The sequence below is a fragment of the Telluria sp. ZT3P39 genome (assembly GCF_059685935.1).
Map to the genome: position 1 here is coordinate 1 of NZ_JCASIH010000024.1, position 56,524 is coordinate 56,524.

General features: G+C 65.6%; 51 protein-coding genes, 1 tRNA gene, 2 pseudogenes and 1 riboswitch. Of the genes and pseudogenes, 42 read left to right on the forward strand and 12 right to left on the reverse strand.

Features of this window, described 5'->3' with window-relative positions:
- The first annotated feature begins 238 nt into the window (after positions 1–238).
- The 28 genes from AC56LR_RS17955 to AC56LR_RS18090 all read left to right on the forward strand — a co-directional run bounded on the left by AC56LR_RS17955 (position 239) and on the right by AC56LR_RS18090 (position 24,528).
- A complete protein-coding gene (locus AC56LR_RS17955; RefSeq protein WP_497132290.1) occupies positions 239–694 on the forward strand; it encodes a hypothetical protein in 456 nt (151 codons plus the stop codon).
- Between the two features lie 89 nt (positions 695–783).
- Complete coding sequence (locus tag AC56LR_RS17960; protein WP_497132292.1) at positions 784–1,764, forward strand: NAD(P)H-quinone oxidoreductase; 981 nt, start codon at positions 784–786, stop codon at positions 1,762–1,764.
- A gap of 117 nt (positions 1,765–1,881) precedes the next feature.
- On the forward strand, positions 1,882–2,631 hold the full coding sequence (gene tpiA / locus AC56LR_RS17965; protein ID WP_497132294.1) for a triose-phosphate isomerase: 750 nt from the start codon (positions 1,882–1,884) through the stop codon (positions 2,629–2,631).
- Positions 2,632–2,694: 63 nt separating this feature from the next.
- On the forward strand, positions 2,695–3,195 hold the full coding sequence (gene secG, locus AC56LR_RS17970; RefSeq protein WP_497132296.1) for a preprotein translocase subunit SecG: 501 nt from the start codon (positions 2,695–2,697) through the stop codon (positions 3,193–3,195).
- 244 nt (positions 3,196–3,439) lie between these two features.
- A tRNA-Leu gene (locus AC56LR_RS17975) sits at positions 3,440–3,524 on the forward strand.
- Between the two features lie 167 nt (positions 3,525–3,691).
- Positions 3,692–4,051 (forward strand): NADH-quinone oxidoreductase subunit A, encoded by a 360-nt coding sequence (locus tag AC56LR_RS17980; RefSeq protein WP_497132298.1) that lies wholly within the window; start codon positions 3,692–3,694, stop codon positions 4,049–4,051.
- Positions 4,052–4,054: 3 nt separating this feature from the next.
- Positions 4,055–4,531: a NuoB/complex I 20 kDa subunit family protein gene (locus tag AC56LR_RS17985; RefSeq protein WP_020654624.1), complete on the forward strand. Its 477-nt coding sequence runs from the start codon at positions 4,055–4,057 to the stop codon at positions 4,529–4,531.
- A 15-nt stretch (positions 4,532–4,546) separates the two neighbouring features.
- On the forward strand, positions 4,547–5,140 hold the full coding sequence (locus tag AC56LR_RS17990) for an NADH-quinone oxidoreductase subunit C (protein WP_497132300.1): 594 nt from the start codon (positions 4,547–4,549) through the stop codon (positions 5,138–5,140).
- Complete coding sequence (locus tag AC56LR_RS17995; protein WP_497132302.1) at positions 5,140–6,393, forward strand: NADH-quinone oxidoreductase subunit D; 1,254 nt, start codon at positions 5,140–5,142, stop codon at positions 6,391–6,393. Before AC56LR_RS17990 ends, AC56LR_RS17995 begins: the two co-directional genes overlap by 1 nt.
- A gap of 15 nt (positions 6,394–6,408) precedes the next feature.
- Positions 6,409–6,885, forward strand: a complete 477-nt coding sequence (gene nuoE, locus AC56LR_RS18000) for an NADH-quinone oxidoreductase subunit NuoE (protein ID WP_497132303.1) — start codon at positions 6,409–6,411, stop codon at positions 6,883–6,885.
- Positions 6,882–8,177, forward strand: a complete 1,296-nt coding sequence (gene nuoF / locus AC56LR_RS18005; protein ID WP_497132305.1) for an NADH-quinone oxidoreductase subunit NuoF — start codon at positions 6,882–6,884, stop codon at positions 8,175–8,177. The genes nuoE and nuoF overlap by 4 nt, the downstream gene beginning before the upstream one ends.
- Positions 8,178–8,198: 21 nt before the next feature.
- On the forward strand, positions 8,199–10,529 hold the full coding sequence (gene nuoG, locus AC56LR_RS18010) for an NADH-quinone oxidoreductase subunit NuoG (RefSeq protein WP_497132307.1): 2,331 nt from the start codon (positions 8,199–8,201) through the stop codon (positions 10,527–10,529).
- A 35-nt stretch (positions 10,530–10,564) separates the two neighbouring features.
- The gene (nuoH, locus tag AC56LR_RS18015; protein WP_497132385.1) at positions 10,565–11,611 is read left to right on the forward strand and encodes an NADH-quinone oxidoreductase subunit NuoH; all 1,047 of its coding nucleotides are present in this window, start codon (positions 10,565–10,567) and stop codon (positions 11,609–11,611) included.
- Positions 11,612–11,620: 9 nt separating this feature from the next.
- Entirely contained in the window at positions 11,621–12,109 is a 489-nt protein-coding gene (nuoI, locus tag AC56LR_RS18020; protein WP_489875349.1) for an NADH-quinone oxidoreductase subunit NuoI, read from the forward strand.
- 20 nt (positions 12,110–12,129) lie between these two features.
- Positions 12,130–12,807: an NADH-quinone oxidoreductase subunit J gene (locus tag AC56LR_RS18025; RefSeq protein WP_497132309.1), complete on the forward strand. Its 678-nt coding sequence runs from the start codon at positions 12,130–12,132 to the stop codon at positions 12,805–12,807.
- Entirely contained in the window at positions 12,804–13,112 is a 309-nt protein-coding gene (gene nuoK, locus AC56LR_RS18030; RefSeq protein ID WP_171081295.1) for an NADH-quinone oxidoreductase subunit NuoK, read from the forward strand. The genes AC56LR_RS18025 and nuoK overlap by 4 nt, the downstream gene beginning before the upstream one ends.
- A gap of 30 nt (positions 13,113–13,142) precedes the next feature.
- Complete coding sequence (gene nuoL, locus AC56LR_RS18035) at positions 13,143–15,215, forward strand: NADH-quinone oxidoreductase subunit L (protein ID WP_497132311.1); 2,073 nt, start codon at positions 13,143–13,145, stop codon at positions 15,213–15,215.
- Between the two features lie 26 nt (positions 15,216–15,241).
- Complete coding sequence (locus AC56LR_RS18040; protein WP_497132313.1) at positions 15,242–16,729, forward strand: NADH-quinone oxidoreductase subunit M; 1,488 nt, start codon at positions 15,242–15,244, stop codon at positions 16,727–16,729.
- A gap of 7 nt (positions 16,730–16,736) precedes the next feature.
- Positions 16,737–18,254 (forward strand): NADH-quinone oxidoreductase subunit NuoN, encoded by a 1,518-nt coding sequence (gene nuoN, locus AC56LR_RS18045; RefSeq protein WP_497132315.1) that lies wholly within the window; start codon positions 16,737–16,739, stop codon positions 18,252–18,254.
- Positions 18,255–18,258: 4 nt separating this feature from the next.
- Positions 18,259–18,588, forward strand: a complete 330-nt coding sequence (locus AC56LR_RS18050) for a DUF2818 family protein (RefSeq protein WP_497132317.1) — start codon at positions 18,259–18,261, stop codon at positions 18,586–18,588.
- Positions 18,589–18,655: 67 nt separating this feature from the next.
- Positions 18,656–19,213 (forward strand): NUDIX domain-containing protein, encoded by a 558-nt coding sequence (locus AC56LR_RS18055; protein ID WP_497132319.1) that lies wholly within the window; start codon positions 18,656–18,658, stop codon positions 19,211–19,213.
- A 4-nt stretch (positions 19,214–19,217) separates the two neighbouring features.
- On the forward strand, positions 19,218–19,925 hold the full coding sequence (locus tag AC56LR_RS18060; RefSeq protein ID WP_497132320.1) for a hypothetical protein: 708 nt from the start codon (positions 19,218–19,220) through the stop codon (positions 19,923–19,925).
- The gene (gene ispD, locus AC56LR_RS18065; RefSeq protein WP_497132322.1) at positions 19,922–20,665 is read left to right on the forward strand and encodes a 2-C-methyl-D-erythritol 4-phosphate cytidylyltransferase; all 744 of its coding nucleotides are present in this window, start codon (positions 19,922–19,924) and stop codon (positions 20,663–20,665) included. Before AC56LR_RS18060 ends, ispD begins: the two co-directional genes overlap by 4 nt.
- Before the next feature lie 12 nt (positions 20,666–20,677).
- Entirely contained in the window at positions 20,678–21,190 is a 513-nt protein-coding gene (gene ispF / locus AC56LR_RS18070; RefSeq protein ID WP_497132324.1) for a 2-C-methyl-D-erythritol 2,4-cyclodiphosphate synthase, read from the forward strand.
- A gap of 186 nt (positions 21,191–21,376) precedes the next feature.
- The gene (locus AC56LR_RS18075) at positions 21,377–22,654 is read left to right on the forward strand and encodes an MFS transporter (protein ID WP_497132326.1); all 1,278 of its coding nucleotides are present in this window, start codon (positions 21,377–21,379) and stop codon (positions 22,652–22,654) included.
- A gap of 3 nt (positions 22,655–22,657) precedes the next feature.
- Positions 22,658–22,966, forward strand: coding sequence for a hypothetical protein (locus AC56LR_RS18080; protein ID WP_497132328.1), 309 nt, complete (start codon positions 22,658–22,660; stop codon positions 22,964–22,966).
- 71 nt (positions 22,967–23,037) lie between these two features.
- A complete protein-coding gene (locus AC56LR_RS18085; RefSeq protein WP_497132330.1) occupies positions 23,038–23,592 on the forward strand; it encodes an NADPH-dependent FMN reductase in 555 nt (184 codons plus the stop codon).
- Between the two features lie 51 nt (positions 23,593–23,643).
- Positions 23,644–24,528, forward strand: a complete 885-nt coding sequence (locus AC56LR_RS18090; RefSeq protein ID WP_497132332.1) for an ion transporter — start codon at positions 23,644–23,646, stop codon at positions 24,526–24,528.
- Between the two features lie 187 nt (positions 24,529–24,715).
- On the opposite strand, the gene AC56LR_RS18095 is transcribed toward AC56LR_RS18090, so the two are convergent.
- From AC56LR_RS18095 to AC56LR_RS18120, 6 genes are all read right to left on the reverse strand, one after another.
- Entirely contained in the window at positions 24,716–24,937 is a 222-nt protein-coding gene (locus tag AC56LR_RS18095) for a hypothetical protein (protein WP_497132334.1), read from the reverse strand.
- A gap of 21 nt (positions 24,938–24,958) precedes the next feature.
- The gene (locus AC56LR_RS18100) at positions 24,959–25,405 is read right to left on the reverse strand and encodes a hypothetical protein (RefSeq protein ID WP_497132336.1); all 447 of its coding nucleotides are present in this window, start codon (positions 25,403–25,405) and stop codon (positions 24,959–24,961) included.
- A 94-nt stretch (positions 25,406–25,499) separates the two neighbouring features.
- Positions 25,500–26,462 (reverse strand): FHA domain-containing protein, encoded by a 963-nt coding sequence (locus AC56LR_RS18105; RefSeq protein ID WP_497132338.1) that lies wholly within the window; start codon positions 26,460–26,462, stop codon positions 25,500–25,502.
- Positions 26,463–26,470: 8 nt separating this feature from the next.
- A complete protein-coding gene (locus AC56LR_RS18110) occupies positions 26,471–27,931 on the reverse strand; it encodes a S1 family peptidase (protein WP_497132339.1) in 1,461 nt (486 codons plus the stop codon).
- 62 nt (positions 27,932–27,993) lie between these two features.
- Entirely contained in the window at positions 27,994–28,659 is a 666-nt protein-coding gene (gene ribA, locus AC56LR_RS18115) for a GTP cyclohydrolase II (protein WP_497132340.1), read from the reverse strand.
- 42 nt (positions 28,660–28,701) lie between these two features.
- Positions 28,702–28,950: a DUF3820 family protein gene (locus tag AC56LR_RS18120; RefSeq protein WP_497132342.1), complete on the reverse strand. Its 249-nt coding sequence runs from the start codon at positions 28,948–28,950 to the stop codon at positions 28,702–28,704.
- A 63-nt stretch (positions 28,951–29,013) separates the two neighbouring features.
- Here AC56LR_RS18120 and AC56LR_RS18125 point away from each other — a divergent pair, with 63 nt between their 5' ends.
- A complete protein-coding gene (locus AC56LR_RS18125; RefSeq protein ID WP_497132344.1) occupies positions 29,014–29,433 on the forward strand; it encodes a DUF1810 domain-containing protein in 420 nt (139 codons plus the stop codon).
- Between the two features lie 6 nt (positions 29,434–29,439).
- Here AC56LR_RS18125 and AC56LR_RS18130 read toward each other — a convergent pair whose 3' ends face one another.
- Entirely contained in the window at positions 29,440–29,772 is a 333-nt protein-coding gene (locus AC56LR_RS18130) for a response regulator (protein WP_497132346.1), read from the reverse strand.
- A 224-nt stretch (positions 29,773–29,996) separates the two neighbouring features.
- Between AC56LR_RS18130 and AC56LR_RS18135 the strand changes: the two genes are divergently transcribed.
- The 12 genes and pseudogenes from AC56LR_RS18135 to AC56LR_RS18190 all read left to right on the forward strand — a co-directional run bounded on the left by AC56LR_RS18135 (position 29,997) and on the right by AC56LR_RS18190 (position 49,539).
- Complete coding sequence (locus AC56LR_RS18135) at positions 29,997–31,583, forward strand: NYN domain-containing protein (RefSeq protein WP_497132348.1); 1,587 nt, start codon at positions 29,997–29,999, stop codon at positions 31,581–31,583.
- 202 nt (positions 31,584–31,785) lie between these two features.
- Entirely contained in the window at positions 31,786–32,220 is a 435-nt protein-coding gene (locus AC56LR_RS18140; protein WP_497132350.1) for a hypothetical protein, read from the forward strand.
- Between the two features lie 90 nt (positions 32,221–32,310).
- On the forward strand, positions 32,311–33,780 hold the full coding sequence (locus tag AC56LR_RS18145) for a sodium:solute symporter (protein ID WP_497132352.1): 1,470 nt from the start codon (positions 32,311–32,313) through the stop codon (positions 33,778–33,780).
- Positions 33,781–33,812: 32 nt separating this feature from the next.
- On the forward strand, positions 33,813–35,669 hold the full coding sequence (gene sppA / locus AC56LR_RS18150; protein WP_497132354.1) for a signal peptide peptidase SppA: 1,857 nt from the start codon (positions 33,813–33,815) through the stop codon (positions 35,667–35,669).
- Between the two features lie 218 nt (positions 35,670–35,887).
- Positions 35,888–37,138 (forward strand): annotated as a pseudogene (locus AC56LR_RS18155) (efflux RND transporter periplasmic adaptor subunit).
- Between the two features lie 46 nt (positions 37,139–37,184).
- Positions 37,185–40,286 (forward strand): efflux RND transporter permease subunit, encoded by a 3,102-nt coding sequence (locus AC56LR_RS18160; RefSeq protein ID WP_497132356.1) that lies wholly within the window; start codon positions 37,185–37,187, stop codon positions 40,284–40,286.
- A complete protein-coding gene (locus AC56LR_RS18165; RefSeq protein WP_497132358.1) occupies positions 40,283–43,489 on the forward strand; it encodes an efflux RND transporter permease subunit in 3,207 nt (1,068 codons plus the stop codon). Before AC56LR_RS18160 ends, AC56LR_RS18165 begins: the two co-directional genes overlap by 4 nt.
- Positions 43,486–44,900, forward strand: a pseudogene (locus AC56LR_RS18170) (efflux transporter outer membrane subunit). The gene AC56LR_RS18165 and the pseudogene AC56LR_RS18170 overlap by 4 nt, the downstream one beginning before the upstream one ends.
- A gap of 227 nt (positions 44,901–45,127) precedes the next feature.
- Positions 45,128–47,269 carry a S46 family peptidase gene (locus tag AC56LR_RS18175; protein WP_497132360.1) on the forward strand — a complete coding sequence of 714 codons (2,142 nt, stop codon included), beginning with the start codon at positions 45,128–45,130 and terminating at the stop codon, positions 47,267–47,269.
- Positions 47,270–47,359: 90 nt separating this feature from the next.
- Positions 47,360–47,953 carry a nicotinamide riboside transporter PnuC gene (gene pnuC, locus AC56LR_RS18180; protein WP_497132362.1) on the forward strand — a complete coding sequence of 198 codons (594 nt, stop codon included), beginning with the start codon at positions 47,360–47,362 and terminating at the stop codon, positions 47,951–47,953.
- The gene (locus tag AC56LR_RS18185) at positions 47,950–48,501 is read left to right on the forward strand and encodes an AAA family ATPase (RefSeq protein ID WP_497132364.1); all 552 of its coding nucleotides are present in this window, start codon (positions 47,950–47,952) and stop codon (positions 48,499–48,501) included. Before pnuC ends, AC56LR_RS18185 begins: the two co-directional genes overlap by 4 nt.
- Before the next feature lie 63 nt (positions 48,502–48,564).
- Entirely contained in the window at positions 48,565–49,539 is a 975-nt protein-coding gene (locus tag AC56LR_RS18190) for an HDOD domain-containing protein (RefSeq protein ID WP_497132366.1), read from the forward strand.
- A 6-nt stretch (positions 49,540–49,545) separates the two neighbouring features.
- Here AC56LR_RS18190 and AC56LR_RS18195 read toward each other — a convergent pair whose 3' ends face one another.
- From AC56LR_RS18195 to AC56LR_RS18205, 3 genes are all read right to left on the reverse strand, one after another.
- A complete protein-coding gene (locus AC56LR_RS18195; RefSeq protein WP_497132367.1) occupies positions 49,546–51,675 on the reverse strand; it encodes a TonB-dependent siderophore receptor in 2,130 nt (709 codons plus the stop codon).
- Positions 51,676–51,767: 92 nt separating this feature from the next.
- Positions 51,768–51,873: riboswitch (TPP riboswitch) on the reverse strand.
- A gap of 63 nt (positions 51,874–51,936) precedes the next feature.
- Complete coding sequence (locus tag AC56LR_RS18200) at positions 51,937–52,908, reverse strand: DUF535 family protein (RefSeq protein ID WP_497132369.1); 972 nt, start codon at positions 52,906–52,908, stop codon at positions 51,937–51,939.
- Between the two features lie 373 nt (positions 52,909–53,281).
- Positions 53,282–54,487 (reverse strand): MFS transporter, encoded by a 1,206-nt coding sequence (locus AC56LR_RS18205; protein WP_497132371.1) that lies wholly within the window; start codon positions 54,485–54,487, stop codon positions 53,282–53,284.
- A gap of 102 nt (positions 54,488–54,589) precedes the next feature.
- Between AC56LR_RS18205 and AC56LR_RS18210 the strand changes: the two genes are divergently transcribed.
- Positions 54,590–55,486 carry a LysR family transcriptional regulator gene (locus AC56LR_RS18210; protein ID WP_497132373.1) on the forward strand — a complete coding sequence of 299 codons (897 nt, stop codon included), beginning with the start codon at positions 54,590–54,592 and terminating at the stop codon, positions 55,484–55,486.
- A 28-nt stretch (positions 55,487–55,514) separates the two neighbouring features.
- Here AC56LR_RS18210 and AC56LR_RS18215 read toward each other — a convergent pair whose 3' ends face one another.
- Positions 55,515–56,165, reverse strand: a complete 651-nt coding sequence (locus AC56LR_RS18215) for an SdpI family protein (protein WP_497132375.1) — start codon at positions 56,163–56,165, stop codon at positions 55,515–55,517.
- Positions 56,166–56,173: 8 nt separating this feature from the next.
- Positions 56,174–56,461 carry an autorepressor SdpR family transcription factor gene (locus tag AC56LR_RS18220; protein WP_497132377.1) on the reverse strand — a complete coding sequence of 96 codons (288 nt, stop codon included), beginning with the start codon at positions 56,459–56,461 and terminating at the stop codon, positions 56,174–56,176.
- Positions 56,462–56,524 lie beyond the last annotated feature (63 nt).

The following is a 56,524-nucleotide window of genomic DNA, read 5'->3' on the forward strand; positions in this document are numbered from 1 at the left end:
TGAACATGTTGCAGGGTTTGAGTTTTAAGTTTGGCGACTTCGGGTATACGCCCGTAACCCACTCCCTGCAACCCTTTCAGCGATTTCCCTACAAATTATTCCGGACAGCAGTGGGCGCAGGCCGGAACCCAAGTGTGCTTCCACCTTCGAATCTGGTAACCTGGCCCCCTGGCCCAAACATCATTGGTCGACCCGTCGGACGACGCCAGGCATCCGCCGGTCGACGAGGGCCACCTCCATGATCTCCAGGCACAAACTCAATCACCTCGCCGCAGGACTGCTCGACACCTTCATCAGCCGCTACAACGACTACGAAGGTTATTGGGCATTTGGCTTCATGTACCGCGAGGCGCGGACAGCGGCGAACCGGATGGAACTCGACCTGATCGCGGGCACCGCGCGGCCGGAGGCTCCCGCCGGCTACAGCGTGGCGCGCACCTATGCGCGCTACCTGAGCCAGGCCGGCACCAGGCTCGGGATGCCGCTGGATGAACTGGAGGCGGCCAGCATGGTCATCGAGTTCGGCCTGCCGCCTGTTCCCAAGCGTCCGGGCCACCTCGAGATCGGCGACCCGTTCACCTGTACCCTGCAGCTCGCCACCCGTGACGGGCGCACCGCGTCGCGGCAGAAGCTGGCGCACTGCATGCCCGATGACGAATTCCGGGGGCGCCGCAGCAGCCGCTACCACGGCTGAGCGACGCTTCCCGCGCGCGCTTGGCCCCTTCGGCCACATCTTTTTTTCCGCTCCCGTACAATTGCGGTTTTTTCAACACGGGAGCCACCATGCGCGCCATCGAGATCACCCAGCCGGGCAAGCCGGACGTCCTGCAGCTGTGCGAACGCCCGCTGCCGGTACCGAAAGCGGGCGAAGTGCTGATCAAGGTGCATGCGGCCGGCATCAACCGCCCGGACGTGCTGCAGCGCCTGGGCAAATACCCGGTGCCGCCCGGTGCATCCGACCTGCCTGGCCTGGAAGTGGCCGGCGAAATCGTCGACGGCGACTACGCCGCGGCCGGCTTCAAGCAGGGCGACATGGTCTGCGCGCTGGTGCAGGGCGGCGGCTACGCCGAATACTGCACGGCGCCTGCCGAGCAATGCCTGCCGATCCCGCAAGGCTTGACCCCGCTGGAAGCCGCCTCGCTGCCGGAGACTTTTTTTACCGTTTGGACAAATATTTTCGACCGCGCGCACTTGTCTCCGGGCGAGACCCTGCTGGTGCAGGGCGGGACCTCGGGCATCGGCGTGACCGCGATCCAGCTCGCCACGGCACTGGGCCACCGCGTGTTCGCCACCGCCGGATCGGATGACAAGTGCCGCGCCTGCGAAGCGCTGGGCGCCGAGCGCGGTATCAACTACAGGACGGAAGACTTCGCCGCGGTGGTGAAGGAGCTGACGAAGGGGAAGGGCGTCGACGTCATCCTCGACATGGTCGCCGGAGATTACCTGCCGCGCGAGATCGATTGCCTGGCCGACGACGGCCGCATCGCCCTGATCGCGCTGCTCGGCGGCGCCAGGGCCGAGATCGACCTGGGCCAGGTGCTGCGCCGGCGCCTCTCCATCAGCGGCTCGACCCTGCGCCCGCGTCCGGTCGCCTTCAAGGCGGCGATCGCGCGCAATCTGCGCCGCCAGGTCTGGCCGCTGTTCGCGCAAGGCAAGCTCAAGCCGGTGATTTACAAGACTTTCCCGCTGGCGCAGGCAGCAGAAGCGCACGCGCTGATGGAGTCCAGCACGCATGTGGGCAAGATCGTGCTGGAAGTGATCTAAGCGATTGAATCAAAAAGGGAAGTGGCAATCGAACGGGGCCGCGGAAGAAGCTAAGCCATTGTTTGACCGCCACATATTCGACCGCTAGAATAGCGGGTTATTTAACTGTGGACTCGTATGCGTTCCAAACTCGTCGTAGGCAACTGGAAGATGAACGGCAGCCGTGAAGCCAATGCGCTGCTGCTGACCGGCATTCTTGCTGGACTGGACAATGCGAAGGCGGCTGCTGCCGTCTGCGTGCCGGCGCCTTACCTGTACCAGTGCCAGGACCTGTTGCAGGGCGGCGCACTGGCCTGGGGCGCGCAAGACGTGTCCTGCCAGCCGAGCGGCGCCTACACGGGCGAAGTCTGCGCGGCGATGCTGCAGGAATTCGGTTGCCGCTACGTCATCGTCGGCCATTCCGAGCGCCGCGCCTACCATGGCGAGTCGAGCGAGCTGGTCGCGAAAAAGACCAGGGCCCTGATCGAAGCCGGCATGACCCCGATCGTCTGCGTCGGCGAAACGCTGGAGCAGCGCGAAGCAGGACAGACCATGCAAGTGGTGGGTGAACAGCTCGGCGCCGTGCTCGACAAGATCGGCCCCGATGCCATGGACAAGATCGTGCTGGCCTACGAACCGGTGTGGGCGATCGGCACCGGCAAGACCGCCACCCCGGAAATGGCCCAGGAAGTCCACGCCGGCCTGCGCGAAAAGCTGCGTGCATGCAACGCAGACAGCGCGGAAAAGGTATTGGTGCTGTACGGCGGCAGCATGAAGCCGGATAATGCGGCGAACCTGATGGCGCAGCCGGACATCGACGGCGGCCTGATCGGTGGCGCCGCCCTGAAGGCGGCGGATTTCCTCGCGATCATCCACGCAGCAAAGTAATCCGTACTCCCGCATTACAGAATTACCGCATTTAATCGTCGTTAACTTGGAAATGGAATTGCAATGAACACCCTGTTTAATCTGGTTATTGTCGTGCAGGTTATTTCGGCCCTGGCCATTATCGGCCTGGTGCTGGTCCAGCACGGCAAGGGCGCCGACATGGGCGCGGCCTTCGGTTCGGGCGCCTCGGGCAGCCTGTTCGGTGCGTCGGGCTCGTCGAACTTCCTGTCGAAGTCGACCGCCGTCGCCGCCGCCGTCTTCTTCGCCTCGACCCTGGCGCTGGCCTACTCGAGCACCACCCGCAGCACCGGCCCTGACGGCGGCGTGATGGAGCGCGTCACCATGCCCTCTTCGAAAGCCCCGGCCACGGGTATCCCGAGCGACATTCCGGGCGCCGGCCCGAACGCCGGTGCGACCACGGTCGTTCCAGCCAATGACATCCCGCAAACCCCGGGCGTCGCCATTCCGGCCGCACCTGGGCAGGCTGCCCCGGCACCTGCTGTACCGGTTGCCCCAGCTGCTGCCACCCCGGTCGCGCCGGCCCCGGCCCCGGCGACCAAGTAATTCCTCGATTTCCGTCGCACGGGCGCCGCACGCCCGTTCGCGATTAGCGGTAGAATGCGGCTCGCTGTCAGTAGCGCGGGCCAGGTTCTTCGCAGCCCGGCCAGATTTAGTACTGAGTGCACGTGATTAGCTGTAAAGATTAATCGTCAACATTAATTTGTTGAGAAATTGCGTAAATTCCTTGTGATAGCGCAATTTGTGCATTGAAAAGTAGTGCTAAAGCAGGGTAAAATACTGGTCTCCAGCCGACGTGGTGAAATTGGTAGACACGCTATCTTGAGGGGGTAGTGGCGCAAGCTGTGCGAGTTCGAGTCTCGCCGTCGGCACCAAGATACAAAGAAGCCAGCAAGGGCGCAACGAGCAAACGCTCTCCTGCCTGAGCTGGCTTTTTTTACGATTCGGGTGGTCATTGTGGAAGTCATCACGATCGGCCTTTCGACTCGGCGCTGCAGCCCTGCAGTGTTTCATTAACCGATCGTTCAATACAGGCTTCATCGTGAACCTCGAAAATTATTTCCCCGTACTTCTCTTTATTCTGATTGGCGTCGGCGTCGGTGTCGCTCCGCAGGTGCTTGGCCGACTGCTAGGGCCCCATCGTCCGGATGCCGCCAAGCTGTCCCCGTATGAATGCGGCTTCGAGGCCTTCGAAGACGCGCGCATGAAGTTCGACGTCCGGTACTACCTGGTCGCGATCCTGTTTATTTTGTTTGATCTGGAAACGGCATTCTTCTTCCCATGGGGCGTCTCGATGCGCGAACTGGGCTGGGCCGGCTTCGTGACGATGATGGTGTTCATCGCCGAATTCGTCGTCGGTTTCTGGTACATCTGGAAGAAAGGTGCCCTTGATTGGGAATAAGCCATGGCAATTGAAGGCGTATTAAACGAAGGTTTCATTACCACCACAGCCGATAAGCTGATCAACTGGGCGCGCACCGGGTCGATGTTCCCGATGACGTTCGGCCTGGCCTGCTGCGCGGTCGAGATGATGCATGTGGGCGCAGCCCGCTACGATCTCGACCGTTTTGGCATTGTGTTCCGCCCATCGCCGCGCCAGTCGGACGTGATGATCGTCGCCGGCACGCTGTGCAACAAGATGGCTCCCGCACTGCGCAAGGTGTACGACCAGATGGCCGAGCCGCGCTGGGTGATCTCGATGGGTTCCTGCGCCAACGGCGGCGGCTACTACCACTACTCGTATTCGGTGGTGCGCGGTTGCGACCGCATCGTCCCCGTCGACGTCTACGTGCCGGGCTGCCCGCCGACCGCGGAAGCCCTGCTGTACGGCATCATGCAGCTGCAGAACAAGATCAAGCGCACCAATACCATCGCGCGCTAAGAACAGCGAATCACCATGACGACTAAACTCGAATCCCTTGAACTCGCCCTGAAAAATGCTCTGGGCGAGGGCGCTGCCATCAGTTCCGCGCTGGGCGAAGTAACTGTGGTGGTCAAGGCCGCCGACTACCTTGCATCGATGCAGACCCTGCGCGATGCGCCGACCCTGCGCTTCGAGCAGCTGATCGACCTGTGCGGCGTCGACTACTCGCAGTACGGCGAAGGCACCTGGGACGGCGCGCGCTTCGCGGTCGTCTCGCACCTGCTGTCGATCGAGCACAACTGGCGCGTGCGCGTGCGCGTGTTCTGCGCCGACGACGACATGCCGATCGTCGAATCCGTCACTGGCATCTGGCGCGCCGCCAACTGGTACGAGCGCGAAGCGTTTGACTTGTTCGGCATCCTGTTCGACGGCCACGGCGACCTGCGCCGCATCCTGACTGACTACGGCTTCATCGGCCACCCGTTCCGCAAGGACTTCCCGGTCACGGGCTATGTCGAGATGCGCTACGACCCTGAACAGAAACGCGTGATCTACCAACCGGTAACGATCGAACCGCGCGAGAACATCCCGCGCGTGATCCGCGAAGAAACCTACGGGACGAAATAATGGCTGAGCTTAAGAATTACACCCTGAACTTTGGTCCGCAGCACCCGGCAGCGCACGGCGTGCTGCGTCTCGTGCTGGAGCTGGACGGCGAAGTGATCCAGCGCGCCGACCCGCACATCGGCCTGCTGCACCGCGGCACCGAGAAGCTGGCCGAGACCCGCACCTACCTGCAGTCGGTCCCGTACATGGACCGCCTCGACTACGTGTCGATGATGTGCAACGAGCACGGCTATGTGCTGGCAGTCGAAAAGCTGCTGGGCGTGGAAGCCCCGGTGCGCGCGCAGTACATCCGCGTCATGTTCGACGAGATCACCCGTATCCTGAACCACCTTATGTGGCTGGGCGCGCACGCGCTCGACATCGGCGCCATGGGTCCTTTCCTGTACGCCTTCCGCGACCGCGAAGACCTGTTCGATGTGTACGAGGCGGTGTCGGGCGCGCGCATGCACGCGGCCTATTACCGCCCGGGCGGCGTCTATCGCGACCTGCCGGACCGCATGCCGCAGCACAAGGAATCGCCGATCCGTTCGCGCAAGGCGATCGACGCCCTGAACCAGGACCGCCAGGGTTCGGTGCTGGACTTCATCGACGCGTTTACCAAGCGTTTCGACGGCTATGTCGACGAATACGAAACCCTGCTGACCGATAACCGTATCTGGAAGCAGCGCACCGTCGGCATCGGCGTGGTCTCGCCCGACGACGCCAAAGCCATGGGCTTCACCGGCGCCATGCTGCGCGGTTCGGGCGTGGCCTGGGACCTGCGCAAGCAGCAGCCGTATGCCGTCTACGACCAGATGGACTTCGACATCCCGATCGGCACCAACGGCGACTCCTACGACCGCTACCTGGTGCGCATGGAAGAGATGCGCCAGTCGAACCGCATCATCAAGCAGTGCGTGGCCTGGCTGCGCGTGAACGCCGGCCCGGTGATGATCGACAACCACAAGATCGTGCCGCCGAACCGGATGGACATGAAGTCCAACATGGAATCGCTGATCCACCACTTCAAGCTGTTCACCGAAGGCTTCCACGTGCCGGAAGGCGAGGCGTATGCCGCGGTCGAGCACCCGAAGGGCGAGTTCGGCATCTATATCGTGTCGGACGGCGCCAACAAGCCGTACCGTCTGAAGATCCGTACCCCGGATTACGCCCACCTGCAGAGCCTGGACGAAATGGCGCGCGGCCACATGATCGCCGACGCCGTCACCATCATCGGCACCCAGGACATCGTGTTCGGCAGTATCGATAGGTAAGAAGGACAAACGAATATGTTATCGCAGCAGTGCTACCAAAAAATCGATCGCGAACTGGCTAAATACCCGGCCGATCAACGCCAGTCGGCCGTGATGGCCGCGCTGGCCCACGCCCAGGTCGAACTGGGCTGGCTGTCGCCGGAAACCATGCAGGAAATCGCCGACTACATCGGCATGCCGGCGATTGCCGTGCAAGAAGTCGCGACCTTCTACAACATGTACAACACCAAGCCGGTCGGCCAGCACAAGATCACCGTGTGCACCAACCTGCCATGCGCGCTGTCGGGCGGCGAACGCGCCGCCAACCGCATCAAGGATGCGCTGGGGATCGGCTTCCGCGACACCACCGCCGACGGCAAGTTCACGCTGCTGGAAGGCGAGTGCATGGGTGCCTGCGGCGACGCACCGGTGATGCTGGTGAATAACCACCAGATGTGCTCGTTCATGAGCGACGAGAAGATCGACGCCCTGCTTGAGGAACTGAACAAATGACCAGCCTGCACGACCGTCACATCAATCCGCTGATCCTCAAGGACCTCAACGGCGAGAACTGGCACCTGGCCGACTACGTGAAGCGTGGCGGCTATTCGGCGCTGCGCCGCATCATCGAAGAAGGCATCTCGCCGGAACAGATCATCGCCGACCTGAAGGCCTCGGGCCTGCGCGGCCGCGGCGGCGCCGGTTTCCCGACCGGCCTGAAGTGGAGCTTCATGCCGCGCCAGTATCCGGGCCAGAAATACCTCGTCTGCAACACCGACGAAGGCGAGCCGGGTACCTTCAAGGACCGCGACATCATCCGCTACAACCCGCATGCGCTGATCGAAGGCATGGCCATCGGCGCCTACGCGATGGGCATCACCGTGGGCTATAACTACATCCACGGCGAGATCTTCGCGGAATACCTGCGCTTCGAAGAAGCGCTGGAAGAGGCGCGTGCCGCCGGCTTCCTGGGCGATAAGATCATGGGCTCGGAATTTTCCTTCCAGCTGCACGCGCACCACGGCTACGGCGCCTATATCTGCGGCGAAGAAACCGCGCTGCTCGAGTCGCTCGAAGGCAAGAAGGGCCAGCCGCGCTTCAAGCCGCCGTTCCCGGCCTCGTTCGGCCTGTACGGCAAGCCGACCACGATCAACAACACCGAGACTTTCGCAGCGGTCCCGTTCCTGCTGAACATCGGCGCCGAGAACTACATGGCGCTGGGTAAACCAAACAACGGCGGCACGAAGATCTTCTCGATCTCGGGCGACGTCGAGCGTCCGGGCAACTACGAAGTCCCGCTGGGCACCCCGTTCGCCAAGCTGATGGAGCTGGCTGGCGGTATGCGCGGCGGCAAGAAGATCAAGGCCGTGATTCCTGGCGGCTCGTCGGCGCCGGTCGTGCGCGGCGAGGTCATGATGGACACCGACCTCGACTACGATTCGATCGCGAAAGCCGGCTCGATGCTGGGTTCGGGCGCCGTGATCGTCATGGACGAAACCCGCTGCATGGTCAAGTCGCTGCTGCGCCTCTCGTATTTCTATTACGAAGAGTCGTGCGGCCAGTGCACCCCGTGCCGTGAAGGTACCGGCTGGATGTACCGCATGGTGCACCGCATTGAAAACGGCAAAGGCCGTCCGGAAGACATGGACCTGCTGAACAACATCGCCTTCAACATCAAGGGCCGCACCATTTGCGCCCTGGGTGACGCAGCCGCGATGCCAGTAGAAGCGATGATCAAGAACTTCCGCGAGGAATTCGAATATCACATCGAGCACAAGCACTGCCTCGTGCCCGCATACCTTTAAACCAGGTCAGGTAACGATCAAATGGTTGAAATTGAATTAGACGGCAAGAAAGTCGAAGTCGCACCAGGTTCCATGGTGATGGACGCCGCAAACAAACTCGGAACCTACATTCCGCACTTCTGCTATCACAAGAAATTGTCGATCGCAGCGAACTGCCGCATGTGCCTGGTCGAAGTGGAAAAGGCGCCGAAACCGATGCCTGCCTGCGCGACCCCGGTCTCGCCTGGCATGATCGTGCGCACCCACAGCGACAAGGCTGTGCAGGCGCAGAAGTCGGTGATGGAATTCCTGCTCATTAACCACCCGCTGGATTGCCCGATCTGCGACCAGGGCGGCGAATGCCAGCTCCAGGATTTGGCAGTCGGCTACGGCAAGAGCAATTCGCGCTACGACGAAGAAAAGCGCGTGGTGGCCCCGAAAGAGGCCGGCCCGCTGATCTCGATGGAAGAGATGGCGCGCTGCATCCAGTGCACCCGCTGCGTGCGTTTCGGCCAGGAAGTGGCCGGCGTCATGGAATTCGGCATGATCGGCCGTGGCGAGCACTCGGAAATCACGACTTTCGTCGGCAAGACCGTCGACTCGGAAGTGTCGGGCAACATGATCGACCTGTGCCCGGTCGGCGCGCTGACCAGCAAGCCGTTCCGCTACTCGGCACGTTCGTGGGAACTGTCGCGCCGCAAGTCGATCGCGCCGCACGATTCGCTCGGCAGCAACCTGATCGTCCAGGTCAAGGGCGGCAAGGTCATGCGCGTTCTGCCGCTGGAAAACGAGGCCATCAACGAATGCTGGATCTCGGATAAAGACCGCTTCTCGTACGAGGCGCTGGACAATGCCGACCGCCTGGTCAATCCAATGATCAAGCAGGGCGGCGTCTGGCAAGAGACCGACTGGCAGACCGCGCTCGAATACGTGGCCCACGGCCTGCGCAACATCCGTCACGAGCACGGCGCCGACAGCGTCGCCGCCGTCGCTACCGCGCACTCGACCGTCGAAGAACTGTATTTGCTGAACAAGACCATGCGCGGCTTCGGCTCCGATAACGTCGAGTTCCGCCTGCGCCAGAGCGACTTCTCGCTCGACGGCCAGGTCACGCCATGGCTGGGCATGCCGATCGCCGGCATCTCGCAGCTCAAGCGCGTGCTCGTCATCGGTTCCTTCCTGCGCAAGGACCACCCGCTGGTCACGACCCGCCTGCGCACCGCCGTCAAGGGCGGCGCCAAGCTGTCGCTCCTGCAGGGCGCGGACGACGACCTGCTCATGCCGGTCGCGAGCAAGCTGATCGCCGCACCGAACGACTGGCTCGCCGCCTTGTCGGAAGTGGTCTCGGCCGTCGCCTCTGCCCGCGGCATTGCCGCACCATCGGGCTTCGAGAACGTACAGGCCGGCGACGCCGCCAAGGCCATCGCCGCTTCGCTCACGAGCAGCGATGCACCGGGCGCCGTCTTCCTGGGCAACGCCGCTTCGCACCACCCGCAAGCCTCGCAGATCCACGCCGCCGCGCAATGGATCGCCGAGCAGACCGGTTGCAGCTTCGGCTCGCTGGTCGAAGCGGCCAACACGGTCGGTGGCTACCTGGTGGGCGCAACGGGCAAGGGCGAAGCTGCTTTCGCCGTCCCCAAGAAAGCCTATGTGCTGCTGCACGCGGAACCGGAACTCGATGCGGCCAACCCGCAGCAGGCGCGCGCCGCCCTGGATGGCGCCGAGATGGTCGTCGCCATGTCGTCCTTCAAGCACGGCATGGACTTCGCCGACGTGCTGCTGCCGGTCTCGCCGTTCAGCGAAACCGCCGGTACTTTTGTGAACTGCGAAGGCCGTGCACAAAGCTTCAACGGCACCGTCAAGCCGCTCGGCGAAACCCGCCCGGCCTGGAAAGTGCTGCGCGTGCTGGGCAACCTGCTGGGCCTGACCGGCTTCGATTACGAGACTTCGGAATCGATCCGCGACGAAGCGCTGGGCAAGGGCATCACCGACCTGTCCGCCAAGCTGAACAACGTCGCCAGGCTCGCGCCATCGACCGGCTCGTATGCGCCGGCCGGCCAGCTCGAGCGCGTCACCGACGTGCCGATCTATTTCACCGATGCACTGGCGCGCCGTTCCGAGCCGCTGCAGCGCACCGCTGACGCGAACGCGCCGCTGGTGTCGCTGTCGAAGGCCGTCGCCGAGCAGCTGGGCGTGGTTGCGGGTGACCGCGTGCGCGTCTCGCAAGGTAGCGGCAGCGCCGTGCTGGTCGCGGGCGTGGATGCACGCCTGCCGTCGAACGCGGTGCGCGTGGCCGCCGGTCACCCGGCCGTCGCCACCCTGGGTGCGATGTTTGGTGCAATCAATGTTGAAAAAGCAGGGGAGGGCAAGTAATGGCACAGCCCGGTTATATCGATAGTTTCTATGAAATGGGCGCCGCCAGCCCGTTCGCACCGGTCTGGCCAGTGATCTGGACCGTGATCAAGATCCTGTGCGTTCTGCTGCCACTGATGGGACTGGTCGCTTACGCCACCCTGTGGGAGCGCAAGCTGATCGGCTGGATCCAGATCCGCGTCGGTCCGAACCGCGTCGGTCCCGGCGGCCTGCTGCAGCCGATCGCCGATGCGCTCAAGCTGCTGCTCAAAGAGATCGTGATCCCGACCAAGGCCACCACCAGCCTGTTCGTGATCGGTCCGGTCATGACCATCATGCCGGCGCTGGCCGCCTGGTCGGTGGTGCCGTTCGGCCCGCAAGCCGCGCTGGCCAACGTCAATGCCGGTTTGCTGCTGCTGCTGGCGATCACCTCGATGGAAGTCTACGGCATCATCATCGCCGGCTGGGCGTCGAACTCGAAGTACTCGTTCATGGGCGCGATGCGCGCCTCGGCCCAGATGATCTCCTACGAAATCCCGATGGGCTTCGTGATGGTCGTGGTGCTGATGGTGTCGGGCAGCCTGAACTTCTCGGACATCGTGCTGGGCCAGCAGGCCGGTACCTTTGCCGCGATGGGCCTGAACTTCCTGTCGTGGAACTGGCTGCCGCTGTTCCCGCTGTTCGTGATCTATTTCGTCTCCGGCCTGGCCGAGTGCAACCGCCACCCGTTCGACGTGGTGGAAGGCGAATCCGAGATCGTCGCCGGCCACATGGTCGAGTATTCGGGCATGTCGTACGCGATGTTCATGCTGGCCGAGTACGCCAACATGATCCTGATCGCCACGCTGGCTGCCATCATGTTCCTGGGTGGTTGGTCGGCCCCGTTCGGTTTCCTCGAATTCGGCGCGATCGGTGGCTTCTTCTGGCTGTTCGCGAAGATGTTCATCCTGGTTTCGCTCATGATCTGGGTCCGCGGCACCTTCCCGCGTTACCGCTATGACCAGATCATGCGCCTGGGCTGGAAAGTATTCATTCCGCTGACCCTGATCTGGCTCGTTCTCGTCGCAGGCTGGATGCAGACGCCGTGGAACATCTGGAAGTAAGAGAGAAAAATGAATCGAGTGAAAGAAATCCTCGGCAGCCTCATGCTGACCGAACTCTTCAAGGGCCTGGCCCTGACCGGCAAGTATGCGCTGTCGCGCAAGATCACGGTCCAGTACCCTGAAGAGAAGACGCCGATGTCGAACCGCTTCCGCGGCCTGCATGCGCTGCGCCGCTACCCCAACGGGGAAGAGCGCTGCATCGCCTGCAAGCTGTGCGAGGCAGTCTGCCCGGCCATGGCCATCACGATCGAGTCGGCGCAGCGCGAGGACGGCACCCGCCGCACCACGCGCTACGACATCGACCTGACCAAGTGCATCTTCTGCGGCTTCTGCGAAGAGTCCTGCCCGGTCGATTCCATCGTCGAAACCCACGTGCTGGAATACCACGGCGAAAAGCGCGGCGATCTCTATTACACCAAAGAGATGCTGCTGGCCGTGGGCGACCGCTACGAAGCCGACATCGCCGCCGCCCGTGAGGCGGACGCGAAGTTCCGTTAATAAGAAGAGGCTTCCAAGTCATGGAATTTACAACTGGTTTGTTCTACGTGTTCGCGGCCATCATGGTGCTGGCCTCGCTGCAAGTCATCACCACCAGGAACCCGGTCTATGCCGCGCTGTTCCTGGTGCTCGCGTTCTTCAACGCGGCCGGCATCTGGATGCTGCTGAAAGCCGAGTTCCTGGCCATCGTGCTGGTGCTGGTCTATGTCGGCGCCGTGATGGTGCTGTTCCTGTTCGTCGTCATGATGCTCGACATTAATGTCGACCGCATGCGCGAAGGCTTCTGGGGTTATCTGCCTGTGGCATCGAGCATCGGCGCCCTGATCGTGCTCGAGATGGCCGCCGTCCTGTGGCGCGGTTTCCTCGGCTTCGAGCAGTCGGCCGAAGCGGCCGCCGCGAATATCGGCGGCACCAAGGAACTGGGCCTGCTGATCTACACCAGGTACATCTACGGCTTCGAGATCGCCGCCGTGATCCTGCTGGTGGCGATCATCGCCGCAGTTGCCCTCACCCTGCGCAAGCGCAAGGACACCAAAGCTATCGACCCTGGCCTGGCCGTGCGTGCCAAGCGTAACGACCGCCTGCGCATCGTGAAGATGGACGCGGTCAACCAGCGCGCCATCGACGCGGCATCAAGCGAGGCAGCAGCCCAGGCCGCCGCTGCAGCCGCACCCGCAGTACCGAAGGAGAATCCATGACTTTGTCGCTCGCACACTACCTGATCCTGGGCGCGATCCTGTTCGCGATCTCGATCGTGGGCATCTTCCTGAACCGGAAGAACATCATCATCCTGCTGATGGCCATCGAACTGATGCTGCTGGCGGTGAACCTGAACTTCATCGCATTCTCGCACTACCTGGGCGACGCGGCGGGGCAGATCTTCGTGTTCTTCATTTTGACCGTCGCGGCCGCCGAATCGGCGATTGGCCTGGCGATCCTGGTGGTCCTGTTCCGCAACCTGGACACGATCAATGTGGAAGACCTCGACAGCCTCAAGGGCTGATCGGTTAAACAATAACGACTAAGGTTCAACATGGCGGGGCAACTCAATTCCTCACTCTTACTCGCGGTGCCGCTGGCGCCGCTCGCAGGTTCGGCAATCGCCGGCCTGCTGGGTACGAAATTTTTCGGCAACGTGGTCGGCCGCAAGGTCTCCCACACGGCAACCATCCTCGGCGTCCTGATTGCACTGATCATCTCGGTCCAGACCCTGATGGCGGTGCTCGACGGCGCGCCGGTCTTCAACCAGGACATCTATACCTGGATGAACGTCGCCGGCCTCAAGCTGGCGGTCGGCTTCCAGATCGACACGCTGTCGGCAATGATGATGTGCGTGGTGACGTCCGTCTCCCTGATGGTGCACATCTACACGATCGGCTACATGGCCGAGGACGAAGGCTATAACCGCTTCTTCTCGTACATCTCGCTGTTCACCTTCGCGATGCTGATGCTGGTCATGTCCAACAACTTCCTGCAGCTGTTCTTCGGCTGGGAAGCGGTGGGCCTGGTCTCGTACCTCCTGATCGGCTTCTGGTACACCCGTCCGACCGCGATCTTCGCCAACATGAAGGCCTTCCTGGTCAACCGCGTTGGCGACTTCGGCTTCATCCTGGGCATCGGCCTGCTGCTGGCTGCCGCCGGTTCCATGCAGTACGACGAAGTGTTCGCCAAGAGCACGTCGCTGGCTGCCATGACCGTGCCGGGCACCGGCTGGCCGCTGCTCACCGCCGCCTGCATCTGCCTGTTCATCGGCGCGATGGGCAAGTCGGCCCAGTTCCCGCTGCACGTCTGGCTGCCTGACTCGATGGAAGGCCCGACCCCGATCTCGGCACTGATCCACGCCGCGACCATGGTCACCGCCGGCATCTTCATGGTGGCGCGCATGTCGCCGCTGTTCGAGCTGTCCGATACCGCGCTGAGCTTCGTCATCGTGATCGGTTCGATCACCGCGCTGTTCATGGGCTTCCTGGGCATCATCCAGAACGACATCAAGCGCGTCGTCGCTTACTCGACCCTGTCGCAGCTGGGCTACATGACCGTCGCGCTGGGCGCTTCGGCCTATTCGGTGGCCGTGTTCCACCTGATGACCCACGCTTTCTTCAAGGCGCTGCTCTTCCTTGGCGCCGGTTCCGTCATCATCGGCATGCACCACGACCAGGACATGCGCAACATGGGCGGCCTGCGCAAGTACATGCCGATCACCTGGATCACTTCGCTGCTCGGTTCGCTGGCCCTGATCGGTACCCCGTTCTTCGCCGGTTTCTACTCGAAGGACTCGATCATCGAAGCGGTGCACGCCTCGAACATCCCGGGCGCCGGTTTCGCCAACTTCGCGGTGCTGGCCGGCGTGTTCGTGACCGCCTTCTACTCGTTCCGCATGTATTTCATGGTCTTCCATGGCGAGTCGCGCTGGAACCATCCGGTGGCGCACAGCGAAGGGCATGACTCCGACGCGCACCACGAGGAGGACGCACACGCAGACGCGCACGACGACCATCACCACCATGGCCTGCAGCCGGGCGACAAGCCGCACGAGTCGCCGCTGGTCGTGACCCTGCCGCTGATCCTGCTGGCGATTCCTTCGGTGATCATCGGCTACCTGGCGATCGGCCCGATGCTGCACGGCGACTTCTTCAAGGACGTGATCTTCGTCGGCGAGAACCATACCGCCATGAAGACCCTGAGCGAAGAGTTCCACGGCGCTGCCGCCATGGCCATCCATGGCCTGCAGACGGCACCGTTCTGGCTGGCCCTGGCCGGCGTGGCCCTGGCTTACTACTGCTACATGGTCAACCCGCGCGTGCCGGCCTGGTTCTACAACAAGTTCAAGTTCCTGCACACCCTGCTGGACAACAAGTACTACATGGACAAGTTCAACCAGGCAGTCTTTGCTGGCGGCGCACGCGCCGTCGGCGGCGGCCTCTGGAAAGTGGGCGACCGCGGCCTGATCGACGGCCTGCTGGTCAACGGTTCTGCACGCCTGGTCGGCTGGTTCTCGACCGTCGTGCGCAACCTGCAGACCGGTTACATCTACCACTACGCGTTCTTCATGATCGCTGGCGTGCTGGCGACCCTGCTGTACTTCTTCCCGTTCTGGCGCGGTTAATCAGGCCAAGATAACAAAAGCGAAAAATGATTTCTACATTTCCTCCTTACCTGAGCCTTTCGATCTGGCTCCCGATTGTCTTCGGCCTGATCATCCTGGCGGTAGGCCGCGAAGGCAACAAGGGGCTGACCCGCATGCTGGCCCTCGTCGGTGCGGTGGTCAGCTTCCTGCCGACGCTGCCCCTGATCGCGAACTTCGACAACGCCGCCCACGGCATGCAGTTCTATGAAGTGGCAAGCTGGATCGAGCGCTTCAACGTGTTCTACAAGCTCGGCGTCGATGGCCTGTCGCTGTGGTTCATCCCGCTGACCGCCTTCATCACCATCATCGTGGTGCTGGCGGCATGGCAGGTGATCGACGAGCGCGTCGGCCAGTACATGGGTTCCTTCCTGATCCTGTCGGGCCTGATGATCGGCGTGTTCGCCTCGATGGACGGCCTGCTGTTCTACTTCTTCTTCGAAGCCACCCTGATCCCGATGTACATCATCATCGGCGTCTTCGGCGGTCCGAACCGGGTGTACGCGGCATTCAAGTTCTTCCTGTACACGTTCTTCGGCTCGCTCCTGACCCTGGTCGCGATCGTCTACCTGTACAACGCGTCGGGTTCCTTCGATATCCTCGAATGGCACAAGCTGCCGCTCACGATGAACGAGCAGATCCTGATCTTCATCGCCTTCTTCATGGCCTTCGCCGTGAAGGTGCCGATGTGGCCGGTGCACACCTGGCTGCCGGACGCCCACGTGGAAGCGCCGACCGGCGGTTCCGTCGTGCTGGCCGCGATCATGCTGAAACTGGGCGCCTACGGCTTCCTGCGTTTCTCGCTGCCGATCACCCCGGACGCCTCGCACTACCTGGCTCCCGGCGTCATCGTGCTGTCCCTGATCGCCGTGATCTACATCGGCCTGGTGGCCCTGGTCCAGAAGGACATGAAGAAACTGGTGGCTTACTCGTCGATCGCCCACATGGGTTTCGTCACGCTCGGCTTCTTCATCTTCAACGACATGGGCGTGCAGGGCGGCCTGATGCAGTCGATCTCGCACGGCTTCGTGTCGGGCGCGATGTTCCTGTGCATCGGCGTGCTGTACGACCGCGTGCACTCGCGTGAAATCGCCGACTACGGCGGCGTCGTGAACACGATGCCGAAGTTCGCGGCCTTCGCCGTGCTGTTCTCGATGGCCAATGCCGGCCTGCCTGCCACCTCGGGCTTCATCGGCGAATTCATGGTCATCCTGGGCGCCACCCAGTTCAACTTCTGGACCGGCCTGCTGGCGGGCACCGCGCTGATCCTGGGCGCCGCCTACTCGCTGTGGATGGTCAAGCGCGTCGTGTTCGGCCCGATCGGCAACAAGCATGTCGCCGAACTGACCGACCTGAACGGCCGCGAGTTCGCCATCCTGGGCGTGCTGGCCATCGCCACCCTGTGGATGGGCCTGTACCCGGCGCCGATCGCCGAAACGCTGCAGGTGTCGGTCTCGGACCTCTTGCAACACGTCGCAGTCAGCAAAGTGCCTTAAATAAGCCATGAACGAAATGAACTCCACCCTGCTAGCGGCGACCGACACCAACCTGGTGCCGGTCTATGCCGAAATCTTCCTGCTGGTCGCGGCTTCCGCGATCCTCTTGATCGACATGTTCCTGAAAGAGGGCAAGCGCAACCTGACCTACGCGCTGACCTTGCTCACCATCGCCGGCTGCGCCGTGTTCTCGTTCGCCGATTTCAAACCGGGCGCGACGGTGTACACCTTCAGCGGCATGTACGTGTCGGACCCGATGGGCAACCTGCTCAAGCTGTTCACCTACCTGGCCACCGCCATGACCCTGGTGTATTCGCGCCAGTATTCCGGCGACCGCGCCATGATGTCGGGTAACCTGGGCGGCGAGTTCTACGTGCTCGCGCTGTTCTCGATGCTGGGCCAGATGATCATGATCTCGGGTAACAGCATGCTGTCGCTCTACCTGGGCCTGGAACTGATGTCGCTGTCGCTGTACGCGCTGGTGGCCTTGCGCCGCGATCACGCCGTCTCGACCGAAGCCGCGATGAAATACTTCATCCTGGGCGCACTGGCCTCAGGCTTCCTGCTGTACGGCATCTCGATGATCTATGGCGCCACCGGTTCGCTCGACATCACCACCATCGGCCAGCTGACCAGCGTCACGGACGTTCCCAACAAGACCATCCTGATCTTCGGCCTGGTGTTCGTCGTCGCCGGCCTGGCCTTCAAGCTCGGCGCCGTTCCGTTCCACATGTGGGTGCCGGACGTCTACCAGGGCTCGCCGACCGCCGTCACGCTGCTGTTGGGCGGCGCGCCGAAGCTGGCCACGCTGGCCATGACCTTCCGCATCCTGGTCGAGGCGCTGCCTGGCTTCGCCTTCGACTGGCAGCAGATGCTGATGGTGCTGGCCGTGCTGTCGCTGGCGATCGGTAACATCACCGCGATCGCCCAGACCAACATCAAGCGCATGCTGGCCTATTCGACCATCGCGCAGATGGGCTTCGTCCTGCTGGCCCTGCTCACCGGCGTGGTCGATGGCGACAGCACCGACGCGGCGTCGTCGTACAGCGCCGCCATGTACTACATGATCACCTATGTGCTGACCACCGTCGGCAGCTTCGGCCTGATCATGATGCTGGCGCGCGCCGGCCACGAAGCCGAACTGATTTCGGACTTCAAGGGCCTCGGCAAGCGCAGCCCATGGTTCGCGATCGTCATGACGATCCTGATGTTCTCGTTGGCAGGCGTGCCGCCGATGGTCGGCTTCATGGCCAAGTGGGCCGTGCTGCAGGCACTGGCCAACGCCGGCATGGTGTGGCTGGCGATCGTCGCCGTGATGTTCTCGCTGGTGGGCGCCTATTACTACCTGCGCATCGTCAAGACCATCTGGTTCGACGACGCAGCGGACACCGCCGCGATCCATACCCCGGCCGACATGCGCGTCGTGATGTCGCTCAACGGCCTGGCCGTGGTGGTGCTGGGTATCATCCCGGGCTGGCTGCTGGCGGTGTGCTACAGCGCCATGCAGTCTACCCTCGCAAAATAAGCCGGTGAATCCTTCTCTGGCTGTCTGGCTGGTGGTCGCGCTCTCCCTCGCGGCCGCCAACCTGCCTTTCCTCACCGAGCGCGTGCTGGGTCTTGTACCACTGAAGACCAGCACCGCCGATGACGGCTCCCGACGCACGAAGTCACTCCCGCTGCGTCTGCTCGAACTGATTATCTTATACTTCGTCGTCGGTGGCCTGGCGCGCCTGCTGGAATCGAGCATCGGCGGCGTATTCGCGCAGGGCTGGGAATTTTATGCGATCACCGGGTGCCTGTTCCTGGTGCTGGCGTTTCCCGGGTTTGTCTGGCAGTACCTGCGCAAGCGCCGTTCGTAGGGTGGGCGGCTTCGCCGCCCGCGCGTTCAACCGGTGTTCGCGTCACGTAATTCATATCGGAGCCTGCATGACGGTCAATCTCAAAGAAACCCGCATCGACGGCGGCATCGTCTACGACGGCCCCTTCCTCAAGGTCGAACGCGACCAGGTGCGCCTGCCGGACGGCTCGATCTCCCACCGCGAACTGATTCGCCACCCCGGCGCGGTCGTGATCCTGCCGCTGCTGCCCGATGGGCGCGTGCTGCTGGAGCGCCAGTTCCGCTATCCGAACGGGCAGGTCTTCATCGAATTCCCGGCCGGTAAAATCGACCCGGGCGAAGACCACCTGGACTGCGCCAAACGCGAGCTCGAAGAAGAAACCGGCTACACCGCCGCCCGCTGGCGTTTCGTCTGCACCATCCACAATGCCATCGCCTACTCGGACGAACACCTCGAACTCTTCCTGGCCGAAGACCTGCTCGAGGGCCAGCAAAAGCTCGACGACGGCGAATTCCTCGAGACCTTCAGCGCCACCGTGCCCGAGCTGCTCGGCATGGTCCAGCGCGGCGAGATCACCGACGTGAAGACTATCATCGGCGCCTTCTGGCTCGAGAAGATTTTATCCGGCGCCTGGAATCCCGCCTGATCCCATGAAGCTCCTGCCCGCGTTCGTGCTGCTGTGCTGCGCGCTCGTAGCCATGCCCGCGCAGGCAGCCGCGCGCACCGAGTTCCAGGCGCGCTGCGAAGACACGATCGGCGAAAGCCTGTCGGTGCTGACCGGCACCCAGAATGGCTTTCGCATCGATAACACGGTCGGTTACCGCTCGCTGACCGTGATGAAAGGGAGCGCGCGGCCAGGCCAGTACGTGCTGGGCCTGACGCGCACCGAGTCGCATGTGAGCATCAATGTCGGCGGGCGCCTGCTGGTCGACCCGGCCAGCGGCTACGAATGCATCGCGCCCCACATCGAGGTCAAGCTTTATTACCCGCCGATCGTCGTGTATGTGAGCCGCGAATTCGCGCCCAGTTCCTGCGCCTACCAGGAAGTGCTGGCCCACGAGATGCGCCACCTGAACACCTATCTCGGCTACCTGCCGCAAGCCGAAGCCCGCGTGCGCCTGGCGCTGCAGCGGCGCTTCGAGGACAAGCCGCTGTACGCGCGCACCGGGCAGGCGCAAGGCCTGCTCCAGCGCGAGATCGACCGCGGCTGGATGCCCTATATCAAAAGCGAAATGGCCAAGGTCGAGGCCCTGCAGGCGGCCATCGACTCGCCGCAGGAATATGCCCGGCTGGGCAAGGTTTGCGGAGGTGAGGTACAGTCTTTGCTCCGACCCACACGAATACGCAGGCCATCATGACGAACCCATCCGCTTCCAAGCCACCAGCGCGCTACATCGCCCTGATCCCGGCAGCCGGGGTAGGCGCGCGCATGGGGGCGAGCAGCCCCAAGCAATACCTGCAGCTCGGCGGCAAACCGATGCTGCGCCACACGCTCGACGCCTTCGTGTCGAGCCCGCTCATTGCCCATACCTATGTGGTGGTGAGCGCGGACGACCCCATCATCGATTCCATCGTGCCGGGCCGCGGCGTGAGCGTGCTGCGCCACGGCGGCGCCAGCCGCATGGACTCGGTGCGCAACGGCCTGCTGGCCCTGCACGGCATCCTGCACGAGGACGACTGGGTGCTGGTGCACGATGCCGCCCGCCCAGGCCTGGATGCGGAACTCATCGAGCGCCTGATCGTCGAAACAGGTGAGCATCCCGCCGGCGGCCTGTTGGCCCTGCCGGTGGTCGACACGGTCAAGCGCAGCGTCGCCGATGAGGTAGCGACCGTGTCGCGCGACGGGCTCTGGCTGGCCCAGACGCCGCAGATGTTCCGCTACCACCTGCTGTGCCGCGCCCTTGACGCGGCCACGGACCCATCCATGATTACCGATGACGCGAGCGCGGTTGAAGCGCTGGGACTGGCCCCCAAGTTGGTGGAAGGGCACCCGCGCAACCTGAAAGTCACGCTGCCTGCCGACATCCGCATTGCCGAGATGTACCTGGCCGCGTATGCACCGCAGGCGCCATCCGCATCGCACCCTGAACCGAACTGAAAAACTGAACCTATGGCACTAGCTTCCTATAATCCGACTCCGCCGTTCCGCATCGGAACCGGCTATGACTGCCACGCACTGGTCGAAGGGCGCAAGCTCATCGTCGGCGGCGTGACCATCCCGCACCGCCTGGGCCTGCTCGGCCATTCCGATGCCGACGTGCTGCTGCATGCGATCATCGATTCGCTGCTGGGCGCCGCCGCGCTGGGCGATATCGGCAAGCATTTCCCGGACACCGATCCGATGTTCGCCGGCGCCGATTCGCGCACCTTGCTGCGCGAAGTGGGGCACCGCGTGGTGGCCACCGGCTACACCATCGGCAACATCGACGCCACCATCATCGCCCAGGCCCCTAAAATGGCCCCGCACATCCCGCACATGGTCTCGCGCATCGCCGAAGACCTGGGCGTGTCGCCCCAGCAGGTGAACATCAAGGCCAAGACCAACGAGAAGCTCGGCTTCCTTGGGCGCGAAGAGGGCATGGCGGCGGAGTCGGTGGCGATGCTGATCCGCGCGGCGGAATAGTGGCAATCTGACACCTGCGTGTATGTGCACCAGGATTCGTAGGGTGGGCGGCTTCGCCGCCCGCGCGTTCAAGAGGCGTTCGCAAATCGATACGTTCTTTGGTCCCCAGCCGTGAGTTGAACGCGCGGGCGTTCGTAATTCCGGACACTGCCCGAAATTACCCCGCCCACCCTACGGAGACCGCCGATGACTTCCCCGCAAACGATGACCCCACGCCAGGCCTGGATGCTGATCCTCGCCGCCAGTGCGATCCTGATGATCACGATGGGCGCGCGCCTGACCACTGGGCTGTTCCTGTCCCCGATCAACACCTCGACGGGTCTCGGCATCGCGTCCATCAGCTTCGCGATGGCGGTGGCCCAGCTGATGTGGGGCGCCTCGCAGCCGGTGTTCGGCGCCATCGCCGACAAGTACGGGCCGGCGCGGGTGATCGTCATCGGTGGGCTGATGCTGGCCGCGGGCACCGCCGCCACCCCTTTCGTGGACTCGGAATGGGGCCTGATCCTGACCATGGGCCTGCTCTCGGCAGCCGGGGCCGGGGCGGGCAGTTTCTCGATCCTGATCGGCGCCACGGCCCAGCGCCTGCCCGCCGAGCGCCGCGCCTTTGCGTCCGGCTTCATCAATGCGGGCGGCTCCTTCGGTCAGTTCGTGTTCGCGCCGCTGATGCAGGCGATCATTGCCAGCGCCGGCTGGGTCGCGGCCATGCTGACGATGGCGGCCTCGACGCTGCTGACCATTCCGCTGGCCCTTGGTATGCGCGGCAAGAAAGCCCCAGTGCCCGCAGTGCCGGCCGCCGCAACCGGCGCCGCCAGTGCAGCTGCGGCGCCGGCGCCGGTTCCGGCAGGCATCTCCCTCACCGAACAATTGCGCCAGGCGGCGCGCGACCGCTCCTACCTGTGCCTGCACCTGGGTTTTTTCACCTGCGGCTTCCACATCGCCTTCCTGGTGACCCACCTGCCGGGCGAGGTCGCCCTGTGCGGCCTGCCGGCCGGCGTGTCGGCCACGGCGCTCGCCCTGATCGGCCTGTTCAATATCGCCGGCAGCCTGATGGCCGGCGCGCTCGCCACCCGCTACCGCATGAAGTCGCTGCTGGCCATCATCTACGCCAGCCGCGCCGTGATCATCGTGCTCTACCTGATGGCGCCGAAAACCGCGCTGACCTTCTACCTGTTCGCCGGCGCGCTCGGCTTCACCTGGCTGGCCACCGTACCGCCCACCGCCGGCCTGGTGGGCAAGCTGTTCGGGATGCGCTACCTGGCCACGCTGTTCGGCATGACCCTGCTGTCGCACCAGATCGGCGGCTTCTTCGGCGCCTGGCTGGGCGGCCTGAGTTTCGTGCGCTTCGGCGACTACAGCTGGATGTGGTACGCCGACATCCTGCTGGCCGTGGCCGCCGCCCTGGTCAATCTGCCGATTCGCGAGCAGCCGGTGGTGCGCCCGGCGCTGGCCGCGGCGAAAGGCTGAACGGTGGCGCGGGAAAGCTGGCTGTATCGCGAGGTGGCGGTCGAATCGAGGCTGGATCCGCGCACCGGGCGGCTGCGTATCCGGCCGGTGCCCGGCCAGGCCTATTCGTCGTCATTGCGGGTGCAGTGCTCGCGCCGGCTCACCGACCCGGACCACTATCCGGCGGGCACGCGCTTCCTGCTGTCGGCCAAGCTGACCGACCGCCTGGGCGGCGAGCCTTTCCTGTATGCCTGGCACGGCGACCCGGTGGACGTGATGAGCGCGGCCCGGCTCAAGCGCTTCCTGGAAGAGCGGCGCCGCCTCCGCATCTAATCCACTGCCGCGCAACGCGTCCTTGCTAAAATGGTTACCATCGGTTTTTCACGACCGACCTGGAGAAGCATATGGCCACAAGGAATATCGCCGTCATCGTCGGCAGCCTGCGCAAGGATTCGTTCACGCGCAAGGTCGCACAATCCATGATCGACCTGGCGCCAGGCGCCCTGGCCATGCAGATCGTCGAGATCCGCGACCTGCCGCTCTACAACCAGGACGACGAGACCGAGCATCCGCCGGCGGCCTTCACCGCTTTTCGCGAGCGCATCCGCCAGGCCGACGCCATCCTGTTCTGCACCCCTGAATACAACCGCTCGGTGCCGGGCGCGCTGAAAAATGCCATCGACGTCGGCTCGCGCCCCTATGGCAAGGCGGCCTGGGAGGGCAAACCCTGCGCGGTGGTGAGCGTCTCGCCGGGCGCGCTGGGCGGCTTCGGGGCCAACCACCACCTGCGCCAGATGCTGCCTTTCCTGAACATGCCCTGCATGCCTGCGCCGGAAGCCTATGTCGGCGGCGTGGCCGGCAAGTACGACGGCGGCCGCCTGCTCGATGAGGGCACGCGCGTCTTCTTCCAGGCCTTCATCGACGCCTTCGCCGCCTGGGTCGAGCGCCATGCCGGTTAGACACCAGGTCCCGGTGCGCAACACGGTCGAGCTCAAGGGTTCTCCCTGCGAATGAAAGCCGCGCCGGCACCGCGCGGCACGCAGATGCCGGCCCGCTACGGCCGCCCGGCCGGCGGCTGGCGCGCGCGCCTGTACGACCTGATCTTCCAGAACGACACCCGGGCCGGACGCCGCTTCGACATCCTGCTGGTCGGCGCGATCCTGCTCAGCATCCTGGTGGTCGTGCTCGAGAGCGTGCCCGCCATCGGCACGCGGCATGCGGGCTTGATGCGCGTGCTCGAATGGGGCTTCACGCTGCTGTTCACGATCGAATACCTGGCGCGCCTGGCCTGCGTACGCCAGCCCCTGCGTTACGCCACCAGTTTCTTCGGCATCGTCGACCTGCTGTCGGTGCTGCCCACCTATGTGTCGCTGCTGGTGCCCGGCAGCCAGGCCCTGCTCGACATCCGCATCCTGCGCCTGCTGCGTGTGTTCCGCATCTTCAAGCTGACCCTGTACATCGAGGAATACACGCGCCTGGCCGAGGCGCTGGCCAACAGCCGGCGCAAGATCATGGTGTTCCTGTCGGTGGTGCTGATGGCGGTGCTGATCCTGGGCACGCTGATGTATGTGGTCGAGGGCCCGTCCCACGGCTTCACCAGCATTCCCACCGCCATGTATTGGGCGATCGTGACCATGACCACGGTCGGCTATGGCGACATCACGCCGCAGACCACGCTGGGCAAGGCCATCGCCTCGTTCATGATGCTGCTCGGCTGGGGCATCCTGGCGGTGCCGACCGGCATCGTGACGGCCGAGATGACGGCGCTGCGTGTCGACCGCCGGCATGGCATGCGTGCGGCCAGGACCTGCGACAGTTGCGGCAGTATCGGCCACGATGCAGCGGCCTCGTACTGCAAGGATTGCGGGGCCGAACTGCCGCTCTCCACGACCTAGGGCAAGTGGCGGCAACCGCGCACGTTTGACGCGGATCAAACGTGCCCCTGGCTGCTAATGCCGTTCAGTCAGCATAAAAATGTAGGGTGGCCGGCTTCGCCGGCCGCGCGTTCACATCACCGGTGCGCTGTGGCAGATCACATCGGAGCTGAACGACCCCGGCCACCTTACGTTTAACTGAACAGCATCAGCCCCCGGTTGCGCCCGCGGCCAGTTCATCCGGTACGGCCGCAGGCTGCCGTGCCGCCAGCCGGCCCCCGGCCCGTGCCTTGGGGCGGGACGCCAGGCCGAACAAGGGCCGCAGCACACCGATCCGGCGCACGATCTCGAACAGCCCGAAGCTCAGCGTCAGCGTGAGCACCACCAGGACCACTGCCTCGACGCCCGGTGCGATGCGCATCGGCTGCATCTGGCGCGCCAGCGACTGCAGTTACGCTTCGCGCACCAGCGCATTGCTTTGCTCCGCGCGCAGGCGCGCGCCGAGCAGCTCGCGATAGGACAGCAGGCCGAAGCCGATCACCGTGAACAGTCCGGCGAAGACGGTGATTTTCAGCGATTCATATACGAACAGCTGGGGCCAGGCTTCGTGCCGGTACGGCATGCCCGCCAGCGCATGGACCGCATGGCGGATGCCGAAGACCAATGGCACGAAGCCGATCCAGTACAAAGGCAGCAGCAGCGCCTGGCGCGCGCTTGCGCGGCGCTGGGCCAGCAGCAGGAGCGTCGCGACCAGCGCCGACAAGAGCTCCCCGAGCACCGGCTGCCACCAGCCGCTGCCGCCGTCGCGCCGGTAATCCTCGACCGCGACCAGCACCATCAGGGTCCAGAACAGGATCCAGGCCATGGCGGCGGCACGCTTGCTTCGGTTGGTGTTCATCGGCTCGGGGGCTTGGGCAGGATGAGCGATGATCGGCCATCCGTTGGTGCTTGTCAAAGCGGGGCGCATGGCTGCTTGCAGGCGCGCGGGCTTGTCAGTTGCCGCCCCTTGCGGCGTGGCCGGCGCGCTCCGCGTCGATGTCCGCGCGCATTGCCGCGACCGATCCCATGTACTCGGCCACGGTCGCATCCGGGCTGGCCCTGAGCTGCGGCGGCAGCAGCACCGACATGTACAGCTCGTCCGCGGTGCGCCCATGGCGCTGCTCGTTGGCGATCAGCACCAGCCCCGAACCGAGCAGGGCCACGGCCGCGCACAGCGCGCGCAGGCGCCGCCGCAGCGGGGGGCGGATGGTCGCGAGGTGGAAATAGATGATGCCGGCGGCGGTCGCCACCGCCGCGTGCGAGCCGTAGCGGGTGAGCCATTCGAACGAGCCGGCATAGGCCACCACGCTGCCCAGCAAGCGCACGCCGACCAGGGCCGCCACCCCGCAGCCGAAAATGAACAGGTGGCGCCCGAGGCGCGCATGGCGCCCGAACAGGCGGTTCAGGAAAGCCCACAGGCTGCTCCACAGCAGCGCCGCGCCGATGCCCCAGGCCGGCGCCTGCACGTAATACAGCAGCTCGAAGGGCTGGGCGTCCAGCAGCCAGGCCACCAGCAGCGCCACCATTGCCGCCAGCAGCACGCCGGCGGCGCCCGGCAGCAGGCCTTCCCAGCCGTGCATGGTGCGGTCGACCATCTCGGGCGGCACCGGGAAACCGGCCGGGCGCACCCGCAGCGAGGTATGGCCCATGCGCACCACGGTGTCGCCTTGCATGCGCACCTGCTGCACCCGGCGCCCGGCATGCACCACCCCGTTGCGGCTGCCGAGGTCGCGCAGCACCAGGGCGCCATCGGGCCCGGCGTCGATCTCCACGTGGTGGGCCGCCGCATAATCGTCGTCGACGATGAAATCGTTGTCGTAGGCGCGCCCGACCCGGATCGGCAGGCGCGTGGCGCGGTGCCGGTGCAGCACCTCGCCGTTCCGGGCCAGCATCTCGATGGTCCACGGGCCTTGCATAGGCTCCGTCATCGGCGCAGGTTGCGCCCGAAGGCGCCGAGGAAGGCGCGCGTGACGCGCATGCCGTTGTCATAGGAGACGCCGGAGATATCGAGCCGGCTTTGCAGGCTCGATTCGGCCGCATCGGTGCTGGCCGTGAGCAGGGTGAAGTTGTACAGGCCTTCGAACTTGCGGTAGGCGCGCACGCAGGTCACCGCGCGCAGCGGCAGGGTGCGGGTGTGCACGAACTGCTCGGTGCAATGCGGCTTGGTCAGGCGCGCGTCGCCGGCGCCGCGCGGCTGGTCGGTCTTGAACAAGCGGCTGGCCAGCGCCGCGAAGGGCAGCGGGTGCAGGTTGTCGGAACGGATGTACTGGTGGGTCATCGACACGTGCCCGGTCTGCTGGGCCGCCGACACGTAGACCGCCGCTTCCATCGCGCAGCTCATCGCGTCGGACGTATAGGCGGTGGCGGCCTTCACGTTCGAGCGCCCCCAGCAGCGCAGCTGGCCCGATTCGCGCACCGGCACCAGGTAGGGCCCCATGCTCTTGATGGCCAGCGGTTCCTCGAGCAGGCGGTCGACCATGGCGCGCTGGTGGGTCAGCAGCTGGCCGGCGATCACGGGGTTGAAGTCCTTCGGGGGCCGCAGCTGCGCTTCGACCTTGCGCAGCAGCTCCTGCGCATACTTCACCGGCACCAGGAAGCTGACCGATTCGCCGTCGCGCCGCTTGGAGACGTTGACGCCGGCCACAAGGCCGTTGCCGGTCACGCTGGGACCGCCGCTCATGCCGGAATTGATGGTGCCGCTGAAGATCAGCTGGTCGTAGAAGCTGCGCGTGACCACGCCGTTGTACGCGCCTTCCGAGATCGCAAAACCGAGGTCGAGCGGATTGCCGAGCGAGTACAGGCGCTGGCCCTGGTTCAGGCGCAGGGGGCGTTCCGGCACTTTGAAGAAGCCGCTGCCCTTGCGGTCGACCCGCACCACGGCCAGGTCGTGCAGCACGTCCACCGCCATCAGCTCGACCGGGCCGCTGTTGCCGTCGGTGTCCACGAATTCGGCCGTGTACACGTCCGGGTCGAGCGCCAGTTGCGACACCACGTGGTAGTTGGTCACCACCAGGTTGCCGGTGCCGACCAGGAAGCCCGAGCCGACGGTGGACTGGGTGCGTCCGTTCTTGAGCAGCATGCGGATCTGCAGCAGGTCGCCGCGCGCCGAGGCATACAAATCTTGCGCGGCCGACGAGGGCAGGGGCAGGGCTTCCTGGGCATCGACTTCACCGGGCGCGGGGGCGGACGGGGTCAGGCCGGGCGGCGCGGAAGGCGGCAGGTGGGGTGGGGCGGCAGGCGGCGTGGCGGCGGGCGGAAGGGACGGGCCGGCAGGGCGGTTGGCAATCGGCCCCGCGCCCGCCGCAGGGCGGGCTGGCCGCTGGGCCTGCGCCGCGGCGGCGCCGGCCAGGCAAGTCAGGAGCAAGGCAACGGCTTTCCGTTTCATGCATTCACTTTATAGCAAGACGAGTCCCTATCTTGCCACCGGATAGCCGGTGCACGCGCGCGTTAGGTCGTGCCGGGCTCCGCGACGGCGTCCGGGGTCATCATGTGACCGAGCTTGGCCTGCTTGGTGTCCAGGTAGCTGTTGTTGAAGGCGTTGCGGTTGACCAGCAGCGGCACGCGGTCGGCCACTTCGATGCCGAGGCGGGTGAGGGCGGCGATCTTGCGCGGGTTGTTGGTCATCAGGCGCAGCGAGCGCACGCCGAAATGCGCCAGCATCGGCTGGCACAATTCGTAGTTGCGGGCGTCGGCATGAAAGCCCAGCTGAAGGTTGGCCTCGACCGTGTCGGCGCCGGCTTCCTGCAGGCGGTAGGCGCGGATCTTGTTGAGCAGCCCGATGCCGCGGCCTTCCTGGCGCAGGTAGAGCAGCACGCCGCGGCCTTCTTCGGCGATGCGCTGCAGCGCGCCTTCGAGCTGGGCGCCGCAGTCGCAGCGCTGCGAGAACAATACGTCGCCGGTCAGGCATTCGGAATGCACGCGCGCCAGCACCGGTTCGCCGTCGCCGATGTCGCCCAGGACCATCGCCAGGTGCTCCTTGCCGGCGGCCGGCGATCCGGTGGAATGCTCGACGAATGCGTGCAGGGTGAATTGCGCCCACGGGGTCGGCAGGGCGCACGAAGTGACGTAATCGAGCAGCTGGTCGCTGGCGGGCAGGGTGGGCATGGCGGGCATGGCGTTTCTCGTGGTTGGAGCGTGTTGCTGTAGCCGTGTAGTTTACCGGAAATCCGCCCCAGCCGTGCGCCGGCCCCGGCCGTCCCTCCTCAGCGGGTCGAGCAAGCCGCGCAGGTCGTTGTGGTCGAGTTCGTACATCAGGGCCAGCAGCTGGCCCAGTTCGCCGCGCGGGAAGCCTTCGCGGGCAAACCAGCCGAGGTAGTGGCCGGGAAGGTCGGCGATCTTGCGCCCCTGGTACTTCCCGAAGGGCATCTCGCGTTCCAGCAGGAGGGTGAGGTGTTCGCTGTTCATCGTGCCGCACTTTAGCAAATCCGGGGAACGTTGTAGCATTTGTCCGACAGGGAGGGGAAAATCATGGAAACCGAATTCAACCTGGAGCGCTTCGTCGAGGCGCAGGCGCCGGTGTACGGCACGGCGGTCGCCGAGCTGCGCGCCGGGCACAAGCGCACGCACTGGATGTGGTTCATCTTTCCCCAGATTGCCGGGCTCGGGCACAGCGAGATGGCGCGCCGCTATGCGCTGCGCAATGGAGACGAGGCCGCCGCCTATCTCGAGCATCCGGTGCTGGGGCCGCGCCTGCGCGAATGCGCATCGATCGTGGCCGCCCTCGACGGCCCGACGGCCGAACAGATCTTCGGCCATCCCGATACGATGAAATTCCAGTCGTCGATGACCCTGTTCGCCGACGTCGCGCCGGACGAGGCGGTGTTCCAGGCCTGCATCGACAAGTATTTCGACGGCGAGCCGGACGACGAGACGCTGGCGCGCCTGTGAGACCGACTAGCCACCCTGGCCCAGGCCGGCCAGGATCGCTTCCAGTTGCTCCAGGTCGACCGGTTTGACCAGGTGGTGGTCGAAGCCGGCCGCCATGACCTGCGCGCGCTCGCTGTCCTGGCCGTAGCCGGTGATGGCCACCAGGGTGGCGCCGGCCGTCGCCCGATCGGCGCGCAGGCGGCGCGCGAGCTCCTTGCCGTCCATCTCGGGCAAGCCGATGTCGAGCAGGCAGGCCTGGGGCGCCATGCTGCGCGCCCGCTCCAACCCCGCCAGCGCCCCATGTTCGACCTGGACCGCGTGGCCCGACACTTCCAGCAGCATGGCCAGGGGAGGGAGCATGGTTCGGGTGGGGCCTGCCGGTTGAGCGAAAATGAAGAGGGTGAACGGTGCCGATCGGGCATTATAGGGAGTTACTGCCGTAAATAGCATACATGCAACGGGCAAACCTGCGGGCGGTTTTGTCCCCTCACGCCCGCCCCGTATGCGCGCAAGACGCCATGGGGAAGCGTGTTGCGTATAATTCAGCGTCAGCTCGTTCACTCATTACCAGAAAAAAACAACTCATGGCTTCTTCCGACAACATCAGCATGGCGGTGTTCTGCGACTTCGAAAACGTCGCGCTCGGCGTGCGCGACGCCAATTACGAAAAATTCGACATCCGCCCGGTGCTCGAGCGCCTCCTGCTCAAGGGCAGCATCGTCGTCAAGAAGGCCTATTGCGACTGGGACCGCTATAAGGCCTTCAAGGCCCCGATGCACGAGGCGAATTTCGAGATGATCGAAATCCCGCATGTGCGCCAGTCCGGCAAGAACTCGGCCGACATCCGCCTGGTGGTCGATGCACTCGACCTGTGCTACACCAAGTCGCACGTCGACACCTTCGTGATCATCTCGGGCGATTCCGACTTCTCGCCGCTGGTCTCCAAGCTGCGCGAAAACGCCAAGCGGGTGATCGGCGTGGGCGTCAAGCAGTCCACTTCCGACCTCTTGGTGGCGAACTGCGACGAATTCATCTTCTACGACGACCTGGTGCGCGAAGTGCGCCGCGCCGCCGCCAAGCGCGACGAGCGCAAGGCCGCCCCGCAGAACAACCGCCGTCCGACCGACGACAAGCGCAAGGAAGAACTCGAGGCGCGCAAGGTGCAGGCGCTCGAGATGGTGGTCGAGACCTTCGACGCGCTCACCTCGGAGCGCGGCGACACCGGCAAGATCTGGGCTTCGCTGCTGAAGGACACCCTCAAGCGCCGCCGCCCGGACTTCTCGGAGACCTACTACGGCTTCCGCACCTTCGGCAACCTGCTCGAAGAAGCGCAGACGCGCGGCCTGTTCGAATTCGGCCGCGACGAGAAATCCGGCACCTATGTCTTCCGCAGCGCCAACGCCTCGCTGGCGATGCCGGCGCCGGAGCTGGTGGTGGTTGCCGATAGCGGCGACGAGGACGCGGGCGCACAGGCGGACGAGGGCGATGCCGCCGAAGGCCGGGGCGAACCGCGCCGCCGCAGCCGCGGTGGCCGCAACAAGGGCTCCGGACGTGGCGAAGCGGCGCCGGCGGCCTTCGACGCCGTCGCGTCGGAGCCGGCCGAGCCGGACACCGACCTGGCCGTGCTGGTGGAATCCGAGCCGGACGAGAAACAGGAAGACAAGCCGGACGCGCGTCGCCGCAGCCGGGGCGGGCGCAACAAGGGTGCGGGCCGTGGCGAATCAGCCAAGGCGGCCGTGCCGGATGCCGAGATCGAGGTAGCCGAGGCGCCTGCGGCCCATGCGCCGGCAGTCGAGGAACCGGCGCCCGAGGCGCCAGCCCCGGCGGACGAAGCAGCTACTGCGGCCAAGGAACGCCGCCGCGCGCCGCGCAAGCCCGCGGCCCGCAAGGCTGCGGCAGCCGCAGCGGAAACTCCAGCTGCTCCTGAAAGCGCACCGGCGCCGGCCCAGCCGGTACCGGCGGCCAAGACCTCGTACCGTTCCGCCGTGACCCCGGCGCCTGCGCCTGCGAACGATGCGGACGACGATTTCGACGACGATACCAGCGACGATGTCGATGGCAACGTCGCCGAAGGCGTCGCGGTGCGCAAGAAGGCGGCGCGTCCCGCCCGCAAACCGGCGGCGCGCAGCGCTGCACCACGTGGGCGTCGTCCGGCGAAGGCGAAGGAATAAGTCTTTCGCCTGCGGTACGAACGTGGGGGGAATAACACCAGTGGTGTTGTTCCCGCCTGCGCGGCAAGTCATGCTCGCCAGTGGTGAGCATATCCGACGCACCCCGTGCGCCACCCCCAAGCCCCCAATGTAATAATGTCATCGCCCGCCCACGCGGGCTGACGGGGCATCCGCCCCGCACGAACGTCCACGGGAGCCTGCCATGCGCGTATTTGCCGCGGTTTCTTCTGCAGTCCTGGCCTTGCCCTTGCTCCTGGCCGCCCCCGCCCATGCCGCACCCCCGTCCGACCATCCCATCCTCGGCATCTGGAAGCTGAACCTGCCCGACCTGAGCTGCTCGGAAACCTACCGCTTCCGCGCCGACGGCACCACGCTCGTCACCAGCGCCGAAGAAGTCTCCGAGAGCGAATACCGCATTCCCGACAAGCCCAGCGCCAAGGGCTTCTACCGGCTCGACGACCAGATCACCAGGGACAACGGCAAGAAAGACTGCGCCGGCGCCATCATGAAGGTCGGCACCAGGGCCACGAATTTCATCCGCTTCCACCCGTCGGGCGCGCTGTTCCTGATGTGCGCCGACGAAACCATGGAGACCTGCATCGGGCCTTTCCGGCGGGTGCAGGGCGAGGAAGCCTGAGCCGGCGGGCTTCGTCGGGCCGGACGCCATTCCCGGTGACTTCGCTTGGGTGTATATTGCTGGGCGAAACGACAACCGCATTGGAATTCCATGTCACCGGTACTACTGTTCTGCATCCTCATCGGCTATTTCGCGCTCCTGCTCGCCGTAGCCTGGGCCACCTCCCGCAACGCCAACAACGACAGCTTCTTCATCGGTAACAAGAGCAGCAACTGGATGCTGGTCGCCTTCGGCATGGTCGGCACCACGCTGTCCGGGGCCACTTTCATCAGCGTGCCCGGCGCGGTGGGGAAAGACGCCTTCGGCTACGCCCAGATCCTGATCGGCTACGTGTTCGGCTACATTGCCGTGGCCTATATCCTGCTGCCGCTGTACTACCGGCTCGGGCTGACCTCGATCTACCACTACCTCGACGTGCGCCTCGGGCGCCGCGCCTACCAGAGCGGCGCGGGCTTCTTCATCATCTCGCGCCTGCTGGGGGCCACCGCGCGCCTTTATCTCGTCGTGAACATCCTGCAGGCCATCATCCTCGACAGCCTGGGCGTCCCGTTCTGGATCACGACCCTGGTCATTCTCGGCATGATCCTGATGTATACCTACCAGGGCGGCGTGAAAACCATCGTCTGGACCGACACCCTGCAGACCACCTGCATGCTGTTCGGCCTGTTCGCCTGCGTCTGGTTCCTGCTGGGCGAACTGGGCATGTCGATCCCGGAAAGCCTGAACCAGATGCAGTCGCAAGGCCTGGCGCGCATCTTCACGCTGGACTTCGACAGCCCGAATTTCTTCCTCAAGCAGATCGTGGCCGGCATCTTCATCGTGCTGACCATGACCGGCATGGACCAGGAAATGATGCAGAAGACGATTTCCGTCAAGACGCTCAAGGATTCGCAGAAGAACCTGCTGACGCTCACCGCCGTGCTGGTCGTGGTGCTGATGAGCTTCCTGTTCCTGGGCGGCCTGCTGTACCTGTATGCACCGGTGGCCGGCGTGACCGCCACCGGCGACAAGATCTTCCCGGCCGTGGTCATGGGCCATCTACCCGCCACGGTGCAGATCATCTTCCTGATCGCCCTGATCTCTGCGCTGTTCCCGAGCGCGGACGGCGCCATCACGGCGCTGACTTCGTCGTTCTGCATCGACATCCTCGGCATCAAGCGCCGCACCGACATGACGGAAGCGGCCAAGGAAAGCCTGCGCCGCCGCGTGCACCTGGGCTTTGCCGGCATCTTCCTGTTCCTGGTGATGGGTTTCAAGCTGGCCGACAACCCGAGCATGATCGTGGTCATCCTGAAGCTGGCGGCTTATACCTACGGGCCGCTGCTGGGCCTGTTCGCCTTCGGCATGATGACGCGCCGCAGCCTGAACGACAGCCTGGTGCCGTTTATTACGATCGGCGCACCGATTCTTTGCGCCCTCCTTGAGTACAATCAGGAACACCTGCTTGGTTCTTACCGCCTCGGGCTGGAATTGCTTATGGTAAATGGCATACTGGTATATGCCGGACTGTATGCGATTTCGTACAAGGAAAAAGCCGGGACTGCTGCCCTTGCGGCCTGATTCAAACTAATTTACTGACCTGTGGAGTGTTGATGGCTTTTAAACCCTTTAGTGCGCTGGGACGCGGCTTGCGCATGGTGTGGAATGCGGTGGACATTACCCGTCGCACGGTGATGAATCTGCTGTTCCTGCTGATCGCGCTCTTCATCCTGTTCGCGCTATTTTCCGGCGGCGTCAAGCCGATCGGCGACAAGAGCGCGCTGGTGCTCGAACTGAAAGGCGACCTGGTCGAGCAGCACGAATCGAGCTTCCAGGACACCTTGCTCGACAGCGTGGGCGGCGACAGCAAGCGCAGCGTGCGCCTGCGCGACGTGCTGCGCGTGCTCGATGAAGCGGCCAAGGACAAGCACATCACCACCGTGGTGCTCCTGCTCGACCAGATGGATGGCGGCGGCATGGCCATGCTGCGCGAGATCGGCGCCGGCATCGACCGCGTCAAGGCATCCGGCAAGAAGGTCGTCGCCTGGGGCGGGATGTACGACCAGAAGCGCTACCTGGTCGCGTCGCACGCCGACGAAGTCTATGTTCACCCGATGGGCATGGTGATGATCGAAGGCTTCGGCGGACGCCGCAACTACTACCGTGACGCACTCGACAAGCTGGGCGTGACCGTGAACCTGATCAAGGTCGGCACCTACAAGAGCTTCGCCGAGCCGTATATCGCCAACGGCCCGTCCGAGGCGGCCCAGGAAGCCGACAAGTTCCTGTACGACGCGCTGTGGGCGGACTACACGGCGCAGGTCGAGAAGAACCGCAAACTCCCGGCCGGCGCGGTCGCCAAATGGATCGAGACCTTGCCCCAGCAAATGGAAGCGGCCAGCGGCAGCGCGGCCCAGGCGGCACGGAACATCAAGCTGGTCGACGGCCTCAAGACCCGCGACGAGATCCGCGAGATGCTGGTCAAGCGCGGCGTCTATGACGACGGCATCAAGTCCTTCCGCCAGGTCGGCTACTTGGATTACCTCGAACGCCACCCGCAGAAACCTTTCGGCGACGCGGTGGGCGTGATCGTCGCCTCGGGCAACATCACCGAAGGCAGCAGCGGCCCGGGCGTGGTCGGCGGCATCACCACCGCCAACCTGATCCGCCAGGCCCGCGAGGACGAGCAGGTCAAGGCCGTCGTGCTGCGCGTCGATTCGCCCGGCGGCAGCGCCTATGGCTCGGAGCTGATCCGGCGCGAGCTGGAACTGACCCGCGCCGCCGGCAAGCCGGTGGTGGTGTCGATGGGCAGCGTCGCGGCATCGGGCGGCTACTGGATCTCGATGGCGGCCGACGAAGTCATCGCCGACCCGGCCACCATCACCGGCTCGATCGGCGTGTTCACCATCCTGCCGACGGCCGAGAAGGTCAGCGACAAGCTGGGCATCCATACGGGCGGCCACACCACCACCTGGCTGGCCGACGCCTACAACCCGCTGCGCCCGATCGACCCGCGCTTCACGCAGCTGATCCAGAGCAGCATCAACCACGTCTACAGCGAGTTCACCACCAAGGCTGCGCAAGCGCGCAAGACTACGCCCGCGAAGATCGACGAAGTCGGCCAGGGCCGGGTATGGACCGGCGCCCAGGCGAAAGAACGCGGCCTGGTCGACCGTCTCGGCAATTACCGCGACGCCCTGAACTCGGCGGCCAAGCGCGCCAGGCTGGGCGCGGACTACCGCGTGGCCTATGTCGAGCGTCCGATCAACAAGGTCGAGCGTTTCCTGAACATGATGGGCGCCTCGAGCGTGCAGGCCTTGACCATCCAGGTGAAGCTCGGGCTGATCGATGCCGCGCTGCCGGCCGGCCCGGCGGCGCAGGTGATGCAGGACATGGCCTTCCTGAAGGACGTGGCCGACGGCCGCAAGCCCTTCGCGGCCGTCACGCACTGCCTGTGCGGCACGCCGTGAAGAGATTTGTAGCCGGTTTGTAACCGGATACGACAGCACAAAAGACGGGCGCGGAGCGATTTCCGCGCCCGTTTTCCGTTTACGCCCCGGAAGCAGCGGCATGGGTGTGCATCGATTCCAGGCCTGTCCCGCCCTTGTAACAAACGGGTGCGCGCAATCCTTCCCCGAAGTCCACCCTCACCAGTCCACCGCCTGCGCCGCACCAGCGCAAGAAGCGCCTGGTCGGTACCGTCGTCGCCGTGCTGGCCATGATCGGCCTGGCCGCGCTGGCCTGGTACCTGACCCACCGGCCGGCCGCCGGCGGCGCCGGCGGCCCACCGGGCGCGGCAGGACAGCGCGCGGGTGGCGGCGGACCGGGCGGTGGCGGGGGAGGCGGTGGCCGGGGAGGGCGCGGCGGCGGGGCGACCACGGTCGGCGTAGCAAAGGCCGAGCTGCTCGACATCCCGGTCACCATCGACGCCCTGGGCACGGTGGTGGCCGCCGCGACGGCCACCGTGCGGCCGCAGGTCTCGGGGGTGCTGCAAAAGATCAGCTTCGACGAAGGACAGATGGTACGGGCAGGGCAGGTGCTGGCCACGGTCGATGCCCGTCCCTTCGAGATGGCGCTGCTGCAGGCGCGCGGCCAGCGCCAGCGCGACCAGGCCCAGCTGGAAAGCGCGCGCCTGACCCTGTCGCGCTACCGCACCCTGCTCGAACAGGACTCGATCGCGCGCTAGGAAGTCGATACCCAGGCCGCGCTGGTCAAGCAGCTCGAGGGCACGGTGATGACCGACCGCGCCGCCGAAGGCCTGGCCCAACTGAACGTGAGCTACACGCAGGTGAAGGCGCCGATCTCCGGGCGCGTAGGCCTGCGCACGGTCGATATCGGCAACCTGGTGGGCAGTGGCGACGCCAATGGCATCGCCGTGATTACCCAGCTCTCGCCGATCGACGTCGAGTTCGCGGTGCCGCAGGACGGCGTCCCGGCCCTGCAGGGCCGCATCGCCCAAAAGGCAAGGCTGCCGGCGATTGCCCTGGACCGCACCCGCACCGCCACCCTGGCCACGGGCAGCTTCTTCGCCCTCGACAACCAGGTGGACGTCCAGACCGGCACCGTGCGCGCCAAGGCCCGCTTCACGAATACGGACAACAAGCTGTTCCCGAGCCAGTTCGTCAACCTGCGCCTGCAGCTCGACACCATCGACGACGCCGTGGTGGTGCCGGTGACGGCCCTGCGCCATGGCGCGAACGGTGACTTCGTCTACGTGCTCAATGCGAAGGACAAGACGGTGTCGCAGCGCGCCGTCACGCGCGGGCAGGCGACGGTGGACAAGATCCAGATCGCGACCGGCTTGAAGGTGGGCGAGCAGGTGATCACGGAAGGGGCGGACCGGCTGCGCGACGGGGCCAAGGTGACCTTGCCGGGTGACCGGCCGGCGGGCGCCAGGCAAGGCGAAGGCCGGCGCCAGAGGCAGGGAGCGCCGCAATGATGGAATCGGGTTACGCGCGCGCTAATGCGCGGCACGGGAACGCCTGATGAATCCTTCCACCCCCTTCATCCGCCGCCCGGTCGCCACGGCTCTCCTGATGCTGGCCATCGTCCTGGCCGGCATGGTCGGCTACCGCTTCCTGCCGCTGTCGGCGCTGCCGCAGGTCGACTTCCCGACCATCCAGGTCCAGACCCTGTATCCGGGCGCCAGCCCGGAAGTCATGGCGCGCACCGTCACCGCGCCGCTGGAGCGCCAGTTCGGCCAGATGTCGGGCCTTACGCGCATGAGTTCCACCAGCGCCTCGGGCGTGTCGGTGATCACGCTGCAGTTCGGCCTGGGCCAGACCCTGGACGTGGCCGAGCAGGAAGTGCAGGCCGCGATCAATGCCGGCGGCTCGCTGCTGCCGGCCGACCTTCCTGCGCCGCCCGTCTACGCCAAGGTCAATCCGGCCGACGCGCCGGTGCTCACCCTGGCGATCACCTCCGATACGCTGCCGCTGACCGAAGTCCAGAACCTGGTCAACACGCGACTGGCGCTGAAGATCAGCCAGGTCTCGGGCGTGGGCCTGGTCAGTCTGTCCGGCGGCCAGCGTCCCGCGGTGCGCATCCAGGCCGATACCGGGGCGCTGGCCTCCTACGGCCTGGGCCTGGACAGCCTGCGCAGCGCCATCACGGCCGCCAATGCCAACAGCGCCAAGGGTAATTTCGACGGCCCCACGCGCTCGTACGCGATCAATGCCAACGACCAGCTGGTCACCGTCCCCGACTACAAGAATTTGATCGTTTCGTACAGGAATGGAAACAGCGGCGGCGCCCCCGTACGACTGCAGGACGTGGCGCGCGTGGTCGACAGCGCCGAGAACGTGCGCATCGGCGCCTGGGCCAATTTGAAACCCGCGATCATCCTGAACGTGCAGCGCCAGCCGGGCGCCAACGTGATCGCCACCGTGGACGCCATCAAGGAACGCCTGCCCGAGCTGCAGGCAGGTCTGCCGGCCTCGGTGCGCATGGACGTGCTGAGCGACCGCACCGCCGGCATCCGCGCCTCGGTCCATCACGTGCAGCTCGAACTGCTGCTGGCCGTGGCGCTGGTGGTGCTGGTGATCTTCGCCTTCCTGCACAGCATCCGCGCCACCATCATTGCCAGCCTGGCGGTGCCGATTTCCCTGATCGGCACCTTCGGCGTCATGTACCTGATGGGGTACAGCCTGAACAACCTGTCGCTGATGGCGCTGACCATCGCCACTGGCTTCGTGGTCGACGATGCGATCGTCATGATCGAGAACATCGCACGTTATATCGAAGAGGGGGAAAAGCCGATGGCCGCCGCCATCAAGGGCGCGGCGCAGATCGGCTTCACCATCATTTCGCTCACCGTTTCCCTGATCGCGGTCCTGATCCCGCTGCTGTTCATGGGCGACGTGGTAGGCCGCCTGTTCCGCGAATTCGCGGTGACGCTGGCGGTGACCATCCTGATCTCGGCCGTGGTTTCCCTGACGCTGGTGCCGATGATGGCGGGACGCTGGTTGAAAAACCATGAAGACGAACAGCCGGGCAAGCTGGCCCGGAAGACCCAGGCCTTTTTTGAGCGCATCATCCAGCGCTACGACGTGGCGCTGGGCTGGGTGCTGGCGCGCCAGGGCCTGACTCTGCTGGTGGCGCTGGGCACGCTGGTGCTGACCGCGCTGCTGTGGGTGGCGATCCCGAAAGGCCTGTTCCCGACCCAGGATACCGGCCAGCTGCAGGCGCGCCTGCAGGCGCGCCAGTCGATCTCGTATGCCGACATGGCCACGCTCCAGCAGGCCGCCGCACGCGAAGTGCTGCAGGACCCGGCCGTGGAGTCGCTGAGCTCCTACGTGGGCGTGGACGCGGCCAACAACACGATGCTGCATACCGGCACCATGCTGATCAACCTGAAGCGCGACCGTATTGGTGCCCAGGACGCCATCATGGCGCGCCTGCGCGAGCGCGTGTCCAGGGTCGCCGGCGTGACCATGTATGTGCAGCCGACCCAGGACCTGACCATCGACGCCGAAAGCGGCCCGACCCAGTACCGGCTGTCGATCGAGGGCGCCGACAGCGCCACCGTCAATACCTGGGCCAAAAAGCTGGTAGCGGAGATGGCCAGGCGCGAAGAGCTGCGCAACGTGACCAGCGACGCCGGCGCCGTGGGCGCTGCCGCCTTCATCGACATCGACCGCGACACCGCTTCGCGCCTGTCGATCACGGCCGCTTCCGTGGATGACGCGCTCTACAGCGCCTTCGGGCAGCGCATCGTCTCGACCATCTTCACCGAAACCAACCAGTACCGCGTGATCCTGGAAGCCCAGCAGGACAAGGCGATGTCGATCGAGGCCCTCGGCCGGCTGCAGCTGCGTACCGGTTCCGGCGAGCCGACACCGCTGGCGGCGGTGGCCAGGGTGACCGAGCGCGAAGCGCCGCTGCAGATCACCCACGTGGCCCAGTATCCGTCCACCACCATCGGTTTCGATACCGCCGCAAGCACCTCGCTGGGCACCGCGGTCGACGCGATCCGTGACGCCGCCGAAGCCATCAGGATGCCGGCATCGGTCACCATGACCTTCCTCGGCGCCTCGGGCGCCTACCAGGCGTCGCTGTCGAACCAGCTGTGGCTGATCCTGGCCGCCGTGGTCTGCGTCTACATCGTGCTGGGCGTGCTGTACGAAAGCTATGTGCACCCGCTGACCATCCTGTCCACGCTGCCCTCGGCCGGCGTGGGGGCGCTGCTGGCGCTGTGGGTGACCGGGCAAGGCCTGGGGGTGATCGGCATCATCGGCATCATCCTGTTGATCGGCATCGTCAAGAAGAACGCGATCATGATGATCGACTTCGCGATCGAGGCCGAGCGCGACGGCGGGAAAAGCCCGCTGGACGCGATCCGCCAGGCCGCGCTGCTGCGCTTCCGCCCGATCCTGATGACGACCCTGGCCGCGCTGTTCGCGGCGGTGCCGCTGATGCTGGGCTGGGGCGAGGGCGCCGAGCTGCGCCGTCCCCTGGGCCTGGCCATCTTCGGCGGGCTGATCGTCAGCCAGTTGCTGACCCTGTTCACCACGCCGGTGATCTACCTGGCCTTCGATCGCCTCGCGCGCCGCAGAACGAGCAAGGCGCCGGGAAGGGTCGGCGCATGAACCTGTCGCGCCCTTTCGTGGAGCGCCCGATCGCGACCGTCCTCTTGACCATCGGGATCGCGCTGGCCGGAATCGCCGCCTTCTTCGTGCTGCCGGTCTCGCCGCTGCCGCAGGTCGATTATCCGACCATCTCGGTATCGGCTTCGCTGCCTGGCGCCAGCCCGGAGACCATGGCCTCGAGCGTGGCCACGCCGCTGGAGCGGCGCCTGGGCGTGATCGCCGGCGTCAACGAGATGACCTCGAACAGCGGCAACGGCTCCACCCGCGTCAGCCTGCAGTTCGACCTGAACCGGAGAATCGACTCGGCCGCGCGCGAAGTGCAGGCCGCGATCAACGCCGCGCGCAGCGACCTGCCGGCCACGCTGCGCAGCAACCCGACCTACCGCAAGGCCAACCCGTCCGACGCGCCGGTGATCATCCTGGCGCTGACTTCAAAAACGCGTTCGCCCGGCCAGATCTACGAATCGGTCTCGAACCTGGTGCAGCAGCGCCTGGCCCAGGTAAAAGGCGTGGGCGAAGTCGAGATCGGCGGCGGCTCGCTCCCCGCCGTGCGGGTCGAGCTGCTGCCTTACGCGCTGAACAAATACGGCGTGTCGAGCGAAGACGTGCGCGCCGCGATCCAGGCCACCAATGCCAACCGCCCCAAGGGGGCGATCGAAGCCAATGGCAACCGCTTGCAGATCTATTCGCAGCCGGCCGGCGGCAACGGCGGGCGCAGTGCCTCTGAATACCGCGACCTGGTGGTGGCCTGGCGCGACGGCGCCGCCATCCGTTTGCAGGACGTGGCCGACGTGATCGACGGCGTCGAGAACGTGAATACGCTCGGCCTGTTCAATGGCGAGCCGGCCGTGATCGTCCTGATCACGCGCCAGCCGGACGCCAACGTCATCGACACCGTGGACGGGGTGCGCGCGCTGCTGCCGGTCCTGCAGGCCCAGCTCCCGGGCGACGTCAAGCTGCAGGTGGCCTCGGACCGCACCAATTCCATCCGCTCCTCGCTGCACGAGATCGAATTCACCCTGGTGCTGTCGATCCTGCTGGTGGTGCTGGTGGTGAGCGTGTTCCTGCGCAGCGTGCGCGCCACCATCATTCCCGCGGTCGCGACCATCGTGTCGCTGCTGGGGACCTTCGGCGTCATGTACATGCTGGGCTTTTCCCTGAATAATCTGTCGCTGATGGCGATGACGGTGGCCACCGGCTTCGTGGTCGACGACGCCATCGTGGTGCTGGAAAATACCGCGCGCCATATCGAGGCCGGGATGGACCGGATGCAGGCGGCGCTGCTGGGCGCGCGCGAAGTCGGTTTCACCGTCCTCTCGATTTCGCTGTCGCTGGTGGCGGTCTTCATTCCGCTGCTGTTCATGGGCGGGCAGGTGGGCCGGCTGTTCCGCGAATTCGCCGTGACCCTGTCGGCGGCGGTGATGATCTCGCTGGTGATTTCGCTGACCACCACGCCGATGATGTGCGCCTGGCTGCTCAAGAAGAACGACAAGGAAAAACAGCCGGGACGCCTGGCGCGCTGGTCCGAGAACGGGTTCGACCGCGTGCTGCGAGGCTACGAGCGCTCGCTCGACTGGGCGCTCGCTAGCCGCGCCCTGGTGATGCTGATCCTCGGCTTCGTGGTGGCCCTGAACGTCTACCTGTTCGCGGCCGCCCCGAAAGGCTTCTTCCCGCAGCAGGACACGGGCCAGCTCAATGGCGGCATCCGCGCCGACCAGAGCATCTCCTTCCAGGCAATGCAGGGCAAGCTGCGCCAGCTGGTGAACATCATCAAGCGCGACCCGGCGGTCGATACCGTGGTGGCGTTTACGGGCGGCGGGCGGGCAGGGGGCGGCTTCATGTTCATCAACCTGAAACCCGTGCGCGACCGGGCCGAGGGCGACACCGGCCAGGCCGTGATCGCACGCCTGCGCCCCCGGCTGGCGCGCGTCACCGGCGTGTCGATCTTCCTGAACCCGGTGCAGGACTTGCGCATGGGCGGGCGCTCCAGCAACTCGACTTACCAGTACACCCTGAAAAGCGACAACGCCGCCGACCTGAAGCAATGGGCCACGCGCCTGGCGGAAAGCATGAAGCGCCAGGGCGCGCTGACCGACGTCGACACCGACCAGGCCGAGAACGGGGTCGAGACCTTCGTCACCATCGACAAGGAGACCGCCTCGCGCCTCGGCGTCGGCACCCGCGACATCAACAATGCGCTCTACAACAACTTCGGCCAGCGGCAGGTGGCGAACATCTACGATGAGCTGAACCAGTACCACGTGATCATGGGCGTGGCGCAGCGCTATGCGCAGTCGCCGGAAGCGCTGCGCGACGTCTACGTGCCGGCGCGCGCAAGCAACGGCGCGGCTACGGCCAACCTGACCGCCGCGCGCGACCCTTCCAGCGGCTCGGCGCTCTCCGGCACTGCCACGACCATGGTGCCCTTGATGGCGATCGCCAGCTTCGCCGAGAGTTCGACGCCGACCTCGGTCAACCACCAGGACGGCGAACTGGCGACCACGGTGTCGTTCAACCTGGCCGAGGGCGTCAACCTGCAAGACGGCCAACTGGCGGTGAAACAGGCCGAAGCCGAGATCGGCATGCCGACCAATGTGCGCGGCAGCTTCGAGGGCACCGCGCGCGCGGCGAACGAATCGAGCAAGGAGCAGCCGCTGCTGATCCTGGCGGCCATCGTGGTCATCTACATCGTGCTGGGCATCCTGTACGAAAGCCTGGTGCACCCGGTGACCGTCTTGTCGACGCTGCCTTCCGCCGGCGTGGGCGCGGTGCTGGCGCTGCTGCTGTTCCGGATGGAGTTCTCGATCATCGCGCTGATCGGCGTCTTCCTCCTGATCGGCATCGTGAAAAAGAACGCGATCCTGATCATCGACTTCGCGCTCGAATCCGAGCGCGCGCGCGGCCTCTCGGCGATGGAAGCGGTGCGCGAAGCCTGCATGCTGCGCTTCCGCCCGATTTTAATGACCACGCTGGCCGCCGCGCTGGGCGCCCTGCCGCTGGCGATCGGCTTCGGCGAAGGCTCCGAGCTGCGCCGGCCGCTGGGCATCGCCATCATCGGCGGCCTGATTGCCAGCCAGGTACTGACCTTGCTCACCACGCCCGTCGTCTACGTCCTGCTCGACAAGCTGCGCACCCGCAAGCCTGACGAGCGCGAGCTGACCCGCCATTCCTTCGATGGCGACCCGACCCCGGTAAAACCATGACCTCCATGCACACGCCTCTGCGCTTCCGTCTCACCTTGATCGCCCTCGCGGCCTTCCTCGCAACCGGCTGCGCCGTCGGCCCCGACTACCAGCGGCCCACGACGCCCGAGCCGGCGGCCTTCAAGGAGGCGCAGGGCTGGGTGCAGGCAGCACCGGCCGACGCGCTCGAGCGCGGCCCCTGGTGGGAGCTGTTCCAGGATGCGCAGCTCAATGCCCTAGCCGCCGGCGTCGCGGTCTCGAACCAGAACGTGGCGGTGGCGGTAGCCAACTACGCGCAGGCGCGCGCGCTGGTCAGCCAGCAACGGGCCGCGCTGTTCCCGACCGTGAACCTGGGCCTGAGCGCGGACCGGTCCGGTGTGCGCAACCAGGGGGCGGACAGTTCCTACCGCCTGAACCTGGGCGGCAGCTGGGAGCCGGACGTATGGGGACGGCTGCGCGCCGGCGTCACCAGCGCGCGAGCGGGCGCGGACGCCTCGGCGGCCGACCTGGCCAGCGCGACCCTGGCTGCCCAGGGCGAACTGGCGGCCAACTATTTTGCGGTGCGCGCGCTCGACGCCCAGCGCGCGCTCCTGGTGCGCACATCGGCGGCTACGAGCGCGAGCTGCAGATCACCCAGAACCGCTTCAATGTCGGCATCGTCGCCCGCACCGACGTGCTGCAGGCGCAGACCCAGCTCGCCAATGCCCGCAACGACGAACTGTCGCTCGTGCGCCAGCGCGCCCAGTTCGAGCATGCGATCGCGGTCCTGGTCGGCAAGGCGCCCAGCGAGTTCACGCTGGCGGCAGCAGGCGAGTGGCGCTCGACCGTGCCGGCGGTCCCGGTGGGCGTGCCAAGCACGCTGCTGCAGCGCCGTCCGGACATCGCCGCCGCCGAGCGCGCCGTCGCTAGCGCGAACGCGGAGATCGGCATCGCGCGCGCGGCCTATTTCCCCAACATCGGCCTGTCCGGGGCCCTGGGCACGGGCGGCAGCCGCGTGTCCGACCTGCTGTCGGTGTCGAATGCGGCGTGGTCCTTCGGGCTGTGGGCGGCGCAGGCGATCTTCAATGCCGGCGCCACCCGCGCCGGCGTGGCCGGCGCCGAGGCGCGCCACCAGGCGACCGTAGCGCGCTACCGCCAGACCGTGCTCGCGGCCTTCGCCGACGTGGAAGACCAGCTCACGGCCACCCGCATCCTGGAGCAGCAGCAGGAACTGCGGCGAGTCGCCTCGGAGGCCGCCGACAAGGTCGAGCAGCAGATCATGAACCGGTACCGGGCAGGGCAGGTGAGCTATTCGGAAGTGGTGCAGGCCCAGGCCACGGCGCTGGCTGCGCGCCGCTCGCTGGTGCAGGTGCAGGCCGACCGCCAGGCGGCGGCGGTGGCGCTGATCCAGTCGCTGGGTGGCGGGTGGCGGGTGGGGCAGCCTGCGATGTGATTGGGGCGTAGGGTGGTCGGCTGTGCCGACCGCGCGTTCACGGCCGGCATGCATTGCGGCGGCGCTCGATCTGGCTGAACGCGCGGTCGGGGGACCCGACCACCCTACAACGCAGGCATGCCGTTTCACTATGAGCCACGCCCCGTAAAGACAGCAGAAAACGACCCATCCTGGATATAACAAAGTTATACTCCCGGCTGCTTTTTCTTTCCTTCCTGGGGTTCATTTTGTTCAAATCCATCGTTCTGCCTGTCGCCCTGCTGGGCCTGGGCGCCCATGCTGTCGCCGATGAAGGCCAGTGGCAGCCGCACCAGCTGCCGCAACTCAAATCCGAACTGAAGCGCATCGGCATCACCATGCCGGCCGAGAAGCTGGCCGACCTGGGCAAGCATCCGATGAGCGCGATCGTGTCGCTGGGCGGCTGCTCGGCCTCATTCGTTTCGCCGGACGGCCTGGTGGTCACCAACCACCACTGCGCCTACGGCGCCATCCAGCGCAATGCGACCCCGGAAAAGAACTACATCATCAACGGCTTCCTGGCCAGGACCCGCGCCGAAGAGCTGCCGGGCGGCCCGAACACGCTGGTCTACGTGACCGAAAAGGTCGAGAACGTGACCGACCGCGTGCTCAAGGGCTTGTCCCCTTCGATGAGCGGCCGCGAGCGCCACGAGCTGGTGGAGTCGCGCATCAAGTCGCTGATCGCCGAATGCGAGACCGATAAATCGGTCCGCTGCTCGGTGCCGGCCTTCCACCGCGGCCTGGAGTACTACCGCATCAAGCAGCTGATGATCCGCGACGTGCGCCTGGTGTACGCGCCGTCCGACCGCATCGGCAACTTCGGCGGCGACATCGACAACTACGAATGGCCGCGCCAGACCGGCGACTATTCCTTCCTGCGCGCCTATGTCGGCAAGGATGGCCGCCCGGCCGATCCTTCGCCCGACAACGTGCCCTACAAGTCGAAAGACTTCCTGGTGGTGTCCGCCGAAGGCCTGAAGAACGGCGACCCGATCCTGCTGGCCGGCTATCCGGGCCGTACCAGCCGCTACAAGCTGCCTCAGGAGATCCGCTTCGCACGCGACATCGACTTCCCGGCCAAGGCCGCGAGCATCACCGCCGACCTGTCGGTGATCGCCGCCGCGACCCAGGGCAACCCGGCCTGGGACGTGCGCTATGCCAGCGTCGCCAAGAGCCTGAACAACGTGCTCAAGAAAACCCAGGGCCTGATGGACGGCTTCGCGCGCAAGGACATCGCCGCCATCAAGGACGTGCAGGACGCCGAGTTCCGTGCCTGGCACAAGCGCAGCAGCGCCGGCGGCGCCAGGAACCTGCTGGGCGAGCTGGACGCCGTGATCGCACAGGACATGGCGCAGTCGCGCCAGGAAGCCGCCTGGGCGGAAGCGACCCACAGCGACCTGCTCAAGAGCGCGCGCACCCTGTACCGCCTGGCGCTGGAACGCCAGAAGCCGGATCCTCAGCGCGAGAGCGGCTACCAGGAACGCGACCTGTCCTTCATCAAGGCGCGCCTGACCCGCCTCGAGCAGTCCTTCGTGGCGAGCGTGGACGAAGCGCGCTACGGCGCCGCCCTGGCGCGCTATGCGCGCATCGACGCCAAGGTCCGCCCGCAAGGCCTGGACGCGCTGCTGCCGGCGCCGAATGCGCTGGGCGCGATGTTCAAGGCGAGCGAACTGGGCGACACCGCCAGGCGCCTGGCCTGGATCGGCAAGGACCCGGACGCCTTCCGCAAATCGAACGACCCGTTCATCCAGCTGGCAGTGCGCCTGCACGACACCGGCATGGTCCTGGAGAACCGCCGCAATGAGCTCGAAGGCAATCTCGAGCGCGTCATCCCGCAGTACATGAGCGCGGTGATCGCATGGAAGAAATCGCAGGGCAAGCCGGTCTACCCGGACGCCAACTCGACGCTGCGCGTGACCTATGGCACCGTGGCGCCGTACTCGCCGCGCGACGGCCTGGTGAAGGGCCCGTTCACGACCGTGGAAGGCATCGTCGAGAAGACCACCACCAAGGACCCGTTCATCGTGCCCGCCGCGCTGACGGACGCCATCAAGCAGAAGCGCTACGGCGTGTTCAAGGATGCGGCGCTGGGCACCGTGCCGGTCAACTTCCTGTCGAGCGCCGATACCACCGGCGGCAATTCGGGTTCGGCCGTTCTCAACAAGCGCGGAGAGCTGGTGGGCCTGAACTTCGATTCGACCTATGAATCGATCACCAAGGACTGGTATTTCGACAGCGCCATCACGCGCGCGATCCACGTCGACATCCGCTACATGCTGTGGGTGATGAAGGAAGTCGACCAGGCCGACAACCTGCTCAAGGAAATGACGATCAAATACCCGAAGAAGTAATCCGGGTTTTCGACACCTGAAGGGCCATGGCGGTGACCAACCGCCATGGCCTTTTTGCTGTTACCATCCGGCGTCTTCCGATTGGACCCCATGAACGAACCGCTTACCCTCGCCGGGCTCACCACCACGCCGCTGGAACTGATTTCCTTCCTGCTGGCGGTCACCACGGTTGCCCTCAACATCCGCCAGAAGCATTGGGCCTGGCTGTTCTCGATTGCGTCGTCCGCCACGTATGCGGTCGTGTTTTTCGAAGCCAGGCTGTATGGCGACATGGGCCTGCAGTTCGTCTTCATCGCCGCCTCGGTGTGGGGCTGGTATCAGTGGCTGCACGGCGCGGGCGACCAGCCGCTGGTGGTGACGCGCTTGAAGCGCGCCGCCTGGGGCTGGGCGATTGCCGCCTGGGTCGCGGGCTTCATCCTGCTGTCTTCTTTTCTTGACCACTATACCGACACCGACGTGCCCCATGCGGATGGCTTCCTGACCGCCGGTAGCCTGGTGGGCCAGCTCCTGCTGGGCCGCAAGAAGGTCGAGAACTGGATCGTCTGGATCGTGGTGGACGTGCTCTACGTCGGCCTGTACGTCTACAAGGGCCTGAACCTGACCGCCTTCCTGTATGCCCTGTTCGTGGTGCTGGCTTACACCGGCCTGCGCGCCTGGTCGAACATCGCAAGGAAGGACGCATGACGGCCCCGGTCCTGCGCATCGCGGTGCTGGGCGCCGAGTCGTCCGGCAAGTCGACGCTGGCCGAGGCGCTGGCCGCGCGCTATCGAACCGTATGGGTGCCCGAATACCTGCGCGAATTCGTCGACCTGCACGCTAGAGTGCCGTTCGAGAGCGACCAGTATCCGATCGCCTGCACGCAGCGCGCGCGCGAAGACGCCGCCGCCGCGCGTGCGGCGCGCTTCCTGTTCTGCGACACCACGCCCCTGATGACGGCACTGTACAGCCGCCAGTACTGGGGCAGGGTGGATCCGCAACTGGCACGCCTGGACAGCCGCCACGACTATGCCTGGACCCTGGTGACGGCGCCCGACAGCCCCTGGGAACCGGACGGCCTGCAGCGTGAATCGGAAGAAGTGCGCCAGAACGTGCACCGGATGCTGGTGCAGACCCTGGCGTCGCGTGGGATCCCCTACCTGCTGCTGGAGGGGGAACTGGACCGCCGGCTGCGGCAGGTAGAAGCATTGCTGGGGCTTCCTGGCAACGCCGCAGGTCAAGGAAACGCTTCTTAGTGCTAGGATTTGTTGCTGTATGGTATTAGAATAATTTTTTTCTTCTACCGATGGCGGTGTACCGTGAAAAAATGGATAGACCGCTTGTTAGGCGGCACCAGCAAGGAGACCGGCACGTCCGCCGGCCCCGGCCCGGCGGCGGTCGTGGACGGCGATGACGCGGTCTCCGATATCGACGCCGCCTTCTACCGCTGGCTGACTGCCTCGAGCCGCGGCAACTCCACCCCCGAAACGGAAGCGGCGATCCTGGCGGAAGTGCGCGCGCTGGCGGACGATCCCGAAAATGCGTCCGGCCTGGTGCCGCGCATTCCGGATTTGATCACGCAACTGCTCAACGCGCTGTCGAACGAGAACATCTCGAGCGCCGCGGTCGCGGCCGAAGTCGGGCGCGACCTGGTGCTGGTCGCCGAAGTGATCCGCGAAGCCAACAGCGCATATTACCGGCCGGTCAAGCCGATCGAGACCCTCGACGGCGCAGTCGCGATGCTGGGCCTGAACGGCCTGCGCATGCTGCTGGCGCGGATCGCCTTCCGGCCGCTGGTGCGGGTCAAGACGCAAGGGGTCGCGCGCGCGGTGGCGCCGAACCTCTGGCGCCATTCCGAACGCTGCGCCTTTGCCGCCAGCGTGATGGCGCCCGGCTTGTCGGCCAGCGTGTTCGAAGCCTACCTGGCCGGCCTGATGCAGAACGTGGGCCTGCAGGTGGCCTTCCAGGTCGCCGACCGCCATGGCGAAGGCAGGGTGCCGGCCTCCGGGGCCTTCGGGATCGAACTGTTTGCCGCCAGCCGCCAGCTGTCGTCGGTGATTGCCCGGCACTGGGACTTCCCGGCCGACGTGGTCGAGGCGATCGCATGCTCGAACGAGCCGGATGCGGCGGCGACGCCGCACCTGGCGCAGGCCCTGGCCCAGGGCGACCGCATCGCCAAGCTGCGCCTGCTGCTCGACGCCGGCGTGATCGAGCCGGAAAGCGCTTTCGTGGCCACCGGTTTGAACGGCTTCCAGCGCCGCTGCCTCGGCAAGCTGGAGGATCTCGGCGATTGAGCGCTGCTAGAAGTCGAACTGGGCCGACAGGCGGAAGGTGCGCGGCACGCCCGGCAGCAGGTAGCCGCCCAGCGACTGCGTCACGTCGCGCCAGTAAAACGTGTCGAACACATTGTCCACGCGGGCGCGCAGGACGGTAGTCATCCTCCCGAACTTCAAGGCGTACGAGCCGCCCAGGCCCGCCACGTGGTAGCCCGGCACCACCGCGCGGTTGGCCGGATCGAAGGCCTTGCTGCCTGAATACTGCCACAGCGCGTCGAGCTTCAGGCCGGCCACCGCCGGCACCGCGTATTCCATCCACGCAGTCGAACGGTACTCCGGCACGTTGGTGACGCGCTTGCCTTCGACATCGGCGTCGCCGGTGCCGGTCTGCTTCGCGTCCAGCGCCATCATCGACAGGCTGTAGTTCAGGTCCGCACCCAGCTTGCCCTGCGCCGCCAGTTCGAGCCCGCGATGCCGTTGCGCGCCGGCGCGGACAAAAGTGCCGGCGGCGTTTACGTATTCCAGGCCCTGCCTGATGTCGAACAGCGCGGCCGAGACCATGACTGCATTGCCCACGACGCCCTTCACGCCCAGCTCCAACTGCTTCGAGCGGCTCGGAGGCAGGGCGGTGTTCTCGTTGGTGGCGCCCATCCCGGCGATGCCGCCGTGCTGCAGGCCGTGGCTGAGCGAACCGTAGACGCTCCAGTCGCGCGCCGGCTTGTAGACCAGCGCCACGCTCGGCAGCACGAAGGCGTCATTGGCCTGGACGCGCGCCTGGCCGATCTCGGCCAGTTCGTCGCGCTCGAGCTTCACGTAACGCAGGCCGGCGTGCAGCGTGAACTGTTCCGACAGCGTGGCGACATCCTGCACGAACAGCGAGGTCTCGCGGTCGGTACGGCGTTCCATCACCGGGCCGGTGGCGGGATTGCCGGGCGCCGGATCGACCTGCAGGTTGTCGTAGATATTGCTGTAGCCGGCGTAGTCGTAGACGTATTCACCGAAGCTGTCGTGGCGTTCGGACATCGCCGCGCCCACCGTCAATGCGTGACGCACCGCGCCAGTGGCCAGGCGGCCCTGCAGCATGGCTTGCGCGCCCCACGGAGTCTTGCGCTCGCCGACGCTCTGGTAGTCGTAGACGTCGTAGTCGCCGTTGGAGCAGTAGCCCGGATAGTAGCCGTCGCCCTCGTTGCTGCAGCCGTAAGGGAAGGCGGTGTAGTCGTCGCGCTCGAACCAGTGCTTGTTGGCGTTGACGGTGGCCGTCCAGTCGGGATTGAGCCGGTATTCGAAGCGCAGGCCGAGATTGCGGCTGGTGGTTTCCACAGGCCGGGTCCAGGCCTGGGCGTTGAGCAGCGTCTTGGGCGACACGCCGGCCGGCAGGGTCTCGTTGCGAATCAACTGGTAGCCCGGTGCGGTGATCTGCGAGCGGTGCTGGTGGTCGAGGTCGAGCGCCAGCAGGACGTCCGGTGCGATTTGCCAGTCGAAGGCGAGGGAGGCGAACTGGCGCTCGCCGTCGGCGCCGCGCACATAGGATTTCAGGCTTTCCGCCGCGGCGTTGAGCCGATAGCCGAAGCGGCGGTCCTCGAAGCGGCCGCCCAGGTCGACCGAGCCGTGCAGGGTGCCGCGTTCGCTCACTTCCACCAGCGCCGAGCGCAGGGGCGAATTGGTCGGGCGCTTGGTCACGAAATTGACCATGCCGCCGGGCGCGGCGACGCCCGCCTGCAGGCCGGCCAGGCCGCGCAGGGTCTCGATGCGTTCCTTGTTTTCGAGCGGGATCTGGGTATCGGCCGGAATCGCGATGCCGTCCTTGCGGTAGCTGGTCGCGTTGTCGAGCGCGAAGCCGCGGATCGAGAACTGTTCGGCATAGCCGACCGCGTTATAGGCGTCGCCCACCGAGGCGTCGAAGCGGGCCGCATCGGTGACGTTGCGGATCGACAGGTCCTGCATCTGGGTGCGGGTCAGGGCGCTGATCGCGGCCGGGGTGTCGAGCAGCGGCGCATCTGAAAAGCCGCCGATGCCGGCGCGGTCGCCGGCGACCCAGCGGCTGCCGGTGACGACCACCGAGGCGACGTTTTCGGTTTGCTGCGCCGACGCGGTTGCGGAGAATGCCTGCAGGACGGCGCAGGCGAGAACGGATTGCTTCAGGTTGAATGTCATGTGTTTGCTCGTCTTCGCGCGCCACGAGAACGATGCGGCGCGCTGCTTTTATGAAAAGCCGGAGCCAACGTGGGGGAAGGGCAAACAAGGTGGGGAACTGCGTTGCGCTTTCCTTCGCTGGCATTATCCAGATCAGGTACGAAGGGTATCTCTCACCCGAATCGTGCAATTGCACGTCCAGGACCCCTAGCGAGGCGGCAGTGTACCACGGTCCCGGGCGGGCGTGGCGAATCTGGCAAGCACCTAGCCTGCAGCGAAGGCTCAGGCTTCCGCAGTCGCGGGCGCCGCCACCGCGCGCGCCGGGGCGCTCACCGCCGGCGCCATGTGGCGCAGCATGGTGGAACGGGTGGAGTCGCCGATAGCGCGCCAGTATTCGCGCCGCTGCGCCGCGCGCTTGCGGTGCTTGGACGGCATCTCGGACAGCGGCTTGAGGTAGAAGGGCAGCGGCACCAGGTAGCTGCGGCCCGGCATCTCGACGCCGCCCAGCACCTTCCAGAAGCCGTCGTAGGCGTTCTCGAAATGCTTGGTGTCGAGCGGATTGTAGGCGATGTGCGAGGTGCACTTGATGGCCACCACGCGGTCGATGCCCACCGCCTGCGCCACGCCCTGCATGGCGGCGAAGCAGAAGAAGCTCGGCGAATTGTTCGGGAAGGTTTCTTCGAAGGCGGCGAAGGCGGCGCCGGAATCAAGCCAGCGGCCCTGGTTGCGCGTGACGAAAGGCACCGTGGGCAGTTCAACGCCGGCCAGCTGACCATCGACCCAGCTATACGACAGGCGGTGCAGGTACTTGCCGTCGGCAACCAGCGAGATGGTGAGGTCGCCTTCGGCATCGCTGCGCGGCGCCATTTCCAGGCGCAGCAGGAACTCGTGCTCGCCGCTTTCCAGCTGCGCCTGGTGCTGCCACAGCGTGAGGCCGCCGCTGCCGTACACCAGCTGGTGATAGGCGTTGCTGAAGGTCGTGTCTTCGAAGCGGTAATGCGACAGCGCACACTGCACGCGCTGGCGCGCGCTCAGGTCTTTGGCCAGGTAGCTGCGATGGCTCAGGTGGTGGAACAGGTCGTCGTTGGGCGCGGCCGCGACGAAGCGGCGCACCAGGTCGAGACGGCACAGGGCCTGGTGCTCGCGCCAGTAGCGCAGCACGCGCAGGCTGCGCGCGATGCTGAGCATCCAGGAAGCGGGCGTGTACTGGCTGCGGCGGGCAAGCCAATGCTTGGTCAGGTGAGCGAAGATCATGCGGGGCGCTCCATTCGGCGTAAAGTTGCGGGCGCGGAAAGCGCGCCCCTGTCTTTAACTCGATGCCCGTCACGGATGACGGGCTGCCTTTGCGGAAAGTTAATTCCGCAAAGCATTATCTGCCGAAACGCTAGCTTGTGCCCGGATAGTGCAAAAGGAAGGAGGAGCTGAAACCTGGGTCAGAAGAGGCGGTCATGTGGTCTCTCTCGATTGTTTGACTTTTTATTTTCGCCTGACAGGCAGTACAAGACTACCATGTTTGTGCGGCGCCACGCTGCCAATTCATCACCGCTCATTGCGCCAGGCCGAAACACCCCGGAGGAGCGCGATGGTGGAAGAACTTTTTTGCTGGCCTTCGCCTCCGGCGCGCTGATCAATGGCTGGCGACGGCGGCGCTGCGCGGTGGTTTGCCTGGTGCGCCGTCGCGGTGGTCGAGCCAGCTGGCCAGGGTGGTGAGGGCAAAGGCGCCGGTCACGATCAGGGAGCCGATCCAGGGCGTGGCCATCAGTCCCAAGCGCTCGACGACCAGGCCGCCGCCCCAGGCGCCCAGCGCGATGCCGACATTGAAGGCGGCGATGTTCAGGCCGGATGCCACGTCCACCGCGTCCGGCGCATCGCGTTCGGCGCGCTGCACCACATACACCTGCAGGCCCGGCACGTTGCCGAAGGCGACCGCGCCCCAGGCCAGCACCGTGAGCAGCACCAGCGGTTTGCTCGGCGCGGTGAAGGCCAGCGCCAGCAGCACGAGGGCCAGCAGCGCGAACACGATCTGCAGCGCGGCCAATGGACCCTTGCGGTCGGCCAGCTTGCCGCCCCAGATATTCCCGGCCGCGACCGAGACGCCATACACCAGCATCACCAGCCCCACGCTGGACGCCGCGAAGCCAGAAACCTCCTGCAGGATCGGTGCGAGATAAGTGAAGGCGATGAAGGAGCCGCCGTAGCCGAGGGTGGTGATGGCATACACCAGCAGCAGGCGCGGCTTGCGCAGCACGGCCAGCTGGGTCAACAGGCTGGACGGCTTGCTGCCGGCGATGTTCGAGGGCACCAGGATCCAGCTGCCGATCATGGCGACCACGCCCAGCAGCGACACGGCGAGGAAAGTCGCCTGCCAGCCGAAATGCTGGCCGATGAAGGTCCCGAGCGGCACGCCGGTAACAAGGGCCACGGTCAGGCCGGTGAACATCAGGGCGATCGCGCTGGCCGCTTTTTCCTTCGGCACCAGGCTGGTGGCGATGGTCGAACCGATCGAGAAGAACACGCCGTGCGCCAGCCCGGTGAGCACGCGCGCCGCCATCAGGGCCGCATAGCCGGGCGCCATCCAGGCCACCAGGTTCCCGACGGTGAACAGCATCATCAGGCCGATCAGGAGCTGCTTGCGCGGGATACGGCCGGTGAGCGCGGTGAGCACCGGCGCGCCGATGGCCACGCCCAGCGCGTACAGGCTCACCAGGAGGCCGGCGGAAGGCACCGACACGCCGAGGCTGGCGGCGATGGTGGGAATCAGGCCGACGATGACGAATTCGGTGGTCCCGATGGCGAAAGCGCTGAGTGTCAGCGCCCAGAGTGCAAGTGGCATGGAGTGCTCCTGGTGCGGTTGTAGTGAGGGGTGCAGTGTGCTGCGCCGCAAGCAGAAGAAAAATGCCCTGGCGTACAATTGACTTTTGACCCGGAGTCACAAATGATCGATGTAGAGGCCTTGATTGCATTTTCCGCAGTCATAGATGCCGGTTCGTTCTCGGCCGCTGCCGAGCGCCTCGGGCAGACGCCCTCGGGCGTCTCGCGCACGATCTCGCGCCTCGAGGACCACCTGGGCATGACCCTGATGCACCGCACGACGCGGCGCCTGCAACTGACGGAAGAGGGAAGCTGGCTGCTGGGGCGGGCGCGCAGCCTGCTGGCCGATCTCGCCAACACCGAGCTGGAAGCGGCCGCGCGCCGGTCGCAGCCGGCGGGACTGGTGCGGGTGAATGCGGCGACCCCGGCGCTCGACCACCTGCTCGCGCCGCTGGTGGCCGAGTTCATGGACGCTTACCCACTGGTGCAGCTCGAACTGGTCAGCGGCGAGACCTATGTGGACCTGATCGAAGAGCGCGCCGACCTGGCGATCCGCATCGGCGCGCTGCCCGATTCCACGCTCAACGCGCGCCGCCTCGGCACGACGCGCTTGCGCGTGCTGGCCGCGCCGGCGTATCTCGAGAAGCATGGGACGCCGCCGGATGCCGCATCGTTGAAAGCGCATCGGACCCTGGGATTCACGGCGCCGGCGTCGCTCAATACCTGGCCGCTGCAGCACGCCGGCGGGGAAGGGTGGACGGTGACGCCGGCGGTGACGGCATCGAGCGGCGAGACGGTGCGCCACCTGGCGCTGGGCGCGGCGGGGATTGCGTCGCTGTCGGATTTCCTGACGCGGGCCGATGTGGCGCAGGGGCGGCTGGTGCCGGTACTGGAGGGGGCGACCCTGGGGTGGACGCAGCCGGTGTGGGCGGTGTTCTACAGGCAGGGAGCCCTGGCGCCGCGGGTGGCGGCGCTGGTGGATTTCCTGGTGCGGCGCTTGCAGGGCGTGCTGGATCGGTGAACAAAGCAGGCACTGCCGAAAACGCGGCTTACGCCTCCAGCGTCCCGGCCCGTTCCAGGCGCTTGTAATACACCAGCGAGTACCCCACCGGCACCAGCGCCCCGACAGCCAGCGCCACCAGCGCCACCAGGGTCGGCCACCCGGACAGCACCGCGATCAAGGCCACCACCCCGCCCGCCACCATGGTCTTGGCCGCGAACCGGTGCGTCGCATACCACACGCGTTCATTGGCCAGCGTCCAGGGCGTCCGCACGCCGAGCCAGAAATTGCGGCGCACCTTGCCCGTCACGTTACCGGCCAGGATGAAGAACATGCCAAGGCCGCCCAGCATGGCGCGGTCGACGTTGAAGCCGGGCTTCCAGGCGCCCCACAGGTGCACGCACTGCAGGTAGGCGAAGCAGGACACGGTGACCATGCCGACATACCACCAGGTCGATTCGAACTCCTCCACCGCGAAGCGTTTCGGCGAGAGCCTGGGCAGCACCAGCCACAGCACGCCCGACCCGAGCATGACGGCCGAATACAGCAGCACCATCGAACGCGGGCCCCAGCGGTCGGCCTCGCCGTCGGCATTCCAGTGCACCGGGATCAGGGACGGCAGTTCCGGATACAGCGCCAGCACCAGGTTCAGGGTCAACAGCGCCACGGCCAGGAACAGCAGCAGGAATCGCTTCGACATCGGTTTCTTCATTGTTTGTCTCCCTTGGCGCCGCGCGCCATGTCCATCGACCAGGCCAGCACGTCCTCGAGCACCGTGGTGTCGAGCGCATACCAGATGGTCTGCCCGTCGCGCCGGCTGGTAATCAGGCCGGCGGCCTTGAGCACCGCAAAATGGTGCGACACGGTGGGCTTGGTCATGTCGAACCTTGCCGCCACGTCGCCCGCGCTCATCTCTTCACTGCGCAGCAGGCGCAGGATCTCGCGCCGCGTCGGATCGGCGATCGCCTTGAAGACCTCGTTCAGCGGTCCCGCCATGTTTGATCGTTCTCTAATTAGATGAATGTCTAAATACTAGCCGCAGCATGCGCCCGGGTCAAG

Excerpts from the sequence above, each read along its gene's own strand:
- AC56LR_RS17955 (WP_497132290.1), top strand. The coding sequence starts at position 239 with ATGATCTCCAGGCACAAACTCAATCACCTCGCCGCAGGACTGCTCGAC.
- AC56LR_RS17960 (WP_497132292.1), top strand. The coding sequence starts at position 784 with ATGCGCGCCATCGAGATCACCCAGCCGGGCAAGCCGGACGTCCTGCAG.
- tpiA (WP_497132294.1), top strand. The coding sequence starts at position 1,882 with ATGCGTTCCAAACTCGTCGTAGGCAACTGGAAGATGAACGGCAGCCGT.
- secG (WP_497132296.1), top strand. The coding sequence starts at position 2,695 with ATGAACACCCTGTTTAATCTGGTTATTGTCGTGCAGGTTATTTCGGCC.
- AC56LR_RS17985 (WP_020654624.1), top strand. The coding sequence starts at position 4,055 with ATGGCAATTGAAGGCGTATTAAACGAAGGTTTCATTACCACCACAGCC.
- AC56LR_RS17990 (WP_497132300.1), top strand. The coding sequence starts at position 4,547 with ATGACGACTAAACTCGAATCCCTTGAACTCGCCCTGAAAAATGCTCTG.
- AC56LR_RS17995 (WP_497132302.1), top strand. The coding sequence starts at position 5,140 with ATGGCTGAGCTTAAGAATTACACCCTGAACTTTGGTCCGCAGCACCCG.
- nuoE (WP_497132303.1), top strand. The coding sequence starts at position 6,409 with ATGTTATCGCAGCAGTGCTACCAAAAAATCGATCGCGAACTGGCTAAA.
- nuoF (WP_497132305.1), top strand. The coding sequence starts at position 6,882 with ATGACCAGCCTGCACGACCGTCACATCAATCCGCTGATCCTCAAGGAC.
- nuoG (WP_497132307.1), top strand. The coding sequence starts at position 8,199 with ATGGTTGAAATTGAATTAGACGGCAAGAAAGTCGAAGTCGCACCAGGT.
- nuoH (WP_497132385.1), top strand. The coding sequence starts at position 10,565 with ATGGGCGCCGCCAGCCCGTTCGCACCGGTCTGGCCAGTGATCTGGACC.
- nuoI (WP_489875349.1), top strand. The coding sequence starts at position 11,621 with ATGAATCGAGTGAAAGAAATCCTCGGCAGCCTCATGCTGACCGAACTC.
- AC56LR_RS18025 (WP_497132309.1), top strand. The coding sequence starts at position 12,130 with ATGGAATTTACAACTGGTTTGTTCTACGTGTTCGCGGCCATCATGGTG.
- nuoK (WP_171081295.1), top strand. The coding sequence starts at position 12,804 with ATGACTTTGTCGCTCGCACACTACCTGATCCTGGGCGCGATCCTGTTC.
- nuoL (WP_497132311.1), top strand. The coding sequence starts at position 13,143 with ATGGCGGGGCAACTCAATTCCTCACTCTTACTCGCGGTGCCGCTGGCG.
- AC56LR_RS18040 (WP_497132313.1), top strand. The coding sequence starts at position 15,242 with ATGATTTCTACATTTCCTCCTTACCTGAGCCTTTCGATCTGGCTCCCG.
- nuoN (WP_497132315.1), top strand. The coding sequence starts at position 16,737 with ATGAACGAAATGAACTCCACCCTGCTAGCGGCGACCGACACCAACCTG.
- AC56LR_RS18055 (WP_497132319.1), top strand. The coding sequence starts at position 18,656 with ATGACGGTCAATCTCAAAGAAACCCGCATCGACGGCGGCATCGTCTAC.
- AC56LR_RS18060 (WP_497132320.1), top strand. The coding sequence starts at position 19,218 with ATGAAGCTCCTGCCCGCGTTCGTGCTGCTGTGCTGCGCGCTCGTAGCC.
- ispD (WP_497132322.1), top strand. The coding sequence starts at position 19,922 with ATGACGAACCCATCCGCTTCCAAGCCACCAGCGCGCTACATCGCCCTG.
- ispF (WP_497132324.1), top strand. The coding sequence starts at position 20,678 with ATGGCACTAGCTTCCTATAATCCGACTCCGCCGTTCCGCATCGGAACC.
- AC56LR_RS18075 (WP_497132326.1), top strand. The coding sequence starts at position 21,377 with ATGACTTCCCCGCAAACGATGACCCCACGCCAGGCCTGGATGCTGATC.
- AC56LR_RS18085 (WP_497132330.1), top strand. The coding sequence starts at position 23,038 with ATGGCCACAAGGAATATCGCCGTCATCGTCGGCAGCCTGCGCAAGGAT.
- AC56LR_RS18090 (WP_497132332.1), top strand. The coding sequence starts at position 23,644 with ATGAAAGCCGCGCCGGCACCGCGCGGCACGCAGATGCCGGCCCGCTAC.
- AC56LR_RS18095 (WP_497132334.1), bottom strand. The coding sequence starts at position 24,937 with ATGCAGCCGATGCGCATCGCACCGGGCGTCGAGGCAGTGGTCCTGGTG.
- AC56LR_RS18100 (WP_497132336.1), bottom strand. The coding sequence starts at position 25,405 with ATGAACACCAACCGAAGCAAGCGTGCCGCCGCCATGGCCTGGATCCTG.
- AC56LR_RS18105 (WP_497132338.1), bottom strand. The coding sequence starts at position 26,462 with ATGCAAGGCCCGTGGACCATCGAGATGCTGGCCCGGAACGGCGAGGTG.
- AC56LR_RS18110 (WP_497132339.1), bottom strand. The coding sequence starts at position 27,931 with ATGAAACGGAAAGCCGTTGCCTTGCTCCTGACTTGCCTGGCCGGCGCC.
- ribA (WP_497132340.1), bottom strand. The coding sequence starts at position 28,659 with ATGCCCGCCATGCCCACCCTGCCCGCCAGCGACCAGCTGCTCGATTAC.
- AC56LR_RS18120 (WP_497132342.1), bottom strand. The coding sequence starts at position 28,950 with ATGAACAGCGAACACCTCACCCTCCTGCTGGAACGCGAGATGCCCTTC.
- AC56LR_RS18125 (WP_497132344.1), top strand. The coding sequence starts at position 29,014 with ATGGAAACCGAATTCAACCTGGAGCGCTTCGTCGAGGCGCAGGCGCCG.
- AC56LR_RS18130 (WP_497132346.1), bottom strand. The coding sequence starts at position 29,772 with ATGCTCCCTCCCCTGGCCATGCTGCTGGAAGTGTCGGGCCACGCGGTC.
- AC56LR_RS18135 (WP_497132348.1), top strand. The coding sequence starts at position 29,997 with ATGGCTTCTTCCGACAACATCAGCATGGCGGTGTTCTGCGACTTCGAA.
- AC56LR_RS18140 (WP_497132350.1), top strand. The coding sequence starts at position 31,786 with ATGCGCGTATTTGCCGCGGTTTCTTCTGCAGTCCTGGCCTTGCCCTTG.
- AC56LR_RS18145 (WP_497132352.1), top strand. The coding sequence starts at position 32,311 with ATGTCACCGGTACTACTGTTCTGCATCCTCATCGGCTATTTCGCGCTC.
- sppA (WP_497132354.1), top strand. The coding sequence starts at position 33,813 with ATGGCTTTTAAACCCTTTAGTGCGCTGGGACGCGGCTTGCGCATGGTG.
- AC56LR_RS18160 (WP_497132356.1), top strand. The coding sequence starts at position 37,185 with ATGAATCCTTCCACCCCCTTCATCCGCCGCCCGGTCGCCACGGCTCTC.
- AC56LR_RS18165 (WP_497132358.1), top strand. The coding sequence starts at position 40,283 with ATGAACCTGTCGCGCCCTTTCGTGGAGCGCCCGATCGCGACCGTCCTC.
- pnuC (WP_497132362.1), top strand. The coding sequence starts at position 47,360 with ATGAACGAACCGCTTACCCTCGCCGGGCTCACCACCACGCCGCTGGAA.
- AC56LR_RS18185 (WP_497132364.1), top strand. The coding sequence starts at position 47,950 with ATGACGGCCCCGGTCCTGCGCATCGCGGTGCTGGGCGCCGAGTCGTCC.
- AC56LR_RS18195 (WP_497132367.1), bottom strand. The coding sequence starts at position 51,675 with ATGACATTCAACCTGAAGCAATCCGTTCTCGCCTGCGCCGTCCTGCAG.
- AC56LR_RS18200 (WP_497132369.1), bottom strand. The coding sequence starts at position 52,908 with ATGATCTTCGCTCACCTGACCAAGCATTGGCTTGCCCGCCGCAGCCAG.
- AC56LR_RS18205 (WP_497132371.1), bottom strand. The coding sequence starts at position 54,487 with ATGCCACTTGCACTCTGGGCGCTGACACTCAGCGCTTTCGCCATCGGG.
- AC56LR_RS18210 (WP_497132373.1), top strand. The coding sequence starts at position 54,590 with ATGATCGATGTAGAGGCCTTGATTGCATTTTCCGCAGTCATAGATGCC.
- AC56LR_RS18215 (WP_497132375.1), bottom strand. The coding sequence starts at position 56,165 with ATGTCGAAGCGATTCCTGCTGCTGTTCCTGGCCGTGGCGCTGTTGACC.
- AC56LR_RS18220 (WP_497132377.1), bottom strand. The coding sequence starts at position 56,461 with ATGGCGGGACCGCTGAACGAGGTCTTCAAGGCGATCGCCGATCCGACG.